Origin of the sequence: Herbaspirillum sp. SJZ099 (assembly GCF_007828355.1) — a bacterium.
Lineage (GTDB): Bacteria > Pseudomonadota > Gammaproteobacteria > Burkholderiales > Burkholderiaceae_D > Herbaspirillum.
Map to the genome: position 1 here is coordinate 1 of NZ_VIUO01000007.1, position 55,682 is coordinate 55,682.

Sequence of the window (55,682 nt, forward strand, 5' to 3'; positions counted from 1 at the left end):
ACCGCAGGCTACGCTGCCGGCAACAACCCCAGCACCACTGCGGCTTGCCGCTTAGACTAACTTTAAGTCTGGACCAGTTGTTTCAGGCCGGTCAGTGCCGGGAATGGTCATTGCTATCACAGGTGGTCTATGGTTCGGATTGACGTTATTCGAAGACTCGCAGATCAAAACGGCGATACTAGGTTTCGGTTTGGGAATTAATCTCATTACAATCTTAATCGTGAGGCGAGTCCGGGGCGTAATGGATAAATACATTGAGACTCAACGTCAGTGGCAAACCGCTTCTAGTCCCGTTTCTCCTGGAAAACATACGGTTGTATGGTGCTGGACCGCGATTTTGATTTGCGTGGCCATTCTTAATGGCTTGGGTATGACGAAAGTTGGTGATTTGAAAAAAGCATCTGAAGAACGCCCTGTGAGGGCTTGCATTGAGTCTGGAGCATCAGGTAAAACTGAAATCGGGAAGGTTTGTGCAAAAGGGGGAGGAGGATAAGGCGGAGAAATAGATGTCAGCAAATTCCTGGGATTACTATCAGACAAATCCAGAAGAGCACTTCAGGCGTTTTGAGAGCCTTCGATTTGAAGATGTGCATTTCGACTTGGTCAGATATTTACCCTCTGAAGGAGGGTTGTGTCTTGACGTAGGTGCAGGATCTGGGCGAGATGCCGCCGCTATTGCTAAACGAGGCATTCATGTCCTCGCGGTAGAGCCTAATGGCGCTTTGCTTAAACTGGCGTCAATGCTTCATAACGTCCGCAACATAGAGTGGGAGCGGGACTCGCTCCCTTTTCTGAAAAAGGTGAAACTGCGTGATGAGCTTTACGATTTCATTTTGCTGAGTGCCGTCTGGATGCATCTACGTCCCTCTGAGCGGGATTCTTCGCTCCAAACCTTGTGGAATTTGCTGCAGCCCGGTGGCTATCTTGCTATCTCTCTTCGTATAGCTAAGCCTGATGAAGCTCGTGCGATGTTCGATGTCAGCGTGGAAGACTTGACTGCGCGCGCAGTAGGAATAGGTTTTTCTATAGCGCATATTGGCCGCGTTAAGAAAGACTCTTTCAATCGAAGTGATGTTCGCTGGTCCAAAGTTATTCTAAGCAAAGGCAAGTGAGTTGCATTTTTCAACGGTTTAATCGGGCCTGTCATTAATTTCGTGTTTGGGCATAACATGACGTCAAGGAGTGTCTATGCCAAACAAACCAAGAACCCAGCCGGCAGAGCTGCCGGCGATTCCATCCGGGTTGCTGAAGTCGTTTGGTAACGGCCCGATGACGGTCGAAGCTATCAATGCTGCATCCCTGGCCTTCAAGAAGGCCCTGATCGAACGTGCCCTGGCGGGTGAGATGAACCATCATTTGGGTTACCCAACTGGCGCGGCCAAGCCTGAAGCAATGAGCAACCAGCGCAACGGCAAGGGATCGAAGACGGTGCTGACCGAGGACGGTCCGATCCGCATCGCCGTGCCGCGCGACCGTGAGGGCAGCTTTGACCCGCTACTGATCCCCAAGCACGAACGCCGTTTCACGGGCTTCGACGATAAGATCGTCGCCATGTATGCCCGAGGCATGACGGTGCGCGAGAACCAGAGCTTTCTTCTGGAGCAATACGCCACTGAGGTCTCGCCGGACTTCATCAGTTCGGTCACTGACGAGGTCATGGCCGAGGTCACTGTCTGGCAGGCCAGGCCGCTCGAACCCATGTATCCGGTAGTGTTCTTTGATGCCCTTCGGGTCAAGATCCGCGAGGATGCGGTCGTGCGCAACAAGGCCGTCTATCTGGCGCTGGGCTTGCTGTCCGACGGCACACGCGACATCCTCGGTTTATGGATCGAAGGCAGCGAAGGCGCCAAGTTCTGGATGAAGGTCTTCAACGACCTCAAGACACGCGGCGTAGGTGATATCCTGATCGCCGTGACCGATGGCCTAAAGGGCATGCCAGAGGCCTTGGCGGCCGTGTTTCCAGCCACCACGCTGCAAACCTGCATCGTCTACTTGATCCGCAACAGCCTGGACTATGCAAGCTGGAAGGACCGCAAGATGCTAGCCAAGGCCATCCGCCCGATCTATACCGCCCCGAGCGTAGAGGCCGACCAGGCCGAGCTTGAAACGTTTGCCCAAGGGCCATGGGGACAAAAATTCCCCACAGTCAGCGCGGCGTGGCGCAATGCCTGGGATCGCGTGATTCCGTTCTTTGCGTTTCCACCTGAGGTGCGCAAGGTCATTTACACGACCAACGCCATCGAGAACATCAACTCGCAACTACGAAAAATTATCAAGACCCGGGGACACTTCCCGACCGACGATGCCGCGACCAAGCTGCTCTGGCTGGCCTTGCGCAATATCACCGCTGACTGGGGCCGAGCCACCCGGTATTGGAAGCAGGCCATGAATCAATTCGCTATCCTCTACGAGGATCGTTTCTGTCGGCCTTCCGTGTAATTTTCAACCCGCCTTGAACACGGAAATTCTGATAGCTTCCTTGAGCTTACTGCTCGCTTAGCTTTAAAGCTTGCACAACACAGACACAGCCTCATTTGCTAACAAGGATCCAATCACCTCCACAACGGGCGACGCCCCCTCAACCGCATCAGCAGTACGCAACGGCAACACCGCCCCCCCCAACGCCTCCCCAATCTGTACAGTGGAAGCAGCAAAAACAACTCTCCCCACTCCCCCCCAAAACATCGCCCCCGCACACATCGCACAAGGCTCCCCGCTTGCATATACGGTAGCGCCACGCATCGCCGCCAGCCCCAGCTCCTTTTGCGCCCGCCGCACCAGCACCATCTCCGCATGCCCCGTGCAATCTTGCGCGGTGTTCTGATTGTTCATCTCCACCATCAGCACTTCACCGGCAGGCGAAACCAGCGTCGCGCCAAACGGCATGTCGCCGCGCTTCAATGCCTGTTCGGAGGCGTCGATCGCCAGCCGCATCGCGGCAATATCTTGTTCGGTAAATCCGGTCACGGGTTTGTCGTTCATATTGGCCTCACATTTCATCGATCTGGGTAGATGCGGTTTGCGCTTTGTCCAGCGTAAACCGTCCGCTGGAGTTGAGGTAGAAGCTGGCGCCGAAACGTCCGACCGGGTGGTAGTCCTGCAACCTTACCCGCCATTGTTCGGTGTCGACCAGGCCGTCGCGCGCGGCCAGCCATTGCACGCGGCCGATGAAGATGTAGCGGCTGGGCGTTTCCAGTTTTTCGTGCAGCACGCATTCGAAGGCGACCGGCGCTTCGGCGATGCGCGGCGGGGCGATGGTGCGTGATGGCACGGCGTGCAGTCCGGCATGCTCCAGCTCGCTCTGGTGCGGCGGCAGCGTGGCGCCGCAGGCGTCCATTTGCGTGCACATCGCTTCGTCGGTGAGGTGGACGACGAACTCTCCTGTGCGCAGGATGTTGGCGGCGGTGTCTTTCAGCGCGCCGTCGTGCAGGCGGTTGATGCTGACCATCACGATCGGCGGGTCTTCGCCCAGCATGTTGAACATGGAGAACGGCGCGGCGTTGACAGTGCCGTCAACGCCCAGCGTGGTGATGAGTGCGATCGGGCGCGGCACGATCAGGCTGGCCATCAGCTTGTAGCGCTGGTAGACGCCGATCTCGGAGAAGTCGATTTCAGTCATGGCGGTTCATATGGATGCGGCCTGTTGCGTGGCGGGCGGTCATGGTTGCTTGCCCTGGATGCCTTCCACGTACCATTTCATGGTCCACAGTTCGGATTCGGGGACGGCCTTGCCGGCGGCAACCTGCAGCTGGCCGGCCTGGTTGTTGATGGGGCCGGCGAAGGGCTGCAGCGTGCCGGCGACGATGGCCTTGCGGCGTTCTTCCGCCTGCGCCACTACGTCCTTGGGCAGCGCGGCGTTGTAGGGGGCGAGCTGGACGATGCCTTCCTTCATGCCCCATTTGGTGTCTTCCGCTTTCCATTTGCCTTCCAGCGCCTGGCGCACCTTGTGCACGTAGTACACGCCCCAGTTGAGGGTGTTGCCGGTCAGGTGTGCCTTGGGGCCGAAGCGGCTCATGTCGGAGTCCTGGCCGAAGGCGTAGAGACCTTTGCTTTCCGCCACCTGTATCGGGGCCGGCGAGTCGGTGTTCTGGTAGAACACGTCGGCGCCCTGCCCGGCCAGCGTCTGCGCGGCGTCGCGCTCCAGGCTGGGATCGTACCAGGCATTGATCCACACCACTTTGGCATTGACCTTGGGGTTGACGCTGCGCGCGCCCAGCACGAAGGCGTCCAGGTTGCGAATCACTTCGGGGATGGGGATCGGCGCGATGTAGCCCAGCGTGTTGGTCCTGGTCATGCGGCCGGCGATGGTGCCGAGCACGTAGGCGCCTTCGTAGAAGCGGGTCTGGTACAGGCCGACGTTGCGCGCCATGGTGTAGCCGGAACAGTGTTCGAAGATCACGTCCGGGTTTTCCTTGGCCACGCGCAGCACCGGGTTCATGAAGCCGAACGAGGTGGCGAAGATCATCTTGCAGCCGTCGTCGATCAGCTGGCGCATGACGCGTTCGGCTTCCGGCGTTTCCGGCACGCGTTCGACGAACACGGTTTCGATGCGCGCGCCGAATTCCTTCTCCAGCATGCGGCGCCCCAGATCGTGCTGGAACGACCAGCCGATGTCGGCCACCGGGCCGGGATAGATGAAGCCGATTTTGAGCTTGGGTGCCGCGGCCAGCGCGGCGAAGGGTTGCGACGAGGCGGCCAGGGCGGCGCCCGAGGCGAGCAAGAATTGACGGCGGTTCATGGCGGCAAGACTCCTTGATTGGATGGATCGATCGGTGGCGAAAGATCGCCATTGATCGTATACATGCAAATTGGATGCCAGCCATGAAATGCAATCAACTAGTTGATTTAAAAGGATTTAACGTATTTATGTGGATTGTATACATTTTGACGTTCGCACGCAAAATGGGCAAGGGAGATGAGGTTGGAGGGCGGATGCACCGCCAGCGGGCAGGAGCCGCATCGGCCGCATTGGCAGCACCAGCCGCATCGGCCGGAGACGGCGGGCGAGAAATCAGAACGCGCGGCGCAGCGCTTCGGTGTTGTCTTGCGGCAGGCGCAGCCGGGCTTCCAGCGCCAGCAGGTGTTTGTCCATTTCAGCGGCGGCGCCGCTGCCGTCGCGCAGGGCCAGCAGGTCGACCAGGCGCGCATGTTCGTCGTGCTCGCAACTGGCTTCGCCCGGTACTTCATAGAGCGCCACGATCAATGAGCAGCGCGTCATCAGCTCGGTCAGCATGCGTTGCAGGACCTGGTTGCCGGAGAGCTCGGCCAGCGTCAGGTGGAAGCCGCCGGCCAGCGCCACCCAGCGCGGGTGGTCGCCCTCGTGCAGGGCGGCGTGTTCGGCTTGCATGCGCTGCCTGAGTTTGGTGACGTCGCCGTGGTCGATGCTGCGCGCCACTTCGCGCACGATGGCGCTTTCGATGGCGCGGCGCGCGGCGAACACGTCGCGCGTTTCCTTCGGGCCCGGCGTGGCCACCGCGGCGCCCTTGTTGGGCACGATGTCGACGATGCGCAATTCCGCCAGCCGCCGCAGCGCTTGCCGCACCACCGTGCGGCTGACGCCGAATTGTTCGCACAGGCTGGCTTCCTGCAGCCGCGTGCCGGGCTTCAGGCGTCCGTGCATGACGGCGTTGAAGATCGCCTCGTATACGTTCTGGTCGAGGGTTTCCGGGTTGTCGGCGGGCGCGCGTTGGGGTTTCATGGATGGTGAAGGGTGGGGCGGCGGATCGATATCATAACGCGGGGCGGCTGATCTCCAGCACTTTGGTTCGCGCCTCTTGTCCTAGGTATCGCGGATCGCAAGCGGGTGCAAACGCAAGGCAAGAACTCACAGGCGCGGTGCAAATACAGGCAGCAATTCAACATGACGCGGATAGATCAATCATTGATTTTGACTGAATTTGGTCCTAAATTCGGATCTATTCGTCTGAAGGAGTTTTTCATGCAATCCATTGCCAACATCAAGTCGATTTTCTATCTGAAAAGCCATGCGGCGCAAATTTCGGAAGACCTGGAATTGAATGGAAACCCATTCATCATCACCCAAAACGGTGAGGCCAGCATGGTGATCGAGGGCATCAAGCAATTTCAGGAAAAAGAAGAACTGATTGCCGCGCTGAAAATCATCGCCTTGGGCGAAAAAGACCGTCTGCAGGGCAAGGGGCTCACCGTCGATGAATCTCGCGCACAACTTCGTGCTGCCCGTCAGCGTCGCAAATAATGGCTGTCGTCATTCTTCCCGATGCGCAAGAGGATTTGCTCTCGTCTCAAGAGTACATGCTGGATAAATGGGGGGCTCGAATGTATGAAGGAGAAGGACGAGATTTTTGAAAAACTGCAACAGGCCCCCGCGGGGGACTATCCGGGTAGCACCATAAAAGAGTTGGCGTCGGTTGGCATTTTTGAATACCAGAATGTGTTTACATCGCATCACAAGCTGGTCTACCGCCGAATCGGCAATGACATTTATGTATATGCCGTTGCCGGGCATCAGCAGGATTTCCCGACGCTTTTGATGAAGCGGCTACTGAAGAGGTAACCGGGAAGTCCGAACGGCCATCGAGATTGCATGCTTGTCGCTTAGGGCATGCCAACAATAAGGAGAAGGTCATTTCGAAGATGGATCGTTTCCTGATTTCCGTCGATCAATTGCATGTCTATAACTGGCTGAGCATTCCGATGTGGGTGTTCGACAGAAGCCGGTTGCGAATCACATGGGCCAATCCGTCAGCCCTTGAATTTTGGGCGGCCAACTCGATTGAGGAGCTGGCGCGCAGGGATTTTTCAGACATCACCCCAACCGCCATGGATCGTCTGAATGCCGTGCATCGCAATGCCCTGAAAGGGATCAACGTTGAGGAGCAATGGACGCTTTATCCCCGAGGCCAGCCCAGGCAGGTGGTCCTGAAAAGCGCGGTGGTGCGAGAAAAAGATAATTCAACGGAGGGAATACTCTTTTGCGCGGCAAACCTGCGCGCCGTGCCGGACGCGCAGTTGCGCGGCGTCCAGGTGCTGTCGTACACCTCAACCGTTGCGGCGCTTTACACGCTGGCAGGAGATGTCTTATTCCGAAACCCGGTCGCATCCGCCATTTGGGACGGCTTGAGCAACGATCGCGACACGGATGCGCTAAGCGCCACCTTTGCCAATCCGCAGGATGCCGGGCGGATTATCCGGGCGGTATCGGGCAAGGAAAGGATTTTCGGGGAGTTCAACGTGCTCACCGCGAAACAGGGCGAGCGAATTTTTGAATTGGATTGCCGGCCGGTGATCGATCCGATCGATGCGCAACTCGTGCTGGGCATGAGCGGGCGCGATATCACCGATTACAAGCGGGTCGAAGCCGAACGCAATACCTTGCGCGAGGCCCAGCTCAGGGCCGCACAAGCGGTGGCAAATTCGGAGAAGGAGCTCACGGTTGCCGCGCGCAAGATCTTCATGGCTACGGCTTCGCATGAACTGCGTTCGCCCTTGCAAAGCATCATGAGCAGCCTTGACCTTCTCGAGCGCTATCCCCATGAAATCGAAAACTGCGTCATGCCGATGCGCGAAGCGACGCAACAGCTCAATGACATTGCGCTGGGCCTGGTCGAGTTCGTGCGTGCCGACAGTGCTCCTGGCTTGCGCATCCGCGCCCTGCACGCGGCCACGTTTTTCCGGAAAACCCTGGCGCCCATCCGCAGGCAGGCGTTGGCCAAGGGCCTTGAGTTCTCGTTCTCGCCCGAAGGCCTGGATGTGACGATTGCAATCGATGAGATCCGTATGCGGCAGATTATCGTCAATCTTGCGGAGAACGCGGTCAAATACACAGAGGCAGGCGCGGTGCAAATACATGCGGCCATTGAACCTGAAAAAGACCTGGCGCTGCGGGTGAAGGATACCGGCATCGGCATGAGCAAGGCGGCAACCAGGCGGGTTTTGCAACCGTTTGCCCGCGGCAGCAAAAGTCATCTGCTTAATCCCCAGGGATTGGGGCTGGGGTTGGCCATCGTCCAATCCCACTTGCTTGAGATGGGCGGGGAGATGGATATTCGCTCCGAGTTGCAGGCGGGAACGGAAATCAGTATTCGGCTTCCGCTGCAAAATGCATCTGCGTTTGCCGATTCAGGACCGACTTGAGTTTTTCAACAATAATCGATGTCGGAAACGGCTTTAGCAGGACATCAATATTGTGTGTGCGCACAAGTTCGGCGATATCGTTTTCGTTTTCTATCCGGGCCTGGATGGTGCCGGTCAAAAGAATGATGGGGCAGGTTTTATCAACGCGGCGAATGGCTTCAATCAACCCGCGGGAGGTTTCTCCATCGGCCAGCGTCCAGTCCAGGATATATCCATCGGGAAGCGGACGCGTCTCAAGCAGGGCGAGCACAGGCTCGGGATGGCTGAAATATTTCGTGTTGAAGCCGCCATCGATTTGTATGAACCGGAAGAAAGGCAGGGTCGCCGTCTGCTCGTCGTCGACAATGACAACCACGGGGCCCGAGGTGCCGAATGCGTCCACATGCAAATGGAGAACGCCCCGTTGCGCCTTCCCTTTGGGGGCGTCGTCTGTCGGGCAAACGACCAGGCATTCTTCGGCCTCATCCTCGTAGGCGACAAAAAGATCCTGCGCTTCAGGGGCTGATTTCCGCGTGACCACTGTACATGCGCATTGCGACTTCCCTATCCGGAGCAATGCCTTGCGCGCGCCCGGGACGATTTTTTCTGCAGGCACATCGGATTGCAGCATCGCCGTGACCGTTGTCTTGAAATGGTCTGCGATTGCAAATAACTCGCCAAGCGAGAGCACGCTTTCATCGGCCAGCCGGCGAGAGGCTGTCTTCCGGGTGCCGCCAATGATTTCTGAAATAATGCGCGCCCAGCTTTTTTGCGGAATATTCTTTCGGCGCAACAGGCTCTTCAGGAGGGAGAGCTCCCTTTTCCGGGCGATCTCGTTGCCGACATGCGACTTAGTCAATTTTGGCGAACCTGGGCTGCATGACGTTATCGTGCATGACCTCTCCAAAGAACATGCCGTACGGTCGGACCCAGAATCCCGTGTCCTTGTCTAACTGGCGATAGACGACCAGCTCTTCAAGCGTCTCGCTATGCCGGGCGATGCAAAGCACTTCATATTCCCCGCCTCCGTAATGTCGGAAGCGGCCTGTGGTTTGCGGCAATGGCGCGATGGGCGGGTGATTTGGCATGGAGCGGAAACCTCGGTTAATAATCCATATCGATGACGATCTTGCCGATGTTCCGTCCGGCTTCCAATGCGTGGAAGGCAGACTGCGCATCGTTGAAGCCGAACGTGGCGGAGACGTGGGGCGAGATCGAGTTTTCCGCTGAAAACGCCAGCAGATCCGTCAGGCTGCGCTTGCTGCCGACATAGATGCCATGGGCGGTCGCCATTTTGGTGATTAATTCCAGATATTCCACGCGATTGTAAATCCAGCCTCCCAGGCCGCCCACGAGGGCGATATGGCCGCCAAAGGCCACTGCGCGAAGAGACTCTTTGATGGTGGCGTTGCCCCCGACTTCCAGGACGAGGTCGGCGCCGCGCCCATCGGTCAGTTTGAGAACCTCTTCCGACCAGTCGGGATGCTCGCGGTAACTTATCGCGCCGAGGCGGTTGGGATGGAGCCTGGCGGCCTTCTCGACATCGGACGTGACAAAGATGACATGCAATTGGTGAGCCTGGGCCAGTTGCGCCAGCCACATTGCGACGCCCCCGGTTCCCTGGATCAGCACGGTCTGGCCGGGCGCGAGCCTGGCCAACTCGACCAAGGCAACCCAGGCGGTGACGCCGGCGCAAGGTACGCATGCCGCGGCGGCGAAGGAGAGCGCCGGCGGCATATGGACCAGGGCGTAAGACGGCAGGATGATTTCTTCCGCCAGCCATCCGTTCAGGTCGCAACCGACGGTAGCGGCAATTTTTTCAGGGCTTGACGGGCCGTCGTGCCAATTGGGGAAAAAAGAGCCGACGACGGCGTCCCCTGCCTTAAAGAGATTTCCCACGTCGGCGCCGACTTCCAGAACCGTGCCGGAACCATCGGAACAGGGAATGATGGGCCGTTCGGAAGGCGCCGGGTAAGCGCCTCTGGAAATGAGCAGGTCCCGGTAATTGAGCGACGCGGCGCGCACGGCGACCCGTACTTCATGCGGCGCCAATGGGCGAGCCGATAATTGCGCGGTCTTTAATTCAAGCCCTTTTCCGGGCCACAACCAATGTGCTGATGGCATAAGTCAAATTATCTGGAGAGGAATTGATGCGTGAACGGGAAGACGTTCCCGTTCAGGTGATCGGCTAGTAAAGCCGATCCGAAAAGGCGCAGTCAAGCGACCTTGGCGGCATCATCGACATGTGCGCGGATCTTGGTTGTTAAATGATTTTTTTCTGGTTGTTTTTCTAGTTCGCCTGCGATGCAGGCAGGGAATGCAAAAAATTATCAATAGGGTAAAAAATCATAAGGTGGCAATATTTTTCCTTTTGGAAGTTTTTGGTGTTTTGTTAATTCTTGCCCGCGATCGGAAAAAATGTCTGTCAATGCACCGTCGTCCTTATTCTCTCCGCTCGCACCGAGCGATCTGGCCCGCGCGCGCCAATGGATACGCGCAGCCGACGGTCTCATCATCACCGCCGGCGCCGGCATGGGCGTGGATTCAGGGCTGCCGGACTTTCGCGGCAACGAAGGTTTCTGGGCGGCTTATCCGCCGCTGCAAAGGGCCGGCATCGCCTTCACCGACATCGCCAATGGCCAGGCCTTCGACAAAGATCCGGCACTGGCCTGGGGGTTCTACGGGCATCGGCTCGCGCTGTACCGCCAGACCCGGCCGCATGCCGGCTTTGCGCTATTGCGCGCCCTGGCCGCGGACAAGCCGCAGGGAATGTTCGTCTTCACCAGCAATGTCGACGGGCAGTTCCAACAGGCCGGCGTGGCGGAGGATCGTATCGTCGAATGCCATGGCAGCATCCATCACCTGCAATGCACGCAGGACTGTGTCGGTGCAATCTGGCCGGCCGATGGGGTGGTGCCGCAGGTGGAGATGGCGCACTGCCGGCTGCGCTCGCCATTGCCGGAGTGCCCGCATTGCGGCGCGGTGGCGCGGCCCAATATCCTGATGTTCGATGACTCCCGCTGGAATGAGCGACGTACGGATGGGCAGTATCGCCGCATGCGTTCCTGGCTGGACAAGGTTCGGCATCCGGTGGTGATCGAGCTTGGCGCCGGCACCGCCATTGCCTCGGTGCGGCGCATGGGGGAGCGGCTGGGGGCGCCGCTGGTGCGGATCAATCCGCGCGAGTGGATGGTGGAGGGGGCGGATCGGATCGGGCTGCGCTGCGGCGCATTGGAGGGGCTGCGGCAGATCGCGGCGGGCTGGGCCGCTTGATGCGCGACTGAAGTCGGGACTCAGATCGGGGCCCAGAAAATCGAAAAGCCGGTGCGCCTGGCACATAACGCCAGCGCCGCCGACCACACGCACAGCGATGGCGACGGCACAGCCAATTCCCGGTACTGGGAAGCGCGGTGAGGAAAACGCGGTGAGGAAGACGCAGGCTCAATCACCCAGGTCGATGGTACCGGCCAGCGTCACGCCTTCCGGCGCTTCATACAAGGCCACCACCCAGGCTTGGCGCGGGTTGTCCGATTGCGCGTCGAGGGTTTGCGTGACGAAGTTGATCGAGGCGCGGTCCAGCCCGGCAAAGGGATCGTCCAGCAGGTTCAGCGCGGCGCCGGCGGCAAAGGCGGCGGCCAGGTAGACTTTGCGCTTGCTGCCGGTGGAGAGCATGAACAGTTTCTTTTCCAGGTGCGGCGCCAGCGACAGGCCGTCGATCAGCGCCGGCAGGCGCGCATGATCGAAGCCGGGAAAGCGCTTCTCCATGGCGTCGAAAAATTCCGGCGGCGTCAATTGGTCGTAAGCCTCGGTACGCGGATCGACGTGGAATACGTGGCGCCGATAAGCTTCGCTGTCTTCATCCAGGCGGATGCCGTCCAGTTCCAGCACCCCGTCCTTGACCGGCATCAGCCCGCCCAGCAATTGCAGCAGGGTGGTCTTGCCGCGGCCGTCGCCGCCGCGCACCAGCGTGACTCCGGGCGGGATCGCGGCGGACAGGTCCTTGAAGAGTGCATGCCCGGGATAGGCGAAATTGAGTTTGCGGACCAGCAACAGCGCGGGGCGGTCTTGTGATGTCGTCATGGAAGTCTTGCGTGGAAGCGCCGGGCGGCAGAGCGGTCCGGCAATGCGGCTGGGGCGGGTCAGCGCCGGCGTTGCTGGGCGGCCTGTTTTTCCCGGCGGGCGTCGGCCAGCATGGCGATCGCCAGCGCGATTGGAGGATACAGCAGGATCAGGCCGCTCCAGTCATGGCCGGAGAGAAACATCAGGCCGGCGATGCACAGGTCGAGCGCCATCAGCAACATCAATGGCCAGCCCACGGGCGCGCCAAGGAAGGTCTTCGGTCTTTTGTTCTTGAAATACAGTGCCATGCCATTCACCGTCGTTGTTCGCGCCATGCCGTCTTGTCTGCCTGCCATCCATGTTGCCTGGTGGGCGCGATGGCGAAGCGGCAGGTATGCCGCGAGGGGTTGTCTCCTGTGGGCGATTATAAAAGATGTTGGCAGCGCGGGCGACGCTGGCGGGAGATATTCCTGCGCCGCATTCCCTGGCGGCAAGATGCGCGCAGCAAGGCGCGGCCGCGATGGCGCTCAGAAATCGACCTGTAGCGACAACAGCAACGTGCGCGGCGCCGCCACCGTGGCGTAGGGGCTGGCGAGCAGCCAATAGTCGCGGTTGAACAGGTTTTCCACGTTGGCGCGCAACACCACCGGCTTGCCGGCCAGGCGGGCCTGGTAGCGCGCGCCGATGTCGGCGCGGGTCCAGCCGGGCAGGCTCAGGGTGTTCTCGGCGTTGAAGTAGACCGACGAGGTATGGACCAAGCGCGCATTCAGGGCCAGTCCGGCCAGCCATGGGGTATCCCAGTCGGCCGCCAGGCTGAACGCGTATCTCGGCACGCCGGCGGCGTTCTTGCCGTCATTGGCGCCGTTGGCCGTGCGCGTCAGCTTGGCGTCGAAGAACGCGCCGCTGGCCATCAGGCGCAGGCCCGATGCCGCTTCGCCATAGGCCGAAAGCTCCAGCCCGCGGTTGCGCTGTTGGCCGTCGTAGCCGTAGAGGCTGGCGCCCGGCGGGTTGGGCAACATGGTGATGACCGCGCTCGGGTTGGTGATCTGGAATACCGACGCGCTGGTGGTCATGCGGCCCCAGTCGACCTTGACGCCGGCCTCGTATTGCCTGGAGCGGTAGGGCGGCAGGACCTGGCCGGCATTGAGCACGCCGGTCGGCACCACCGTGCCGCGGGTCAGGCCGGCCGTGTAGTTGGCATACAGCGAAACTGCTCCGGACGGCTTGAGCACCACGCCCAGCAGCGGCGAAACCGCGCCGGCGCTGTAGGAAGAGGCCTGCAGCCCGGTGACGGTATCGAAGCTGTCGTAGCGCACCTGCTGCTGGCGCGCCCCGGCGAAGATGTTCAGCCGGCCTTCCAGCATGGACAAGGTGTCGGCCAGCGTCACGCTGGTGAGCACCATGTCGTAGGACTTCCTGGGCGAGGTGCGCGCATCGGTGATGGCCGGCAGCGGCGTGGCGCCGTAGATGCTGTAGGTGGCGGTGCCGCCGGAGGGGATGTAGGCGTTGCCGGCTTCCTGCTGCAGCCGCGTCATGCCGATGGCCAGCGCATGGCCGATGCCGGCCGTGTCGAAGCGTATGCGCAGGCCGGCGTCGGCGGTGATGGTCTTGCTGTAGGTATCGTAATAGCTGTTGCGCAGCGTGCCGATGCCGGCGGCATCGACCGCGCCGGTCGCCAGGTTCTGCCAGGACGCGCCGTAGCGATAGCCGATGGCGCCGTAGGCGGTCATGTCGCCATCGATGTCGTATTCGAGGCGCGACACCGTGGCCGCATCTTCCAGCCGCAACTGGCTGCCGCGATAGAAGTTCGCATCCGCCGGCGGCGGCGAAGGCAGCGATGTCACCTCCGGCAGGAAGCCGACCTGCGGGCGGAAATTGTCGGTGTCCTCATGCTGCGCATAGGTGTCCAGCGACCAGCGCAACTGGCGACCGCGGTAGTCCAGCGCCAGCGCGCCGACCGCCAGTTGCTGGTTGCCGTCCCTGATGCTGGCCTCCCCATCCTTGTAGACGCCATTGACGCGGATGCCCCACGCGTTGTCGGCGCCGAAACGGCGGCTGGCATCGGCCTGCACGCCTGCCTGCCCCTTGCCCTGGAAGGACGTGGTCAGGCGCGCGAGCGGCTCGTCGCCGGCGCGTTTGGTGACGATGTTGATGCTGCCGCCGATGCTGCCGTCGGGGTTGATGCCGTTCATCAGGGTGCCGGGGCCCTTGAGCACCTCCACTCTTTCCATGATGGCGGCCGGCATGTGGCTGGCCGACGCCAGGCCGAACAGGCCGTTGAAACCGACATCGCCGCTGGAGAGGCTGTAGCCGCGGATCTGGAAGGTATCGCCGAAGCCGCCGGCGGAAGTGAGCATGCGTACCGAGGCGTCGTTCTCCACCACGTCGGCCAGCGTGCGCGCCTGCTGGTTGTCCAGCAGGGCGGCGGTGTAGTTCACGGTGCTGAATGGAACATCCATGGCATTGCCGGCGCCGAGGATGCCCAGGCTGCCGCCTTTGGCGATCTGGCCGCCGGCGTAGGGCGCGGTGGCATCCTGGTCTGCGGTGGACATGATGGTGACCGTGGGCAGCGGCCGGCTGGCCATGCCGAAGGCGGGCTTGTCCAGCAGATAGCCGCCATTGGCCTGGCGGCGCACCTGGATGCCGGTGTCGGCCAGCAGCGCGGCCAGGCCGCCGTCAACGCTATAACTGCCGCGCAGCCCGTCGCTGTGGAGGCCGGCGGCGATGTCCGGCCGGAACGACAAGAGGATGCCGGCATCGTGGCCGAAACGGCCCAGCACCTCGTCCAGCGGGCCGGCGGGAATGTCGTAGGCGCGCACGGCGGCTTGCGCGAAGGCGGGAGCGGGGATCAGCTGCGCCGACATGGCGGCGACGGCGGCAACGGCGCGGCAGATGAATGCCGCACGCCGCAGCCCCCGCTGCATTGCCTGCATGGCGTGTGCATAGCGCGCCCTCGCCTGCTCCATGTCGATGCGACCTTTCCGGATAAGAAATTGACGTCCCTGTTGCGATGACCCGCGAAAACCGGAAACGGATCAGCCGCGTTGCGGCCGCGGGCCCATGCGGATGCGGCGGCCGCCCCAGAAGCGGTGGCCGATGTCGGCCTGCACGTCCAGCGTGGTGGCCAGCGTTTCGATGACGCGATCAATATCGTCCAGCGGAAACGAACCGGATACCCGCCGGTCGGCGATGGCGGGGTCGCAAGCGAGGGTGTCGCGGCTGTAGCGGCCCAGCTCCGCGATGAAATCGTCCAGCCGCATGCTGCGGGCGATGATGAAGCCGTCGGTCCAGCCGATGGCGCTGGCGTCCACCCGGCCGGCGGCATGGACGCCGGCGGCGTTGAAGCGCGCCTGCTGGCCGGCCTGCAAGACCAGGCTCCCGGCGGCAGCGTGGCGTGGCGCGATGCGCACCGCGCCTTCGAATACCCGCACTTCGGTGGCGTCGTCCATGTGCCTGACCGTATAGCGGGTGCCCAGCGCATGGGCCGTGCCGTGCGCGGTCTCGACCATGAATGGGCGGTGTGCCGCATCCTTGGCCGTCGTTGCCAGGATCTCGCCGGCCACCAGCCGGATGCGCCGTTCGGCCGGGCTGAAGCCGACGTTGACGGCGCTGCCGGTGTTGAGCATGAGCCGCGTGCCGTCGGCCAGCGTGAGTGCGCGGCGTTCGCCGACGGCGGTGCGGTAATCGGCGTTCCACTCGCGCCAGGGCGTGTATTGCGCCGTGCCCCAGGCGGCGCCGCCGGCGCACAGTGCCACGGCCAGGCCCTTGACGATCCGGCGCCGATGCGGCGAACCGCGCGGCGCCAGCGCCGCCTGGGCGACGGCCGAATTGAGCGGCGAAGCCAGCGGCAGCAGGCGGCCCCGCACCGACTCGATGCGCTGCCATGCGCGCTCATGGTCGGCATGCTCGGCGCGCCAGCGGGTCCATGCCGCGATGGTCTGGGGCGGCACCGGCTGGGCTTGCAGTTCCACCAGCCATTCGAGTGCGCGCTCGGCCACATGCTGCGGCACCGCGGCGGCATCGGGCGTGTGCTTATACCAGTCGGAGGCAGGCAAGGTCGGCCTCATCCGGGAAAGGGAATGTCGGCAAAGTAGCAGCGCTGCAGGGCCTTGGCGAGATAGCGCTTGACGGTGGGAATCGAGATGCCGAGCGCCGCGGCGACCTGGGCATGGGTGTGCCCGTCGAGCTGCGACAGCAGGAAGGCGCGCTTGACGACGGCCGGCAGGCCGTCCAGCAAGCGGTCGAGTTCCAGCAGGGTTTCCAGCAGGATCGCCTGCTCTTCCGGCGATGGCGCCAGGCCGGCCGGGGCTTGCGCCAGCGCTTCGAGATAGGCCTTTTCCAGCTTCTCGCGCCGCCAATGGTTGGATACCAGGTTCTGGGCGACCGTGGTCAGATAGGCGCGCGGCTCATGGATGGTGGCCGGCACGCGTTCGCTGCTGAGCAGGCGGATGAAGGTGTCATGCGCCAGGTCGGCCGCCTGCTCGGTATTGCCGAGCCGACGCAGAAGCCATCCCTTGAGCCAGGAATGGTGGTCGCAATAGAGGGCTTCGATGGACATGGGGAAAAGGCATCCCAGACAAGATGGCAACCGATCCGGCAAGCCGCCTGCGCGCTTCGATCGGCGCCTTGTCGGCGCGGCCAGGCCGGGAGTGAGAAAGCGTGATTATAAATGATAGTGATTACCATTAACAAACGGTGCCCGGCAGCCGTTGTTTTCGTGCCGGCCGGGTAAAAAGAAATGCCGGCAACGCCGGTAGTACCGTCCAGCTCCCGTTCGCCCCGAGTCGCTGCGCAGCAGCGTATCGAAGGGCAGCAAGAGCGCTAACGGTGACACGCTGGCGTCGATACGGCCCGAACGGGTTCTGCTGATTAGTCGAGAGTTGGCGCCATGCCGTCGACGGCCGTGCGCATGTCACGGTGGATACGCACCACGCGGAAATCGGCCGGTTGCTCGACCATCACGCAGGTCTTGCCGGTGCGCTTGCAGTGGTCCTGCACGCGCCAGTAGGCGCCGTGGCTTAGGCAGCCGGTCTGGCAGATCACGAGATCGGCGGCGACGATGCTGGCCTCCAGCGCCGAGATGTCCGGCGTCGCCGCGCCGGCGGCGGCTTGCGGGCGTGTCGCTGGCGCCGGCGTCGATATGGTTGGGCGCAGCGTGTCGCGCATCAGCTCTTGCAGCCGCCGGCTCAGGTCCCTGACCTTGCGCGCCAGCGTGACGCGCGGCGCCAGGTCGGGGATGGCCGCCTCCAGCGCGGCGCGGTCTTCGCAAGCCCAGGCCAGCGCACTGTCGCGCGCGATGATGGCCGCGCGCATTTGCATCGCCTGCGCGCGCAGTTGCGCGATCTCTGCGGCTTGCCGCCACATGGTCTCGCTGCAGCGCAGCTGGGCGGCAGCAAGGTGGCGCAGCAGTACCGCATGCTCATCGGCCTGCGTGCCATCCGGCCGCTGGATGGAGGGCGCAGGAAGCGTCGTGTCGTTCATGTGAGTCTCCCGTTGTGCATTGAATCCGTCATCCGGCGAGGAGGGGCTCGATTATAAATGAGAACGATTGTTATTTGACGCGGCTGGCGGCAGGGTTATTACTGTCCGTGGCCGTTGGCCAGGAGTCGAGGTTCCGCTCCGGGCTTGTCCTCGGAAGCTGGAAACACCCGTTCGCACAGGAAGTCCACCAGCGCCCGTACCTTCGGCGAGGGATGCTTGCTCGCGGGCCAAAGTACATGGAAGACGCCGGCGCGCTCCACATGGTCCGCGAGGATGGGTTGAAGCCGACCATCGGCCAATGGCTCGCGGATAGCGAAGTCCGGCAGGTAGGCGATTCCCAGTCCTTGCAGTGCGAAACACACGCGCGTCTCGATGTTGTTGCAGATCATCGAGGTGGGCAATTGCAGTTCCGGCGCACCGGATGCTTGCCGCAGCGCCCAGGTCTCCAGCTTGCCGCTGTTGGGGAAGCGGTAATGCAAACAGATGTGTTCCAGCAGGTCCGCTGGCACTTTGGGCGTACCTCGCCGCGCAAGATAGTCGGGTGAGGCGACCAACATCGAACGGAAGGTTCCCAGCCGGCGCGCAGTGAGGCGAGAGTCGGTCGGTTCGCCCGTGCGTACCACCGCGTCGAAACCTTCCTCGATCACGTCGACCATCCGGTCGGTGAAATCCAGGTCCAACTCGATCTCGGGGTATTCGCGCATGAACTCGCCGAGCACCGGCAGTACCAGCGAGCTGACCAGCGGAAGACTCACGCGCAAGCGTCCTCGGGGCGCCGTGCTGGCTTGCGACAATTCCAGTTCCGCCGCTTCGATCTCGGCCAGGATGCGGCGGCTGCGCTCCAGGAACAGCGTGCCCTCGGCCGTGAGTGTGACGCTGCGCGTGCTGCGGTGAAACAGGCGCACCCCCAGCTTCTCCTCCAGTCGCGCCACGCTCTTGCCGACGGCCGAGGCCGACACGCCCAGCAGCCGGCCGGTGGCGACGAAGCTGCGCGTTTCGGCCACCTGCACGAACACTACGAAGCCGTTCAGGCTGTCCATTTTGCACCTCAATTGCGGACTTATATATCCGCACAAACAGGAACTGTAGCCTACTTTTTCTTTAATCGCAGGATTTCTATCATCAAGGTTTCACTCATTGAGTCGAGCAACTTGTCATGACGAATCCTCCACTTTTCCTGCGCCAAGGCGTTCCGCCGGCGCATCTCAGCACACGCATTCACAACACCGTTCAGCAAGCCCTGGACGACCAGTGGCTGGTCGGTGCCGTCATCCTCGTGGCGCGCGACGGCGAACTGATCCACCAGCAGGCCGCTGGCTTCGCCGACCGCGAAAGCGCGCGGCCGATGACCACCGAGACGGTGTTCCGGCTGGCTTCGGTGAGCAAGCCCATCGTCTCCACTGCGGCACTGGCGCTGGTGGCGCAAGGCCGGCTCGACCTGGACGCGGGCATCGAGCGTTGGCTGCCCGAATTCCAGCCCCGGCTTGTCGACGGCCGTTTGGCACGCATCACGGTGCGGCAACTGCTCAGCCATACGGCCGGTCTCGGCTATCGCTTCTTCGAGGCCGACGCAGCCGGCCCCTACGCACGGGCCGGCGTGTCGGACGGCATGGATGCGTCCGGTATCAGCCTGGAGGAGAACCTGCGCCGCCTCGCCAGCGTGCCGCTGCTATACGAACCGGGCGCGGCCTGGGGCTATTCATTGGCGACGGATGTGCTGGGTGCGCTGATCGCGTGCATCCACGGCACGCCGCTGGACGAGGCGGTGCACCGATTGGTGACCGGTCCGCTGGGCATGATCGACACCGGCTTTGCCGCTCGCGATCCCCAGCGGGTGGCGACCGTCTATGTGAACGACACGCCACAGCCGCATCGGCTGGCCGAGGGCGAGACGGTCGCGGCCTTCGACGGCACCGTAGGCATCACCTACAGTCCATCCCGCATCTTCGATCCGCAGGCATTTCCTTCGGGCGGCGCAGGCATGGCGGGGACGGCGCAAGACCTGCTGCGCCTCCTGGAAGCTTTACGCCAGGGCAACGGTGTGTTCCTGCCCAACGAATGGATCGCGGAGATGGCCCGGGATCAAACGGACGGTCGGGAACTGCCCGATGCGCCGGGCTTCGGCTTCGGCCTGGGATTCTCGATCTTGCGCGACCCGGTGCTCGCCGCTTCGCCCGAATCGGCGGGCACATGGCGCTGGGGCGGCGCCTACGGCCATTCCTGGTTCGTGGATCGGGCGCAGGGCCTGAGCGTCGTCGCCTTCACCAATACGCTGTACGAAGGCATGTCCGGCCGCTTCGTCACCGACCTGCGCGATGCCGTCTATGGCGCGCTGGAGGTGCGATGATGCAGACGATACCCGCACGCATGGCGGTCATCGCGTTTCGCCGCGGCTCCACGCTGGGCGACACGGCGCAACCCGCGCGGGAGACTGGACGATGAGCGCCGTTGCCCATGACCGCCTGCCGCTGGCATCGCTGCTGGCATTGGCGATGGCGGCTTTCATCACCATCCTGACCGAGGCGCTGCCGGCCGGACTGCTGCCGCAGATGGCGCAGGGCCTGGCAGTGTCCGAGGCCTGGGTCGGCCAGACCGTGACGATCTACGCTATCGGTTCGCTGGCGGCGGCGATTCCACTGACTGCCGCCACGCAGGGCGTGCGCCGCCGCCCGCTGCTGCTGGCGGCCATCGCAGGTTTCGTCGTCGCCAATACCGTCACGACGCTTTCCGGGAGCTATGTCCTGACGATGGCGGCGCGCTTCCTGGCGGGCGTGTCGGCCGGGCTGCTGTGGGCGCTGCTGGCGGGCTATGCCGCGCGCATGGTGCCCGAGCGCCAGAAAGGGCGCGCCATCGCCATTGCAATGGCCGGCACGCCGCTGGCGCTGTCGCTGGGTGTGCCGGCCGGCGCCTTTCTCGGCAATCTGGTCGGTTGGCGAATGTGTTTCGGCATCATGAGCGCTCTGGCGCTGGCGCTCATGGTGTGGGTGCGCGTCAAGGTGCCGGATTTCGCCGGGCAGCCGGCGGGCAAGCGGCTGTCTCTGGGTCGTGTTTTCAGGATCGCCGGCGTGCGCCCGGTGCTGTTCGTGGTTCTGGCCTTCGTGCTGGCGCACAACATCCTCTATACCTACATCGCGTCGTTCCTTGCGGCGGCGGGCATGGTCGAACGGACGGATTTGGTACTGCTGGTATTCGGCGTCACCTCGCTGCTGGGTATCTGGATCATCGGCGTGCTGATCGACCGCCATCTGCGTGCGCTGACGCTTGCCAGCACTGTCGTGTTCGGTCTGTCCGCGCTGGCGCTGGGCGTGGGGAGCGATGCGCCTGTCGTGGTCTATGCAGCGGTGGCCGCCTGGGGCCTGGCCTTCGGCGGTGCGGCGACGCTGTTCCAGACGGCGCTGGCCAAGACGGCAGGAGAGGCGGCGGATGTCGCCCAGTCCATGCTGGTCACCGCCTGGAACACGGCGATTGCCGGTGGCGGCATTGTCGGCGGCGTGCTGCTCGAACGGCTGGGCGTCGGCGCGTTCGCACCGGCCTTGCTGGTGTTGCTGGCGGCGACGCTGGCGGTAGTGTGGGCGGCCCGGCGGGATGGCTTTCCCGCACCGGTGGGTGCGGCCGGTTCATGCCCGGCAACGACGCCCGATAGACAGGCAGAGGCGCAACCATGAACGGCGCGCGCACTGCCCTGTACTGGCCCAAGGCAGGCTTGCGGCGCTTTCCCGCATTCGTGCGGTACCGGAGCCATCGTGAAATGAAAAAAGCGGCCCCGGCTGGCACCGGAACCGCTTCAGGAAAAGGCCGGGAGTAGCAGCCGGGCGTTCAGCGCGCCTGGGCGGCGCCCGGCCACAGGCGCACCGCCAGCGCCAGGATCGAGGTCAGCGTGGCCAGGCCGATCACGGCGATCCAGCCCCACTGCGCCAGCGCCAGGCTGCCCAAGGCCGCGCCGCTGGCCATGCCGATGAACATGCCCACGAACAGCACCGCGTTGAGACGGCTGCGGGCGCCGGGTTCGATGCCGTAGACGATGGTCTGGTGCGCCACCAGCGTGGCCTGGACGCCGAGGTCGAAGCCGATGGCGGCCAGCGCGATCAGGACCAACTGGCCCTCCTTGGAAAACCACGGCGACAGCGCCATCGCAGCGAAGGATACGGTCGCCAGGCCGACGCCCAGGCGGGTCACCAGTTCAGGGCCCTTCCTATCCGAGATGCGGCCAGCCAGCGGCGCGGCCAGGGCGCCGGCAGCGCCGGCCAGGCCGAAGGCGCCGGCGGCGGCGCTGCCCAGGTGGAACGGCGCGCCATGCAGCATCACCGCCAGGGTCGACCAGAAGGCCGAGAAACCGATCGACAGCAGGCCCTGGGCCAGGGCGGCGCGGCGCAGGGCGCCATGCTTTCTGACCAGGCTGGCCAACGAACCCAGCAGCGCGCCGTAGTGCATGCGGGTGGTCGGGTGGAAGCGCGGCAGGCCGCGCCACGCGGCCGCGCCGATCAAGGCGATGCTGGCGGCGGCGCCGACGAACATGGCGCGCCAGCCGAAGTTTTCGGCGACGAAACCGCTCACCACGCGCGACAGCAGGATGCCCAGCAACAGGCCCGTCATCACGGTGCCGACGATGCGGCCGCGGTGCTGTTCCGGCGCCAGGGTGGCGGCAGCCGGCACGATGTCTTGCGCCATGGTGGCCGACAAGCCGACCGCCAGGCTGGCGGCCAGCAGCATGCCCACGCCGGAAGCGGCGCCGGCCAGCAGCAGCGCGGCAGCCAGCACCGCGGCCTTGATCAGGATGATGCGGCGGCGGTCGTAGCGGTCGCCCAGCGGCGCCAGCAGCAGGATGCCCAGCGCGTAGCCGAGCTGGGTCGACATCGGCACCATGCCGACCACGCGCTCGGAAGCGCCGATATCGTCGGCCAGTATGCCCAGCATCGGCTGCGAGTAATACAGGGAAGCCACGGACAGGCCGGCGCCGGTGGCCAGCAGCAGGATGAGGGCCGGCGACAGGCCATGCGCCTGCGGATGCGCCTTGGCCGCCAAGTCGCCCGGGGCTATATGCGTGTTAGGAATGTTATTCATGATGAAACTCCCGAAATGTTTGCCATGGATTTGCGTCGAGCTGGTCTTGGAAAGCCTTGTATGCCAGCGTTGAGGCGGATTCTGCGCCACCCGGCTCGCATACGGTAGTAGCGCAATCAGCAGAATTGATATACGTTTGGCGTATGACCAAGCCACCCGCCCCCGCCCAGACAGCAGCGCTTGCCGCCGGCCTGACTGACCGCATCGAGCTGATGCAGACCTTCGTGCGCATCGTCGAAGCCGGCAGCCTGTCGGCCGCGGCATCCCAGCTGGGTATGACCCAGCCCACCATCAGCCGCCGCTTGCAGGCGCTGGAGCGTTCGCTGGGGGTGCGCCTGCTGCAACGTTCCACGCATGCGATGAAACTGACCGACGACGGCGAGCGCTGCTACGAGCGCGCCAAGGACTTGCTGGCGGGATGGGACGAGTTCGAAAGCGACCTGCGCGGGGCGCGCCTGCAGGCCGAGGGGGCGTTGCGGGTGGTGGTGCCGCACGCGTTCGGGCAAAAACAGCTGATCGGGCCGCTCACGGAATTCATGCGCCGCCATCCGCGGGTCATGGTGGAGTGGCTGCTGCATGACCGCGCCGCCGATTTCATTTCCCAAGGCATCGATTGCGCGATCCAGGTGGGCGAGGTGCATGACCCTTCCGTGGTGGCGATCCACCTGGCCGAAGTGCCGCGCATGACGGTGGCCGCGCCGTCGTTGCTGGCGGGCCGTCCGCTGCCGCAGCATCCGGCCGACCTGGCCGCCCTGCCCTGGATCGCCATCCCCGCCTTTTACCGGCGCGAGGTGACGCTCACCCATGCGCGCAGCGGCGAGCAAAAGCACATCTCGTTCCGTCCGCAGCTGGTCACCGACAGCCTGTACGCCTTGCGGAATACGGCCATCGAAGGCATGGGCGTGGCGGTGGGGTCGTCATGGATCCTGGCCGAGGATGTGGCGGCGGGCCGGCTGGTGCAGTTGCTGCCGGAATGGGAGCCGGCGCCGCTGCCGGTGTCGCTGCTGTATCCCTACGCGCGCTTTTACCCGGCGCGCCTGCGCCATTTCATCGACACCATGAAGGAAGCCATGCCCGGCGCCGTGCGCGGCGCGGTCGGCTGGGATGCGCTGGCGCGGCGCAAGACGCCGCCCGGCCAGGAAGATTGAGGTTCAGCGCAAACGCATGGTCTTGTGCTGCGCGTAATGCTGGTGCCAGGAGAAGGCTTCGCCCAGCAGGTGCGGCGTATGGCCGCCGGCCCGGCAGGCGCGCTCGAAGTAGTCGCGCAATTGCGCACGGTAATCCGGGTGGCAGCAATGCTCGATCACCTGCACCGCGCGCTCGCGCGGCGCCAGTCCGCGCAGGTCGGCGAGGCCCCATTCGGTGACCAGCACATCGACATCGTGCTCGCTGTGGTCCACATGCGTGACCATCGGCACCACGCTGGAAACCGCCCCGCCCTTGGCCACCGACTTGGAGACGAAGATCGAGATCTGTCCGTTGCGGGCGAAGTCGCCCGAGCCGCCGATGCCGTTCATCATGTGCGTGCCGCCGACGTGGGTGGAGTTGACGTTGCCGTAGATGTCGAACTCCAGCGCGGTGTTCAGGCCGATGATGCCCAGCCGCCGCACCAGCTCCGGATGGTTGCTGATTTCCTGCGGACGCAGGACCAGCTTGTCTCGGTAGCGGTCGAGGTGCTTGATGAAGTGCTCGTACTTGGCCGACGACAGCGTGATCGACGAGGCCGAGGCGAACGCCAGCTGGCCCGAGTCGAGCAGTTCGATGGCGCTGTCCTGCAGCACTTCCGAATACATGGTCAGGCCGCGGAACGGCGAATCCACCAGCCCGTGCAGCACCGCGTTGGCGATGGTGCCGATGCCGGCCTGCAGCGGCGCCAGCGTGTGCGGCAGGCGCCTGGCCTCCACTTCGCCTTCGAGAAAGCCGATCACATGGCGCGCGATGGCATTGGTTTCCTCGTCCGGCGGCAGCACCGAGGAGGGGCTGTCGGGCGTTTCGGTCAGCACGATGGCGACCACCTTGGCCGGATCGAACGCAATGGCAGTGCCGCCGATGCGCTGCTGCGAACTGGTCAGCGGGATCGGGCCGCGCGCCGGACGATCGCCAGGCAGGTAGATGTCATGCAAGCCTTCCAGCGCCAGCGGCACGCTGGTATTGAGTTCGATCACGATCTGTTTGGCCTGTTCGACGAAGCTGGCCGAATTGCCCACCGACATGGTTGGCACGATGCCGTGCTCGGTGATGGCCGCCGCTTCGATCACGGCGATGTCGATGCCTGACGGCGTGCCGCTGCGCAGCTGTTCGGCGGTCTCGGAAAGATGCTGGTCGATGAACATGACCTCGCCGGCATTGATCTTGCCGCGCAGCGTGGCATCCACCTGGAACGGCAGGCGCCGCGCCAGCAGGCCCGCTTCGGCCATCAGGCCGTCGCTGCCGTTGCCCAGCGAGGCGCCGGTGATGACGGTAAAGCGCAAGGGCTCACGCCTGGCGCGCTCGGCCAGTGCGCGCGGCATGGCCTTGGCGTCGCCGGCGCGGGTGAAGCCGCTCATGCCGATGGTCATTCCATTGTGGAAGAAAGCGGCGGCCTCGTCGGCCGACATCAGTTTGCCGGCCAATTCGGGCTGGCGGATGCGCTGGTTGTCCATGGTGTGCTCCTGCTCGGTTTCTTTTGGAAAAGAGAAGTGCATCCGCGCCAGTGAGCGTTGCATGGCCTGCGGAACGGACTTCTTTCATTCTTGTTTTACTTCAGTATAGAAGTCCGCCTGCATGCACTGTATGATTTAAATTCTGAGATTCCAGTCGAAATCTGCATACTTTGATCTCCCTCGAATTCACCCTCGAAAGCCGGCCGACATGGATATCCGCGCCCTGCGCTATTTCACCGAAACGGTGCGCCTGAACAGCTTCAGCCGCGCCGCCGACGCGCTGCATGTGACCCAGTCCACCGTCAGCAAGATGGTGCGCCAGCTGGAAGACGAGGTGGACGCCCCGCTGCTGATCCGCGACGGCCGCCGCCTGGCGCTGACCGACACCGGCCGCGTGGTCTACGAGCAGGGCCAGCAGATCCTGGCCTCGATGCAGCGCTTGCATGCCGAGGTGCGTGACACCAAGGCGCAGCGCCTGGGCCACCTGGACATCGGCATCCCGCCCATGATCAACATCCTGTGCACGCCGGTGCTCAAGGTCTTCCGCGAGCGCCATCCGGAAATCGCGCTCAACCTCAAGGAAGACACCGGCCCGCAGATCGAACAGCGGGTGGCCAATGGCGAGCTGGAGATCGGCATGACGGTGCTGCCCGTCGATCCCGAGCTGGAGCTGGAAGTCATGCCGGTGGCGCGCTATCCGATCTGGGCCGTGTCCCAGGCCGGCAGCTTCCAGAAGAACCGGGCCACCTTGCGCTGCGCCCAGCTGGACGGCATGCCGCTGGTGATGCTCAACAACGAATTCGGCCTCACGCGCAGCTTGCGCGGCACCTTCGGCGACATCGGCATCGCCCCGCAGATCGCCGCGCAAAGCGGCCAGTGGGACTGGCTGGTGGCCATGGCGCTGGCCGGCATGGGCGCCGCCCTGCTGCCCGAACCGTTCATCCACCGCATCGCCACCGACCAGTTGCAGGCGGTGCGCCTGGTCGAACCCGAGGTGCAATGGCAGGTCGCCTACGTGACGCGAGGCGGTTACCTGTCGCATGCGGCGCGGGCGTGGATGGGGATCAGCGGGGAATTGTTTGCCGGGGGTTTGAAATAAATGCCGTGTAGCCAGGGCGGCAACGACGACCCTCCCCCGTCGTCCTGACGAAAGTCAGGACCCAGCGTCGTTCAACGGCCATCGGGAGGCAACGAAAGACACTGGATCCCGGCATGCGCCGGGACGACGGGTTGTGGGCTGAAGCATGAAACAACATCAGGCGTCTGAATGTGCTTTTCAAACTATTCTGCTTTGGAATGAAATATAAGCACTTAAGTCATACAAAGAATATTTCGGCCTTCCTATACTGCCTCCTGCCGATGCCTGCAGCGCCTGCCGGCCGTGGCGGCGGAACCGGAATGACGCCGCTGCGGGAATAAAGCGCGCGGGCCTCGGCTTCCCCCTCCCCACTTCAGACCGACCCGCCGCACCCTTAGCATGCCGCCGCCGCTATCCATCCCCGGTTTTTCTTTCTTGCGTGGTCTCGTCCGAACCCCCTGGCGCCATGCCCGCGCGCGGCTGGAGCGCTGGCAGGCGGATTTCCCGTTGCGCAACGCCAGCCTGTCCGAGGGCCTGCGCGCGGCCTGCGGCGCCAGCGCCATGTTGCTGCTGGGCGAATGGCTGGGCAATCCGTTGTTCTCGTGGGCGGCGATCGGTGCTTTCCTCACCTGCCTGGCCGACAGCGCCGGTTCCAACCGTGCGCGGTTGGCGTCGATGGGCGGCTTCGCCCTGGCCTCCACCCTGGGCGGCATGTTCGCGGCCACGGTCGCCGGCTGGAGCGTCGAGGCGGGTTTGCTGGCCATCATGGCCTGCGCCGGCGTGGCCGGCTTCTCGCGCATCTACGGCGCTGCCGCCGGGCTGGTGCTGATGCTGGCGGCCGGGGTCTCGGCCATCATGGCCGACGCGCCGGTAGTGCTGTGGCCGCTGGCGCAAAGCCATGTGCTGATTTATTTCAGCGGTTGCCTGTGGGCCGTGCTGCTGGGGCTGACGGTCTGGCGCATCCACCCTTTCGCGCCGGCGCGCAAGGCGGTGGCGCGGGTCTATGGCGCGCTGGCGGAACTGGCGGCGATCGCCGCCGCAAGCCGCAATGACCAGGACCCTGTGCAATTGGCGCATGCCGCCGAACTGGCCGCGCATACGCGCCGCCATGCGCGCGTCGACATCGCCAATGCGCGCCGCGCGCTCGACGCGGTGGCCGGCGAGCGCACCGAATCGCGCCGCCTGTACGAAAACCTGCTGGTCCGGCTGGCGCGTGCCGGCGAGCTGCTCGACTGCATCACCGTGCTGGCCGACCTGCGCCTGACGCACTACCAGGAACCCGCCGCCGGCCGCCGCACCGCGCGCGTGCTGGAGGGCATGGCGCAACTGCTGCAAGGCATGCAGGCGGCGATGGCCAATGGCGACAGCATCGCGGCCGCCGATGACGCGCGCATCATGCTGCGGTTGCGGCAACTGGTGGCGCGCCTGCCCAGCGGCGCCGGGCGCGTGCTGCAATTGATGGAGGCCCCGCTGGCCGCGGGCGTCGGCGCTATCGACCCGGCCGGGCTGAAGCAGGCCGCACGCGTTGCCGGTTTAGACGCCGACGGCGTTTTGCGGGCGCTGTGGCATCGTGCGCGCGCCCTGTGGCGCAAGGCGGCGCTGCACACCAATGCCGGTTCGGCCGAGATGCATCACGCCTGGCGCTGCGCGGCGGCCGCCGGCGCCACCTACCTGATCGTGCATCTGCTGGAACTGCCGTTCGGCTATTGGGCCACCATGGCCACCATGCTGGTGATGCAGCCGAGCATTGCCGACAGCTGGGCGCGCAGCATGGAGCGCGCCATCGGCAGCATCGTCGGCGGCGTGCTGGCCCTCGCCTTGTGCCTGGTGGTGCATTCGCCGCTGGCGCTGGCGGTGCTGGTGTTTCCGTTGACGGTGCTGACCATGGCCCTGCGCCCGGTCAGCTATGGCTTGTATGCGACTTTCCTCACGCCGGTGTTCGTGCTGGTGGCCGATGTGGCGGTCGATCCCGCGCAGCAGTTGACCAACGCCGCGCTGCGCGCCGGCAACAACGTGATCGGCGCGGCGGTGGCGGTGCTGGCCAGTTACCTGTTCTGGCCGCGCCGCCAGCCGGTCGATCTGCGGGCGCAATTGCTGCGCATGGTACAGCTCAACCTCGCATACCTGGCCGACGCCATGTGCGCCGGGCACGACGGCGCCGAAGTCGCCCGCATGCATGCGCGGCGGCGCGATGCCTGCGTGGCCAACGTCGAGGCCGGCCTGCTGCTGCAGCGCCTGATGCGCGAGCGCAGCCTGGCCGAGGGCGAAAGCGGCGCCGGCCGCACCGCCGTGGCGTTGTCGCGCCGCTTGGCGGCGGACGCCAGCCATGTGTGGACGCATCCGCAGCCGGGCGCGGCCGGCCTGGTTCCCTGGCTGCAGGAGATGGGCGCGGCGTTGGCGGCGCGGGATGGCGCGGCCTTGCATGAATTGTCACGCCGGCGCCCCGCGCCGATCCAGTTGGCCCAGGCCGATGCGGTGGAAACCTTGTGCCTGCTGGCGGCGGCGCTCTGCCCTGACCCGGCGCGGCATTGAGCGCGGCCAGGCCAAGCAGCGGAAACAAAAAGCGGAAACAAAATCCCCCTTCCCGGTTCGAACGCGAACACAGCGTTTGCATCCACGGCATTGCCGTGGCCACCATATGGAAGGAGTGCGATGGACCTGGATTTCCTCTACAACATGAACGAAGGCCCGCTGCGTTCGGGCCTGATCGTGCTCGGCGCGGCGCTGGCCGCGGTGCTGGTGGCCGTCATCGCCCATCGCATCGGCATTGGCCTGATGCGCCGCCTGGCCCGCGGCCATCTGTTCACCATCACCGCCACCGAGGTGGCCTACAACGCCAGCCGCCTGTGCCTGATCCTGTTCCTGCTGCGCCTGGTGCTGACCGGCGCGCCGGACAATACGCCCGGGCTGACCTCGATCTCCTACCTGACCTCGGTGGCGCTGATCCTGGCGCTGACCTGGTTCCTGATCCGTTGCGTGAAATCGGTCAGCGTCGCCGTCATCAAGCTCAATCCCTACGACGTTGCCGACAACCTCAGGGCGCGCCGCATCCTGACCCAGACCCGGGTGCTCTCGCGCAGCGCGTATTTCATCATCGGGCTGCTGGGTTTGTCGTTCGTGCTCCTGACGCTGCCGGGCGCGCGCCAGTTCGGCGCCAGCCTGCTGGCTTCGGCAGGCCTGGCGGGCATCGTCGCCGGCATCGCCGCCAAGCCGGTGCTTGGCAATTTCTTCGCCGGGTTGCAGATCGCCTTTTCCCAGCCGATCCGTATCGACGACGTGCTCATCGTCAAGGGCGAATGGGGGCGCGTCGAGGAGATCACCGGCACCTTCGTGGTAGTGCGGATCTGGGACGAGCGGCGCCTGATCGTGCCGCTGCAATGGTTCATCGAAAACCCTTTCGAGAACTGGACCCATACCTCTTCCACCATCCTCGGCACGGTGTTCCTGTGGATGGACTTCAGCGTGCCCACGCAGCAAGTGCGGGCCGAGTTCGAGCGCGTGTGCCGGACCTTGCCGTTGTGGGACAAGCGCGTATGCGTGATGCACGTGACCGACGCCGGCGAGCGCAACATGCAGATCCGCCTGCTGGTCTCCGCCGCCGACTCCGGCAGCGCTTTCGAGCTGCGTTGCCAGATCCGCGAACACATGATCGACTTCATCGCGAAACACTATCCCCACGCGCTGCCGCGCCTGCGCGCCGAAGTGCAGGCGCACAACGATCCCGATGCCGACGCGCCGGGCGCCATCATCGATGGCTCGCCCAGGGAAGGCGGCGTTTGAACCACGCTGGAAGAAGAGAAAACGGGAAGGCAAAAAGGTAGGCGGGCCACACTACTTGCGACCGAGGGGAGAGACTGTCGCTTTCATGGGGCCCGCCTGGGGAGAGCTTGGCACGCCGGGATCGCCGGCGTCCTTGGCAACGGGCGCGGATGGCGCGCGCTGCCGGTTACTGCGTACTGCGCCGGGGGGATGCGCGGGCTTGCCGCGCATCAGGCCCGATTACAGCGGACGATACTGTTCGCTGCCGACGACATTGCCCTGGGTGCGGGCTTGTTGCAGTTCTTCCTGCACTTGCTGGCGGGTCAGGGTCGAACGAAAGGGCTTGTCCACGGGATATTGGTCGGTGACCACCATCTCGCCGTTGGCGCGGGCTTCCTTCAGTTCGGCGACCACGTCGGCGCGGGTCTTGGTCGACACGAAAGGCTTGTCGATCGGGTATTGGTCGGTGACCAGGATCTCGCCGTTGGCGCGGGCTTGTTGCAGCTCGGCGATCACTTCGGCGCGGGTCTTGGTCGACACGATCGGGGATTCCGGAGGATATGGGGCTTCAGCCATGGCGGCGCCGACGGCGCTGCTCAACAAAAGGCCTGCAATGAGGTTCCTGGCAATGTTCTTGGTGTTCATGATGGTTTCCTTGTGAGAGAGAAGATGCGCGATTCAGCCCGGCCCGACGTTTGTGGATCAGTCGCTTTTCGCTTTCATCGTGATACCAAGTGTAAGGATCGGAAGGCCCAAGAAAAAGGCGCAAAACCGGAATACATAATTCCCAAAAGTAGAACAATCAGTTTTTTCGTACAAGACCATTGAATCTATGGCAATTTTTCCCTATCGCGGCGACATGCGGGATTCCCGCAAAAACCGCCCGTGATCGCCTGGAAAGCCGCTGCAGCAAGGGATTGTGCCATCAATGGCAGCATGGCCGCACGGGCCGGTGCGACCAAGTCTCGGAGGCCGGACAAGAGGTTGCCTATTGCCGCGATACAAAATGCCAATGAACTTGTTCAATGGATTTGAGCAAGTTCTTCAAACATGTTCCTGTGTCATATCCCGGCAGGTGGGGGCGAATATCATCAACGCCAGCTCGCGCCGCCGTTGAAGGGGGGCGGCTCTCGGGCGGCCGCCAGGGGAAGGAAAGAGCGGAATGGGATGCGGCGCACGGCATGAACCCGCGCGCCGCCAAGGGACGGTCCGGAACCTGCCTGCGGCAGGCCCTCAGGCCGAAGGCGTCAGTTGCAGCGGCGACGGAGTGATGTCGCGTTCGCGCCGGGCGGCGCCTGCCGGCAATGGATGGCCCAGGCTGAACTTGCGTCCGGCCTCCGCCAGTTTTTGCGCTTGCGCGCGCAGCATGTCGGAAGTGGCGGTGGCCTGTTCCACCAGCGCCGCGTTTTGCTGCGTGGCGTCGTCGATCTCGGTGACGGCGCGGCTGATCTGCTCGATGCCCGAGCTCTGCTCGCGGCTGGCGACCGAGATCTCGCCCATGATGTCGGTCACGCGCCGGATGCTGTCGACTACATCGCCCATGGTGGCGCCAGCTTGGTTGACCAATCTGCTGCCGGTGTCGACCTTGCCCACCGAATCGTCGATCAACTGCTTGATCTCCTTGGCGGCCGCCGCCGAACGCTGCGCCAGCGAACGCACTTCCGAGGCCACCACCGCGAAGCCCCTGCCCTGTTCGCCGGCGCGCGCCGCTTCCACCGCTGCGTTCAAGGCCAGGATGTTGGTCTGGAAGGCGATGCCGTCGATCACGCTGATGATGTCGACGATCTTGTTGGACGAGCGGTTGATTTCGTTCATCGTTTCCACCACCTGCGACACCACGCCGCTGCCCTTGCGGGCGACGTCCGAGGCATCCATCGCGAGCTGGTTGGCCTGCTGCGCATTCTCGGCGTTCTGCTTGACGGTCGAGGTCAGCTGCTCGATCGAGGCCGCGGTCTCTTCCAGCGAGCCGGCCTGCTGTTCGGTGCGCGAAGACAGGTCGAAATTGCCGGAAGCGATCTCGCCCGCTGCGGTGGTGATGGATTCGGTGCCGACCTGCACTTCGCTGACGATGGTGCGCAGCGATTCGTTCATCTCGTTCAGCGCGCGCATCAGTTCGGCGATCTCATCCTTGCCGTGCTGCTCGATGGTGGCCGAGAGGTCGCCCGCGGCCACCATCCTGGCCACGTCCAGCGCCCGCTTCAAGGGCGTGGTGATGCTGCGTGAAATGATCACCACCGCCACCGCGCCGATAGCCACCAGCAGGATGCCCAGCACGATCATCAGTTGCATGCTGCGCTCGCTGCTCTGGTCGATGCTGGTGGCCAGCCGGTCGATGGCGTTGCGCTGCATCGCCAGCAGGTTGTTGACCTGCGCGCCATACGCCTTGGCCGCCGGGTCGAACACTTCCTTGTAGGCTTTTTCCGAAGCGGCGGCGTCGCCCGTCTTGCGCGTGTTCATCACCAGTTCCTTGGCGCCCTGGTATTTCTTGCGGGCCTCGATGATGACGGCCATCAGCGCCTTTTCCTCATCCGAAGACAGCAGCGGTTCGATTTTCTTGATGATGGCGCTGCCCTTCTTGACGCTTTCCTCGATGTCTTCCTTGAAGGTGTTGGAGAGCTCGGCATCGGTGCTGCGGGCGATCATCGAGGTGCGCACCACCGCGGAATAGGTGAGCACGAACCAGTCGGCCACCAGCCGTTCCTTGGCCAGCGGGACCTCCATCATCTGCCGCGTGGCGTCGGCGTTGCGCTTGGCGTTGTACAGCGCCATCGAGGTTGAAAGCACGGCCAGCACCAGCACGATGGCGAAGCCGAAGGTCAGGCGGTTGGAAATCCGCATGCGGGAGAGGATATTCATGGTGTCGGCAAAATGGATGGTGGCTTGCGCCACAGGTCTCTGGATTATTGTTGTTGGTTGTTATTGGGCGTGGCCGCTGCCGCGGCGGATCGAGGCGACCCGGTGCGACAGCAGTTGCCGATCCAGATTACTGGCTTTTGGAGGCGGCGTGAATAGCCGTCGCACGCGGATGCGGGAAAGCAACAGAGTTGCCTCGCGGTATGTGGAGGCATGTGGCGGTCTGTGGCGATGCTGCCATGCGTCACAACCCGCCGCCAGGCAATGGCGTGGCGCGTCAGTCTTTCTCAGCCTTTCGGCGCGAGTCCGGCGCGCGCCGCCATCACCTGCGCCAGCGCGCGCGTGCCGGCGGCGAAGTCGTCCAGCGCCATCGCCTCGTCCGGATTGTGGCTGCCGTTGCCGTTGCGGATGAACAGCATCGCGGTCGGGATGCCCTGGTTGGCGAACAGCGCGGCATCGTGCCCGGCGCCGCTGGGCAGGCGGCGATGCGCCAGTCGCAGGCGTTCGGCGGCGGCTTGCAGCTCGTCTTGCAGGGCCGCGTCCATGTGCGCCGGCTGGCTGCCGGTGCGCTCGCCCAGCGCGAAGCGCACGCCATGCTTCTGCTCGGCGGCGGCCACCGCATCCAGCAGGTGGCGTTCCATGCGCTGCAGGCTGTCCACGCTGCGCGAACGCACATCGACGCCGAAGCTGACCTGCCCGGAGACCTTGCTGATGTCGGCTTGCTGCGCATCGGTATAGACCTGGCCGAAGGTCAGCGTCAGCTCATGCCCTTGCGCTTCCATTTGCGCCCAATCCTGCTGCAGGCGGGCGATCACTTCCGCCAGCGCCGCCACGGCGTCGTGGCGATGGCTGCGCGGCGTGGCGCCGGAGTGCGCATAGTTGCCCAGCACCTGCGCGTGCCGGTAGCGCAGGCTGCGCCGCGTATCCAGGCGCAGGATTTCCAGTGCGTCGGCGCCAAGCAGGCCGAACGCCGACTTGCTGCCGATGTAGGAGAGCGGGAACCAGGCGCTCTCTTCCGCGCGCACGCCCATGACGGTGACGTCGCATTGCGGTTGCATGCCGGCCGCGATCCAGCCGGCCAGTATCGACAGTCCCGCTACCACGCCGGCGGCGCCATCGTAATTGCCGCCGCGCGGAACCGAGTCGAGGTGCGAGCCGGTCATCAGCGCGGGGGCGGCGCGGTCGCGGCCGGGCAGCGTCAGGTAAAGGTTGAGCGCGGCATCGGTGCTCACTTCCAGGCCAAGCCGGCGCGCGGTCGATGCCATCAGTTCGTGCGCGCGCTGTTCCCCGGCGCCGTAGGTGTCGCGCGTGATGCCGTGGGCGGCGCCATGCAGGGCCTCGTTGTCGCTGCGCAGCTGCTGCGCCAGCGGCACGTCGGGCTCGGCCGCCGCGGCCGGGATCTTGATATCCATGTCTGCTTCCAATGTGATGTGATGGCGTTAGAGCCGGCGGCCAGGGATGGCGCGCCATGGGGCATTCTGCTGTCCATTTATCCGTAGTGACAAGCAATTGTCATGCCGCGCCCGGCGGCGGCGGGCCCTGCTCCGGGCGCGCCAATGAAGAAACCGGAACGGGACCGGCCGGGTCGGTAATGCCGTTCAGTTAAGGCTAATTCTGAAGCACGCATCACCCGAGCCCGTTCGGGCTGAACAGGCCCGCCAGGGCCGTATCGAAGCCAGCGTGTCGGCCTTACCGGTCTTGCTTGCCCTTCGATACGCTGCTGCGCAGCTACTCAGGGCGAACGGAGCCTGGGCTCCACAAACCTCCACAAACACAAATGCCGTTCAGCGCTTAACTGCACGGCATTACGGCCGGGGCGGGTGTTTTCTTGAACGTATTCAGCCCCGGCCTGGATGCCACAAGCGCCGGGCCAGCTGCTGGCGGCCGAGTGCGAGGTGAAGAAGCCGATGGTGAGCAGCACGATGCCCAGGATCGCCAGCGCCGCGAACCGGCAGGAGTAAAGGGGCAGGGCGGCGTGTGGCCGCCTGTCGCGGCGCGCGCGTCACTGCCGCTTGAAGCGGGCGAGCACCGAATTGGCTTGTTCCAGGAAGGCGGCCGGATATTGCTCCACCAGCTTTTCCAGCGAAGGGATCATGCGTTCCAAGGCGATGGTCAGCGCGATGTCGCTGATTTCCTCGCCCCACAGTACCTTTTGCACGAAAGCGGCCGGCCCGATCTCGGCGATCAGGCGCATGCTCATCTGGCGTTCGATGGTGTCGGTGCGCGGCCCGAAGATTTCCTCGAAGATGCGCACGATGGCGTGTTCCAGCTTGCGGCGGAAGGTCTCGACCTCGTCGATCAAGCGGCGCGGATCGTCCGGCGGCGGCATCTCGCCCCGCTCATACAGCTGGCGGGCCTCTTCGGCCATGCGGCCCAGCTCCTGGACATGCAGCGTCAGCGCGCCGATCTCATCGATCAGCGTGCGCACCCGCATCTGTTGCGGCATGTCGGACTCGGCCGAATCCGGTGGCGTTGGATTCATGTTGTTCTTGTTTGCGCAGGGCGCCGGTCCGACAAAGGCCCGCGCGACCTGCTTGAATCGAAATCAATCGCGGCGGAGAAGCCGCTCCCATGCGGTTTCCCTGCCACCCCTGCGAGCGCTGCCGGCCTTGCGGCCACTCCGGTTTCCCAGCCGGAATCGGCGGCGTCTCGTCCCTTGCCCTTGGCAGAACGCATCGCGCGGACAGCGAAGCCCATGGATGGGATGCGTTCTAAAAATTTCCTTGTGGAAATTGATGGAAGTATAGTGCGCTGCAAAAAAAACGCATGAAAATTTTCTCCGGTCCGACGCGGAAGCGACAACGCCCCGCGTAATTATTGTCTGAATATTAAAAAAAAGGGCCGGAATTACGTTTCCTGGCATGCTGCTGGCCCGCCAGTTCCTCGATCTGGAACATGTCGGAAAACGCGCAGCACTCCTGCGCCAGCATCAGGATGGATGAAATGAAGCTGCTCTTGCGCTCGCTGCGGTAAAGCGCCACGTAGGGCACATCGGGCAGCTTGGGCGTGGTCTCGATGATTTCCAGCGTGCCGCTCTCGATCAGCGGGCGCAAGGGCTGGTAGGGCAGGTAGCTCACCCCCATGCCCGACACCGTCAGGCCGATCAGCGCCACCACGCTGCTGCAGCTCAAGGAATGGCCGGGGAAGATCGACTGCGACTTGATCCAGCGGTCGTAGATGATGCCGGTGCCCGATTTGTTGCCCTGGGTGAGGATCGTGTGCGAGGCCAGTTCATGCATGCGCAGCGGGCGTTTGCGCTCGCCGATCAGCCCCGGCCGCGCCAGCCATACGCTCTTGACGCTGGCCAGCGGCAGCGCCGACAGGCCGGGGTCGGTGAAGGCGTCGGGCACGATGATGGCGTCCATCTCATCGTTTTGCAGCTTGTCGCGCAGGTGCACGCTCAAGTCCACGTCGGGTTCGATCACCACGCGCGGATAGTGCTGGTGGATGCGCCTGACCAGGCGCGGCAGCCAGGTCATCGCGGTCAGTTCGGTCACGCCGATGCGCAGGCGGCGCTCGATCACCTCGGGCTTGCTGAACTGCTCGATGGCGATATCGCGCTGCTCCAGCAGGCGGCGCGCGATCAGCAGCATCTCTTCGCCTTTTTCGGTCAGGCGCGCCTGGCGGTGTTCGCGGTCGAACAGCGGGGTGTCGAAACTGGCTTCCAGTTCCTTGATGCGTTTGGAGACCGCCGATTGCGTGGTGTTGAGCTTGCGCGCGGCCGGCGCGAAACCGCCCAGGGTGGCGATCCAGTAGAGGGCTTCGAGTTGCTTGAACGAGAACATGGGGGCATTTCCTGGCAGGCCGCCGTGGCGCCACGGCGGATGGCGCATTGTAGTGCAAGCGGGGCATCGCTTTTGTTTTCTCCCGCCGGCCATCGCCGGCCCGTTGCCGCCGTGTTCCCTTTGTTTTCCTTGTTGTGCGAGAAGCCTTTCCCGTTGTCCGGGAGCGCGCCTGCGCCACCAAAGCCGTTTCATGCCGGATGTGCAATACATTCTTAAAAGCGATGATTTCTGATAATTAAATATCGCTTTTTTTGAGTTTTTATCGCTCCTATGATGCGGCCATCAACCAAAACAACATGCATCCGAGGAGATCGACATGGCGACCACTGTCCCTGTTTCCGCTTTGCCTTTCCAGATCAATCCCGTTGCCGCGCCGGCCCCGGCCGACATCGTCGCCGCCTTGCAGGACATCGTCGTCTCGCACCTCTCCGACAACTTGCAGCGCCTGAGCGGCATGGGCGGCCTGCGCCGTATCCATGGCGACAAGAAGCTGGTCGGCACGGCCGTCACGGTCAAGACCCGTCCCGGCGACAACCTGCTGATCTACAAGGCGCTGATGATGATGCAGCCGGGCCACGTGCTGGTGGTCGACGGCGGCGGCGAGACCAGCAATGCGCTGGTGGGCGAACTGATCATGCTGTACGCGCAGCAGCGCGGCTGCGCCGGCTTCGTGCTGGACTCGGCGGTGCGCGACACCGCGGCTTTTCTGGAGGCCGACTTCCCCTGCTATGCGCGCGCCGTCTCGCACCGCGGCCCCTACAAGAACGGCCCCGGCCACATCAACGTGCCGGTCACCATCGGCGGCCAGGTGGTCAATCCCGGCGACATCGTGGTCGGCGACGAAGACGGCCTGGTGTGCTTCCCGCAGGCGCAGGCCGAGTCGCTGATCGACGCCGCCCGCAAGACCCAGGCGTACGAAGAGGCCATCAAGGCTGAAATCGCCAACGGCCGCGTCGAGCAGGAATGGCTGGCCCGCGTACTGACGCCGTTCGGCCTGTGAACCGCGCCGGCATCGCCCCCTGTTTTCACCACATTGGAGTTTGCATTGGATTTCCTGCCTGCCCATCGGCTTGACAGCGTCAAGCCATCCCCCAGCATGGCTGCAAAAGCTCGCGTCGACGCCTTGCGCGCCGAAGGGCGCAGCATCATCGATTTCACCATCGGCGAGCCCGACTTCCCGACGCCTCAACACATCGTCGAGGCCGGCATCGCCGCGCTCGGCGCCGGCCACACCCGTTACACCGCAGCCACCGGCACCCCGGCGCTGCGCCGCGCGATCGCCGACAAGCTGCAGCGCGAGAACTCGCTTTCCTACGGCGTCGACCAGATCGTGGTCGGCATCGGCGCCAAGCACATCATTTACAATGCCTTCGCTGCAACCTTGAACGAAGGCGACGAAGTCATCATTCCGACGCCATTCTGGGTGTCTTATCCGGACATGGTGGCGCTCAACGGCGGCACGCCGGTCATCGTCGGCTGCGACGAAAGCTCCGGCTTCAAACTGACCGCCGTCGCACTCGAAAAAAGCATCACGCCGCGCACCCGCTGGCTGGTGCTCAATACGCCCAACAATCCCAGCGGCGCGGTCTACACCGCAAGCGAACTGAAAGCGCTGTGCGAGGTGCTCATGCGCCATCCGCAGGTGTGGGTGATGACCGACGAGATCTACGAGCATTTCGTCTACGCCGGCGCGCAGCACGTATCGCCGCTGCAGGTGCAGCCGGAACTGGCCGGACGCACGCTGGTGATCAACGGCGTTTCCAAGGCTTATGCGATGACCGGCTGGCGCATCGGTTACGGCGCCGGACCGCGTCCGCTGATGCAGGCGCTGGGCTTGCTGATGACGCAGAGCACCACCTGCGCTGCCGGCGTCAGCCAGGCCGCTGCCGTGGCGGCGTTGTCCGGTTCGCAGCAATGCGTGGCCGAAGGCGCGGCGCTGTTTGCGCAGCGCCGCGAGCGCATCGTCGCGCTGGTCAATGCCATCGACGGCATGCGCTGCCTGGCGCCGGATGGCGCCTTCTACATCTTCCCGAGCGTGCAGGGCCTGCTGGGCAAGAGCACGCCGCAAGGCAAGACGCTGGCCAGCGATGTGGACGTGATGATGTACTTCCTCGAACAAGCCGGGGTGGCCACCATCGACGGCACTTCTTACGGCCAGCCGGGTTACCTGCGTTTTTCGTTCGCGACTTCGCTGGAACAGATCGAGCAGGGATGCGCCCAGCTTGCCGCCGCGGTCGCGGCGCTGAAGTAAGCGCGGGTTCAGTAAAACTTGCCGGCCGGTCTTTACCGGCCGGCTTCACACAGCGGTCATTCGAAAGGCCGCGAACAAACCGGGAGCGTGCATCACGCGCTCCATCTAACCGGAGGGATCATGATGAACTTCAAGAAAACCGTTATGGCCGTCGCCCTGCTGGCGGCGAGCTTCTCCGCCGCAGCCGACCAGCTGGCCGACATCAAGCAAAAGGGCACCCTGGTGTGCGGCACCCTGGGCACTGCCGAGCCGTTCAGCTTCCCGAATCAGCAAACGCGCGAGATCCAGGGCTATGACGTCGACTTCTGCAAGGCCATCGCCAAGAACCTCGGCGTGAAGCTGGAGCTGAAGATGATTTCGGTCGCGGCCCGCATTCCCGAGCTGCAGCAAAACCGGGTCGACATCGTGATCGCCAACCTCGGCTGGACCGCCGAGCGCGCCGAACAGATCGCGTATTCCGACGCCTATTACGCCAGCCCGCAAAAGGTTGCCGTCAAGCGCAGCTCCGGCTACAAGTCGCCGGCCGACCTGGGCGGCAAGCGCGTTTCCGCGACCAAGGGTTCCACTTCGGAACTGGCCGTGCGCAAAGCCATCCCGACCGCTTCCGTGACCACCTTCCAGGATCCGCCGGCCGCTTTCCTGGCGATGCAGCAGGGCAAGGTCGAAGGTTTCGCCGTGTCCGAACTGATGCTCTCGAAGTTCCAGGCGCAAGTCGAAAGCAGCTCGCCGATCGACATCCTGAACCCGCCGCTGATCAATGAGCTGTGGGGCGTAGGCATGCGCAAGGAAGAGGGCGGCCTGATCAAGCAAGTCAACGCCACGTTGGAAGGCATGGAAAAGTCGGGCGAAGCGCAACAGATCTTCGACAAGTGGTTCGGCCCCTCGACCCAGTACAAGCTCAAGCGCGACTTCAAGATCGAGCCCATCAAGGGCTGATGCCAGGAACCTGTTCGCGATCCTGAAAGGGCGGTCGGCCAACTCCCGGCAAGATCGTGAACAGGCTCTGAGAATGCACGGCGCCGGCATCGTCCGGGCGCCGGCATCACCGGACCGCGCAAGGCGGTCCCGACCGCGCCGGACCCAACAAGGTCCGGCGCAGCGCATTGCAGGAGTACTCCATGAAACTGGATTTTTCGGTGCTGCTGCGGGACGACTACCCGCGCATGATCATCGAGGGCGTGATCACCATGCTCAAGCTGACCGCCTATTCGTGGCTGCTGGCCATGGCGGTCGGCATCGTGCTGGCCGTGATCCGCATGACCAACAACCGCGTCGCCACCGGCTTCGTCGCCGGTTATGTCGAATACCACCAGAACGTGCCGATGCTGGTGCAGATCTTCCTCTGGTATTTCGGCGTGCCCACGCTATTGCCCGATTCCGTACAGCTGTGGTTCAACATGCACCGCAGCGATTTCCTGTTCGCCACCATCGCGGTCGGCCTGGCCATGGGCGCGTATATGTCCGAAGGCCTGCGCGCAGGCATCCGTTCGATCCCGCGCGCGCAGATGGAAGCGGCGCGCGCGCTGGGGCTGTCGTATCTCAAGGCTTCGCGCCTGGTGATCCTGCCGCAGGCGCTGCGGCTGGCGTTGCCTACGCTGGTCAGCTACAGCGTGCTGCTGTTCAAGAACACCAGCCTGGCGATGGTGATCGGCGTGGCCGAACTGACCTACGCCACCCGCGAGATCGAGAGCCAGTCTTTCCGCACGGTGGAAATCTACCTGTTGTCCACCACGATCTATCTCGGCATTTCGCTGCTGATCATGGCCATCGGCGCGGCGCTGGAAAACCGCTACCGCATCAAGACGCGCTGAAGGGAACGCCATGAACGATATCTACGACATCATCCGCGACAACTGGATGTTGCTGCTGGTGGGCCAATATCCGCACGGCCCGCTGGGCGGCCTGGCGATCACGCTGCTGCTCTCGGTGCTGGGCCTGGCGCTGGCCTTCCCGGTCAGCCTGCTGCTGGCGCTGGGGCGCGTCTCGCCGCTGCGGGTGTTTCGCGTGCCGGCCACCGTCATCGTCTACCTTGCCCGCGGCGTGCCGCTGGTGATGTTCATCTTCTGGGTGTACTTCTTCGTTCCCCTGCTGATCGGGCGCACGGTTTCCGGCTTCACCACCATGCTCATCACGCTGGTGATCTACGAGGCGGCCTACCTGGCCGAAGTGATCCGCGCCGGCATCGAGGGGCTGCCGCGCGGCCAGGTCGAGGCTTCGCGCGCGCTGGGCATGAGCTACCTGCAGACCATGTTCAAGGTGGTGCTGCCGCAGGCCCTGTACAACATGCTGCCGGCGATGATCAGCCAGTTCGTCTCCAACATCAAGGAAACCTCGCTGGGTTATGTGATCAGCGTCAACGAACTGACCTTCGCCGCCAACCAGATCAACAGCATGCTGCTGACCAAGCCGTTCCCGGTCTTCATCCTGCTGGCGCTGATGTACTTCGTGCTGTGCTTCATGCTCACGCGCATGGCGCGCGTGCTGGAAAAGCGCATCGCCGCCAAGCGTGCGGCCAACCCCGTGAACCCGACGGCGCAGGCAGCGCCGCCGGTCGCAGCCTGAACCCAACGAGGAGCAACGCATATGGCGAGCAACAACCCGTCCGCAACCAACACGGCCATGATTTCCTTCGAAGGCGTCAACAAGTGGTACGACAGCTACCACGCGCTGGCCGACATCAATGCCGAAGTCGCCAAGGGCGAAGTGGTGGTGATCTGCGGCCCGTCCGGCTCGGGCAAGTCGACCCTGATCCGTACCGTCAACCGCCTGGAAGAGATCCAGAAGGGGCGCATCGTATTCGACGGGCAAGACGTCCACGCCCCCAAGCTGGACGTGAACCACTTCCGCAGCCGCGTCGGTTTCGTGTTCCAGAGCTTCAACCTGTTCCCGCACCTGTCGGTGGCGGAGAACATCATGATGGCGCCCATCAACGTGCTCAGGAAAAAGCGCGTCGACGCCCGCGTGCGGGCGCTGGAACTGCTTGAGCGCGTCGGCCTGGCGGCCAAGGCGGAAGCTTTTCCGGGGCAGCTTTCCGGCGGCCAGCAGCAGCGCGTGGCGATCGCCCGCGCGCTGGCGATGGACCCGCCCGCGATGCTGTTCGATGAGCCGACCTCGGCGCTCGACCCCGAGATGGTGGGCGAGGTGCTGCAAGTGATGAAGGGCCTGGCGCGCGAAGGCATGACCATGATGTGCGTCACCCACGAGATGAACTTCGCCCGTGAAGTGGCCGACCGCGTCTGGTTCATGGACCACGGCAAGCTGGTCGAGACCGGTACGCCGGAAGCGTTCTTCACCCGTGCGCAGAGCGAACGCGCGCGCAAGTTCCTGGCCGAACTGCGCGACCACTGAAGCCGGCGCCGGACACAAGGAAAAACAAGGGGAAGCCAATGAAATGGAATGACGTGCGCGTCTCGACGCGCCTGTCGGCCTGCATTACCGGCCTGATGGTGGCGATGCTGTCGGTGGCGGCCGCCACCCAGTACACCACGGTGTTGACCATGGAGCAGGCGCAGGCGTCGGTGCGCGACTATGACCAGCGCATCATCACCGCGGTGCGCTGGCTGGGTACTGCCGAATTGACCAGCGAACGCATGGTGGGCGCGCTCAACACTTCCGACGGCGACCTGGCGATGCGCTACGAACAGGAAGTGCAGGCCGGTCGCGAGCAGATGGCCAGGCTGGAAAAAGAGCTCGCTTCGCATGCGCTGAGCGACGGCGATCGCGCTTCGCTGGCCGCCATCGAGGCCGCTAGCGCCAGGCTGGCCGGCATCTCCAAGGCGGCCTCCGAACTCTCCTACAAGGGCGATATCGGCGGCGTGCAGACCATGATCGACAACGAGCTCAAGCCGGCCATCGCCGCTTATCTCGGCGCGCTCAAGAAGTTCGTCGCCCTAGAAGAGCAGCAGCGCGACCAGGTGGTGACCGATGTCGGCGCGCAAAGCCGCCGGCTGATGAGCGCGGGCCTCATCGGCGCCGCCTTGCTGCTGGCCATCGGCTTTGCCACCGCGCGCCTGATCGCGCGTTCCATCACGCGTCCGCTGGCGCGTGCCGTCGAACAGGCCGAGCGTATCGCACACGGCAACCTGTTGCGCGGCCGGGATGATGGCGGCCAAGACCGGCGCGACGAGTTCGGACAGCTGCAGCAGGCGCTGGAACGGATGGCCGATGGCCTGCGCACGCTGGTGGCGCAAGTGCGCAGCGGCGTCGGTTCGGTCTCGACCGCGACCTCGGAAATCGCCAGCGGCAACCAGGAGCTGGCGTACCGCACCGAGCAGACCGTGGGCAATCTGCAGGTCACCGCCGCTTCCATGGAAGAATTCGCCGGCACCATCGGACAGTCGGCCGATACCGCGCGCCAGGCCAGCCAGCTGGCCACCCAGGCGGCGCAATCGGCCACCCGCGGGGGCAGCGTGATGGACGACGTGGTCGAGCGCATGGCGCAGATTTCCGGCTCCTCGCGCAAGATCGCCGAGATCACCGGCGTGATCGACGGCATCGCTTTCCAGACCAATATCCTGGCATTGAATGCGGCGGTGGAAGCCGCCCGCGCCGGCGAGCAGGGCCGCGGTTTCGCGGTGGTGGCCTCCGAAGTGCGTTCGCTGGCGCAACGTTCGGCCCAGGCCGCGCGTGAAATCAAGGAGCTGATCGGCAGTTCGCTGGCCACGGTGGCCGCCGGCTCGGAACAGGTCGGCCAGGCCGGCGCCGCCATGCAGGAGATCGTCGGCGACGTCCATCGCGTCAGCGGCCTGATCGGTGAAATTACGGCGGCTGCAGTCGAACAGAACAGCGGCATCAGCCAGGTCAACGCCGCCTTGTCGGATCTCGACGCCATGACCCAGCAGAACGCGGCCCTGGTCGAACAGGCCGCGGCCGCCGCCGAGTCGCTGCGCGAGCAGGCGGCCGGTTTGGCGCAGTTGGTCAGCGTGTTCGAGGTTGACGGGGATGACCAGTCGCCCGCCCTGCGTCAGGCGCGGGTCCAGCCAGAACCTCTGGAGGCGCCGGCGATGCGAGCCATCGGCGTATAGCTTGTTCCGGGCTGGGTATCCCCCGGCCCGTTTTTATTGGGCGCTAGTTTTCCGCCGTGGCCATCAATCGGAGATATGCCGCGAGCTTGTCCGCGGAGTCATTGAGCCCGTTGAGGATGCTGTCCGCGACATATTCCGGAAAGTCTGCAGGCAGTTCCTTGCGCACGCCTGAAATAACGTCAGGTGTTTTATCTGCGAGTTCTTTGAGTATCGCATTGGGACCGTCACCATCTTCGGTAACGATGCCGTAGTGCATGCCGACCCCATGCCAATGCCTGGGCTGGATTTCCCGCATTTTCCGGTGGGGATTCTTCGACCGTACCGCCATTGCCATGGCGGCCTTATGCTCCGACAGCTTGCCCGGGCCTTCCCCGATAATCGGAAAGACCGACAGCACATCGTATAAAGGCGTGAGTTCGTATTTGCCGTCGGGCTTGAGGAAGATGGAAAAATTCTTGGCGTGGCCGTCCGTGGCCCACAGCATCCAGAACAGCACCTGGGCCTTGAAGAAAGTCCTCCGCGCTGTCACGGGGTCGATAGCGCCGGACAGCAATTCCATGATTTCCTTCATGCCCGGGCCATGGTCCGATTCGTACTTCTGCCATGGCGGGGTGCCGGTTGCCTGGCACATGTCTTCCTGGGGGAGTCTCAGCAGATTCCACTGCCCGGTCGCTGGATCCATCCACCATTGCCTGTCGAAGCGCTCTACCGCCAATACTTTTTGGTCTTCGAACGTCAATATGTCGCAAGGCGCTACCGGCATGCCATAGGCGGCCAGGATCTTGGCGCATAGCCATTCGTTCTCGACCGAGTCGCGCATGTCGAGCTTGAGGCCGCCTATCGCCCCCAGGGGGAGTTTGAAGATGTGGGTTGTGGGTGTCGGGCCATGTGGCATGCACCACCGGTCGAGATACTTCAGCAGTGCGGTTTTCTCCTGTGCGCCGGCAATCGAGATCCGAAAATCCTCGGCTTCCGGAAGCCCCAGAGGCGCAGGCATCAAGGTCTCGCGCAATAGCTCTGCGATTTCCTGCTCTGTCAGGTGGATGGCCTCGACAGGCAGCTGCGGGGCATTCGCCGTATCGGCGGGGAGAATCTGGAGCGCCCCGACACAGTCGCGGCCGACTTCTGCCAACAGGCCGAAGGCGTCCGTGTCCGCGGCTTGATAGCGGCGCGCAATCCGTTCCCTGATTTCCCTGCTGTCGGGAAGCAGGTTGTCGAAGTAGTGACGCACCACGTCGCCGGTGTGCGGCGGATTACCGGGCCTGAAAGGAAGCGACAACGACAATGGCCGGCCCAATCCGGATCTGGTCCATTGCTCGTCATATTGCAGAACATCGCCGCCGTGGCCGAGTTGCCAGGTGCCGACAAAGGCGCCGTTCATCCATAAGGTGAGCGCCCTGGTTCTGTTGCGGCGTGCCGTTACCATCGTGGCGTATCCGGCATGGATGCAGAACTGGGAACGTCGGCGTCGGCTTTGCGCAGTACCAGTTCAACGCCCAGTATGTTGAGCAGTTCGAGCAGGCGGTCGGCGCTTGCCTTGGCGGCGTTCCTCTCCATGGCGGAAAGTGTTTGCTGCGTAACGCCGAGCCGATGGGCAACCTCGGTCTGGGTCATCCCGGTTTGCTTGCGGTAAGCCTGCAGGATGGCGGGCAGCTGGGCAGCGGTTCTGATGGGATATTCAGCCATACAAACCTTGGTATGTATTCACGTGAAACAAATCATACTATGTTTTAATGCTTTACGTATCAAGATTTGTTTATTTGATATACAAATTTTGATTTGTTTTTCAAATTAACACATTGTGATTTGTATCGAAGGCGGATTCATCTATTCAGGCATGCGTCTGCCTGGCGCCTTTTTCACTTCCACCTGATGCGCCGCGAGCGGTTTACCGTCGTGTCCGGTCGGCTGCATGCGCGGCACGGGCTTACCGCTTTTCTTTTCCACCAGTTGCGAATGCCTTTCGCCCGGCGCGAACAGGTGCTGCTCGCCCCATTGGCGCAGGCCGATCACCACCGGCAGCAGCGCCTCGCCTTTTTTCGTCAGCACGTATTCCTGGTAGGCGCTGCCATCCGAGGCCGGCACGCTGTCGAGGATGCCGGCCTCGGTCAGCTTCTTCAGGCGGTCGGTGAGGATGTTGCGCGCCACGCCCAGGTTGTCGCGGAATTCGCCGAAGCGGCGCAGGCCGTCGAAAGCGTCGCGCACGATCAGGAGCGCCCAGCGGTCGCCGACGATGTCGAGCGAACGACCTACGGGGCAGTGTTGGGCATAAGCCGCATGGGGCTGGAGGGCGGGTTTCTTGTCGGCGGGCATGGGAATGGCGGTGTCGGTCGCAGCTGCGTTGTCGAAGCGGCAGCTGAAAACCCTGCTGCCAGTCTGGTTGCATTTTAAAACCATAATCGCTTACACTCCAAATGGTTTTGAAATGCAACTACATTGAAAGGCTTCCCATGCCATCCGCCGCACCGGATTCGACAGCGACATCGATATTAACCGCGACTCCTTGCCTGCCATCCCGGCCATGCCGGCAGCCGGCCCTCAGCCGGACATTGACGCTGCTGTTCGCCATCGCCGCCGGCATCAGCGTGGCCAACGTCTACTATGCCCAGCCCTTGCTGGATGCCTTGGCTGCCGATTTCGGCATCGCTACCGCCGCGGTGGGCATGGTGATCAGCGCCACCCAGGTCGGTTCCACACTGGCCTTGTTGCTGCTGGTGCCGCTGGGCGACTTGCTGTCGCGGCGCCGGTTGATGCTATGGCAGGCGGCGGCGCTGGCCGTGTTTCTGCTTGCGGTGACCGCCAGCGGGTCGGTGTGGATGCTGCTGGCCGGCATGCTGGCGGTGGGCATGCTGGGTACGGCGATGACGCAGGGACTGATTTCCTATGCGGCCGCGCTGGCGCCGCCGCAGGAGCGCGGCGCGTTGCTGGGGACGGTGCAGGCCGGCGTGGTCATCGGCTTGCTGCTGGCCCGTCTGGTCGCGGGGTTGTTGGCTGATGTAGGGGGCTGGAGGCTGGTCTACCTGTGTTCGGCGGCAATGATCGCGGCCACCGCCATTGGCCTGGCGCGCATGTTGCCGCCGGCGCCCGCAGCGGCGCCATCGATGCGCTATGGGCAATTGTTGCGTTCGATGGCCGGCTTGCTGTTGCGCGAGCGGGTGTTGCAGGTGCGCGGCGTGCTGGCGCTGCTGATGTTCGCCGCCTTCAATATTTTCTGGAGCGCGCTGGTGCTGCCGCTGTCGGCGCCGCCGCATGCGATGTCGCATGGCGCCATCGGCGCCTTCGGCCTGGTCGGGGTGATTGGCGTGCTGGGAGCGGCCCGCGCCGGCCGCTGGGCCGACCGCGGCCTGGCCCGGTACGCCACCGGCGGCGCCTTGCTCCTGTTGTTGCTGTCGTGGCTGCCGCTGGTTTTTGCCGATACCAGCCTGTGGGCGCTGGTGGCCGGCATCCTGCTGCTGGACCTGGGCGGGCAGATGATCCATGTCACCAACCAAAGCCTGATCCTGCGCGCGCAACCGCAAGCGCACAGCCGCATGGTCGGCTGCTACATGATGTTCTACGCGGTGGGCAGCGGCGGCGGCGCGCTGGCGGCCACGCACATGTACGCCTATGCCGGCTGGGGTGGGGTTTGCGTTCTCGGCGCAGCGGTCAGCCTGGCGGCCTTGTTGTGGTGGGTATTGACGCTGCGCCTGATGCCGCGCGACTGAATGCCGGCATCAGGCTGGCCTGCCGTCTCAGTGCAGCTCTTCCGCCTCGAACCCGGCCCCGCGCAGCGCCTGCAGCACTTGCGCCAGATGCGGGCGGCCGCGCGTTTGCAGCACCAGTTCGATGTCGACGTTTTGCGCCGCCAGCAGGGTGAAGGCGCGCTGGTGGTGGACCTCGTCGATATTAGCGCCGGCTTCGGCGACGATGCCGGTGATTTTCGCCAGCGTGCCGGGGACGTCACGCGAGCTGACCTTCACGCGCGCCAGGCGGCCGGCGCGCACCATGCCGCGTTCGATGATGGCGGTGAGCAACAGCGGGTCGATGTTGCCGCCCGATAGCACCAGTCCCACGCGCTTGCCGCGGAAGCGGTCGGGGTGGCGCAGCAGCGCCGCCAGGCCGGCCGCGCCGGCGCCTTCGACCAGGGTCTTCTCGATTTCCAGCAGCATCAGTACGGCTTGTTCGATATCGCCTTCGTCCACCAGCAGCAGCTCGTTGGCTTCGCGGGCGATGATGGCGCGCGTGAGCGTGCCGGGCGTGCCGACCGCGATGCCTTCGGCGATGGTGCTGGCGCCCATCGGGTGTTCGGTGCCCTTGACGGCGTTGACCATGCTCGGGAAGCGCCGCGTCTGCACGCCGACGATGTCGATCTCCGGCTTGATGGCGCGCGCCGCCACCGCCATCCCGGCCAGCAGGCCGCCGCCGCCGATGGCTACCACCAGCGTGTCGAGGTCGGGCACCGCGCTGAGCATCTCCAGCGCTACCGTGCCTTGGCCGGCGATGATGGCCTCGTCGTCGTAGGGATGGACGAAGGTCAGGTTTTCCTGTTCCGCCAGCGCATAGGCATGGGCGCGCGCCGCCTCCAGCGTATCGCCGTGCAGCACGACATTGGCGCCGAAGCCGCGCGTGCGCTCGATCTTCACGCCGGGGGTGAAGCGCGGCATGACGATGGTGGCCGGCAAGCCCAGGCGTTGCGCATGGTAGGCCACGCCCTGGGCATGGTTGCCTGCCGACATGGCGATCACCCCGCGCGTGCCGTCGCCGCTCTGGGCGACGTCGACCAGCTTGTTGCAGGCGCCGCGCTCCTTGAAGGAGGCGGTGAACTGCAGGTTCTCGAACTTGAGGAACACCTGGGCGCCGACGATCTGCGACAGCGTGCGTGATTCGACACAGGGGGTTTCCAGGATCTGGCCTTGCAGCCGGCGGGCGGCGGCTTCGATATCGTTGAGTGTAGTCATGGTGGGATTATTGCACCGCTTTGTAGCATTTGCCCTTGGTGCCCGTGTGAGATGGCGAAAAATAGACAAGCGGGACGGAACGATGTGCATTTTTCAAAAAACCGACGCGGGAAATTTGCAGGCTATCGCCAGCGATGCCCGGATAGCCATTGGCGGGCATTCATTGGCATCGATTTCCTCGTTGGCGCATGGATATAGGCCTCTGTTCCGCGATTGAAAAATTCTTTTGCCGGCGCCATTGAAGTCAGGCGATGCGCCGACTAGAGTAAAGACTCCGTCGCATCGCGGCCTGGTTCATGCCAGTTCGGGAAGCGGCTCCCCAGGATTGCCGGTCTGACCAGATCGGCAGGCCTTCCCGGCAGTTCCTCAACACAAGCTTCTGCGTTCCACCCAAGGAGACCTCAATGAGCATCGCAACCCGGTATCCGGATGCCAGGCCGTCCCCGCCGCCGCTGTTCCCGTCCGAGAGCGGGGCGCGCGCCGCCTCGCGCTTCGAACAGCGCAGCGCCCCGTTGTTGCTGTCGCTGGTCGAGCTCGATCCGCGCGACGTCGTGGAGGGCGTGATGACCGAACAAGGCTTCCAGGCCGCCGACGTCGTTCCGGTCGGCCCCATGCGCGAAGCATGCCCGCATTGCCCGGGCGTGGCCCTGCAGCTGGTGTTGCGGCATCGCCATGTCAAGCGCTCGCATCTGTTCTGCCGCGTTTGCACCCGTTGCTATGACGCCATGAACGAAAGCGGGCATTCCGTGCTGACCATCTGAGCTGAACGATACCAAGGCTTCATTGCCGTATCACGCGCAGGGCGCCGCCCGGATAGGAGCCGCGCCCTGCGGCGTTTACCGCGGCGCGCCGGCAACGCGTGCCGGCTTTCCTCCGCAATAATCGCCAGGAGCCGCCATGCCCCGTGCCCCCAGGTTGCCCGCCAAGCAGGATTTCCCGGTACATCAGATACGCCGCTACCTTGAGCCCGGCCCGATCGTGCTGGTGTCGTCGGCGCACAGGAAACAGCGCAACATCATGACCATGGGGTGGCATACCGTTATGGAGTTCGCGCCCTCGTTGCTGGGTTGCGTCATCGCCGGCGGCAACCATAGCTTCGAGCTCATCCGCAACAGCCGGGAATGCGTGATCAACCTGCCCACGGTCGCACTGATCGACCAGGTGGTCGGCATCGGCAATTGTTCGGGCGCACAGGTCGACAAGTTCGAGCGCTTCGGCCTGACGCCGCTGCCCGCGGCCGAGGTCGGCGCGCCGCTGATCGGCGAATGCCACGCCAACTTCGAATGCCGCCTGCACGACGGCAAGCTGATCGGGAAATACAACTATTTCATTTTCGACGTGGTGAAGGCGCATGTGGCGCGCACGCCGAAAAACCCGAAGACGGTGCACTACAAAGGCAATGGAGAATTCATGGTGGCCGGAGAGGTGATCAGCCGGCGCTCAGGTTTTCGCAGCGAATATCTCTGAGCGTTTCGGGGTAGGATCAATAGGCTAGAATCGGCTTCCGACTCAGGAGGCCGCATATGGACTACGCATACAAGCACATCGATTCGCCGGTCGGCCGGCTCACGCTGGTGGCCAGGGGCGACAAACTGACGGCCATCCTGTGGGAGAACGACCGCGCCGGCCGTGTGCGCCTGGGCGAGATGGCGCAGGACGACGCGTGCCCGGTGCTGCTCGAGACGGCGCGCCAGCTGGCCGATTATTTCGCCGGCCGGCGCACCAGCTTCGATGTTCCATTGGCATTCGACGGCACCGATTTCCAGAAGCGGGTATGGGCCGCGCTGCTCACCATTCCCTACGGCCAGACCCGCACCTATCTGGAGATTGCGCGCGAGCTCGGCAACGAGAAGGCGGTGCGCGCGGTGGGCGCGGCCAACGGACGCAATCCGATTTCCATCATCGCGCCCTGCCATCGCGTGATCGGCTCGGGCGGCGAGCTGACCGGTTTCGCCGGCGGCCTGCATGCCAAGAAACTGCTGCTGGCGATCGAAGGCATCTCCACCGAAGGGCACGATGCGGGCGCGGCGATCGACCCGGGAAGAAAAGCGCAGCACCGGCGCGCGGCGGATCCCAACCAGCTTTCGTTGCTGTGACTGCTGTCGGAATCTGGCGGCGTTTATAACGCTGCCAGGGAGTGTCGCGGTTATGTTGCGTTTATGTCCTGCTTACCGCTGCATCCCCCAGCGCTTCACCGTCACCCGCTCCAGCGTATTGAACACCAGGTTTTCCACCAGCAGGCCGATCAGGATCACCATTGCCAGCCCGGCGAAGACCTTGTCGGTATAGAGCTCGTTGCGGTTCTGGAAGATGTACCAGCCCAGGCCGCCCTTGCCGCTGGTGGCGCCGAACACCAGCTCGGCGGCGATCAGCGTGCGCCAGGCGAAGGCCCAGCCGATGCGCAGGCCGGCCAGGATCGATGGCAGCGCGGCCGGCACCAGCACCTGCAGCACGAACGGCAGGCCATGCAAGCCGTAGTTGCGGCCGGCCATGCGCAAGGTGTCGGACACGCCCAGGAAACCGGCATAGGTGTTGACCGCCAGCGCCCACAGCACCGAATGCACCAGCACGAAGATCAGGCTGCCCTGGCCCAGGCCGAACCACAGCAAGGCGATGGGCAGCAGGGCGATGGCCGGCAAGGGGTTGAACATCGAGGTCAGCGTGCTCAAGAGGTCGCGCCCGAACTGGGTGGACACCGCCAGCGTGGTCAGAACGAAGGCGGCGGCGATGCCCAGCACATAGGCCTTGAGCAGCACCTGCAGCGACAGCCAGGTCTTGTTGAACAGCTCGCCGCTGGCGATGCCCTCGGCAAAGGCTTGCGCGGTCTGGCCGAAGGTGGGCAGCAGCAGGTCGTTGTTCTGCCAGCGGCCGATGGCTTCCCACACGATGGCCAGCAGCAAAAGGATCGCGCCCTTGCGGATCCAGGTTTGCTGCCAGATGCGCTGGGGTAGCGAGAGGCGGCGTTCCAGCACCACGCCGGACAAGGGCGTCAGCGGCAGTTCATATTCTTCCCGCACGGGGGGCGTCAGGTTCATGGGCTTACCTCGGTGGGCGCGGCGCGTCAGTAGGAGAAGCGCACGTCGCCGAAATTGATCGGTTTCTCCGGTGCGGCAGGGGCCGCGCCTTCGTCGAACAGCAGCCGGTGGATACGCTGCGCGGTCTGCTGGAAACCGGCGCCGCCCAGGCTGGCGAGGTCGTACTGGTGGCTGTTGATCTCGGCGCGCACGCGGCCCGGATGGGGCGAGAGCAGCAGGATGCGGTTGCCTACCACCAGCGCCTCTTCGATCGAGTGGGTGACGAACAGCAGCGTGAAGCGCACCTCCTCCCACAGCGCCAGCAGCTCTTCCTGCATCTTGCGGCGGGTCAGCGCATCGAGCGCGGCGAAGGGCTCGTCCATCAGCAGCATCTTGGGTTGCATGGCCAGCGCGCGGGCGATCGCCACGCGCGCCTTCATGCCGCCCGAGAGCGTGTGCGGATAGGCGTCGGCAAAGCGCGCCAGGCCGACTTTCTCGAGGTAGTGGCGGGCACGCTCGGCGGCCGCGCGCTTGCCCAGCGTCTTCGAGGCCAGCAGCGGGAACATCACGTTTTGCAGCACCGTCTTCCACGGCGGCAGCTGGTCGAATTCCTGGAACACCACGATGCGGTCCGGGCCCGGATGGCGCACGGCCTGGCCATCCAGCCGGATCTCGCCGGAGGCCGGGGGCAGGAAGCCCGCCACCGATTTCAGCAGGCTCGACTTGCCGCAGCCGGACGGGCCGAGCAGCACGAAGCGGTCGGCCGGATAGACGCCGAAGCTGACATCATGCGTGGCCTGCACCACGGCCGAGGCGGTGCGGTACTGCAGGCTGACCCGGTCGACCTGCAGCAGCGGCGTGGACGCCTGGACGGCGGCCGATACGCTGGCCGCTTCAACTGCCGGGTTGTGCATACGCTTCCTCGAAGAAGTAGTCTTTCCATGACGCCGCGCGGTTCTTCAGCACGCCGATCTCATGCAGTTTTTCGGCATACACGAAGCTGCGCTCGGGCGAGACGGTGAAATTGATTTCCGGGTCTTCCACGATCTTGCGCACGAACTCCGGCGCCAGCTTGGACTTCTGCACGCGGATGAAGGTATCGGCCGCCTTGGCCTTGTTGTTGCGGATGAATTCGGCCGCTTCCACCAGCGCGTTGTAGAAGGCGCGGTAGGTCTTGGGGTTCTCGTCGTGGAACTTCTGCGTGGTGTACAGGAAGTTGAAGGAGGCCGGGCCGCCCAGGATGTCGTAGGAGCTGATCACCTTGTGCACGTTCTTGTTCTCCAGCGCCTGGTACTGGAACGGCGGGCTGGAGAAATGGGCATTGATTTCCGAACCGCCGGCCAGCAGCGCGGCGGTGGCGTCCGGGTGCGACAGGCTCACCGTGATGTCGTCGAAGCGCTTGTAGTTGTCCTTGCCATACAGCCGGGCGGTCTCGATCTGCAGCGTGCGCGACTGGAAGCCCACGCCCGCGGCCGGCACCGCGATGCGGTCCTTGCTGCTGAAATCCTTGACGGTCTTCACGTTCGGATTGTTCGACAGCAGGTAGTTGGGCATCGAACCCAGCGAAGCGATCGCCTTGACGTTCTGGCGGCCGCGCGTGCGGTCCCACAGCACCAGCGCCGGCGGGGCGCCGGCCGAGACCACATCCAGCGCGCCGGCCAGCAGCGCCTCGTTCATGCCGGTGGCGCCGGACAGGCTGTTCCATTCGACCTTGATGTCGAGGCCTTCCTTCTTGCCCTGCTTTTCGATCAGCTTCTGGTCCTGCACCACGTCCAGGATCAGGTAGCCGATGCCGAACTGCTGGGCGATGCGGATCTGGCCTTCGGCATGCGCGCTGGCGGCCGGGCCGAGGGCGATCAGGCCGGCCGCCAGGGCCGGGAAGAATGTGCGTGCGAACGGCATGTCAGCTGCCTCCCTGGATATGGGCATCGTCGAAGAAGTAATCCTTCACCGAAGCCGGCTTGTTCTTGATGGCGCCCACGCGATGCATGAACTCGGCCAGCGGGTAAGTGTTCTGCGGGCCGATCCTGAACTGCACTTCCGGGTTCTTGATGATCTGCAGCAGCAGCTTGCGGTCGGTATTGCCCTTGTTGACCTTGAGGTAGATGTCGGCCGCCTTCTCGGGATTGGCGGCGATGAACTTCGCGGCTTCATCCAGCGCGCCGACGAAGGCGCTGTAGGTCTTGGGATTGTCGCGGCGGAATTTCTCGGTGGCGTACAACACCGTGGCCGAGGAGGGACCGCCCAGCACCTGGTAGGAGTTGAGCACGATATGTGCCTTGGGATTGCCGGCCAGCTCCTGTTCCTGGAACGGCGGGTTGCCGAAGTGGCCGGTGATCTCGGTGCCGCCGCTGATGATGGCGGCGGCGGCATCCGGGTGCGGCACGGCGATGCTGATCTTGTCCAGCTTGTTGTACTGGGCGTCGCCCCACAGCTTGGCCGAGGCGAACTGCAGCACGCGCGATTGCACCGATACGCCCACCGCCGGCAGCGCGATGCGGTCCTTCTCGGTGAAGTCGGCGATGGTCTTCACGTTCGGGTTGTTGCTCACCAGGTAGTAGGGGAAGTTACCCAGCGACGCCACGCCGCGCACGTTTTGCTTGCCGTAGGTGCGGTCCCAGATGGTCAGGAGCGGGCCCACGCCGGCGCCGGCGATGTCCACCGAACCGGACAGCAGCGCGTCGTTGACGGCCGAGCCGCCGGAGAGCTTGAGCCAGTCGACCTTGATGTCCACGCCGGCGGCGCGGCCGTGCTTTTCGATCAGTTGCTGGTCCTGCGCGACGTTGAGCAGCAGGTAGACGACGCCGAACTGTTCGGCGATGCGCAACTGCCCTTCGGCATGCGCCGCCATCGGCGCGCCCAGCAGCGACAGCGCCAGCGCGCCGGTGGCCGAAGCGGCCAGGGTGTTGGAAATGAAGCGCCGGAGACGTCCCGGCGTGGGGCGGGTTGGTTGCATGATGTCCTGTCGTTGTCGGTGGGAGGGGCGATCGGCTGAGAACCTGTTTGCGATCCCGGCAGGGACCGCGCACAGCTTCTTAGAACCATCTTGTCGGGAAAGCGTGGTTCTTTATTCGATTGGAGTATATAAAGGGCGCGCAAGAAAGAAAAACTCGATTACCGCATATCCATATGAGGCCACGGCATAGGCTGCCAGGCCTTGCCGCTGGCGGCCTTTGGCGCCCGGGCAGCCCATGTGCGGCAGGGGCAAGGACGGCGCGCCATGCGGGGGAGCCGGCCGGCGAAACCCGAACCGCCGTATTGCCGCGCTGTCAAGTTCCGGATGCCCGGGCAGAGGCAGCGGCGCAACGTCCTGCATGCGGCCCGGGCAATTTGCGCGCACCGCAGGTAGAGTGCGATAAAGTACGCGTCCTGCCCGGCCGGATGCCCCGATCCCTGCCTTTTGTGCAAGGCCCGCGCCGCCGGCGGCGACAATTTGAAGAAGCAAAGGGAGTCCGATGAGTTCATCTCACACCAATCCAAATCTGTCCTTCCGTTCGCAGAAGCTGCACCTGATCACACTGGCCGCGCTCGGCGTGGTGTTCGGCGACATCGGCACCAGCCCGTTGTACGCGCTCAAGGAGTGTTTCAGCCCCGACCACGGCATCGCCTTTTCTCCCGACGCGGTGCTGGGCATCATCTCCATG

At 64.1% G+C, this 55,682-nt stretch carries 54 protein-coding genes (1 of these 54 running past the window's edge); 25 read left to right on the forward strand and 29 right to left on the reverse strand.

Annotation, left to right across the window (positions count from 1 at the left end; genetic code table 11):
* Nucleotides 1-241: 241 nt before the first annotated feature.
* From FB597_RS15035 to FB597_RS15045, 3 genes are all read left to right on the forward strand, one after another.
* Nucleotides 242-493, forward strand: a complete 252-nt coding sequence (locus tag FB597_RS15035; RefSeq protein WP_144769958.1) for a hypothetical protein — start codon at nt 242-244, stop codon at nt 491-493.
* Between the two features lie 13 nt (nt 494-506).
* Nucleotides 507-1,112: a bifunctional 2-polyprenyl-6-hydroxyphenol methylase/3-demethylubiquinol 3-O-methyltransferase UbiG gene (locus tag FB597_RS15040; protein WP_144769959.1), complete on the forward strand. Its 606-nt coding sequence runs from the start codon at nt 507-509 to the stop codon at nt 1,110-1,112.
* Between the two features lie 76 nt (nt 1,113-1,188).
* Nucleotides 1,189-2,439, forward strand: a complete 1,251-nt coding sequence (locus tag FB597_RS15045; RefSeq protein WP_144769960.1) for an IS256 family transposase — start codon at nt 1,189-1,191, stop codon at nt 2,437-2,439.
* 63 nt (nt 2,440-2,502) lie between these two features.
* On the opposite strand, the gene FB597_RS15050 is transcribed toward FB597_RS15045, so the two are convergent.
* The 4 genes from FB597_RS15050 to FB597_RS15065 form a co-directional block, all read right to left on the reverse strand.
* On the reverse strand, nt 2,503-2,982 hold the full coding sequence (locus FB597_RS15050; RefSeq protein ID WP_144769961.1) for a nucleoside deaminase: 480 nt from the start codon (nt 2,980-2,982) through the stop codon (nt 2,503-2,505).
* A gap of 7 nt (nt 2,983-2,989) precedes the next feature.
* Complete coding sequence (locus FB597_RS15055; RefSeq protein WP_144769962.1) at nt 2,990-3,619, reverse strand: flavin reductase family protein; 630 nt, start codon at nt 3,617-3,619, stop codon at nt 2,990-2,992.
* A gap of 39 nt (nt 3,620-3,658) precedes the next feature.
* Nucleotides 3,659-4,738 (reverse strand): BMP family ABC transporter substrate-binding protein, encoded by a 1,080-nt coding sequence (locus tag FB597_RS15060; RefSeq protein WP_144769963.1) that lies wholly within the window; start codon nt 4,736-4,738, stop codon nt 3,659-3,661.
* 273 nt (nt 4,739-5,011) lie between these two features.
* Complete coding sequence (locus tag FB597_RS15065; RefSeq protein ID WP_144769964.1) at nt 5,012-5,698, reverse strand: GntR family transcriptional regulator; 687 nt, start codon at nt 5,696-5,698, stop codon at nt 5,012-5,014.
* Nucleotides 5,699-5,938: 240 nt separating this feature from the next.
* Between FB597_RS15065 and FB597_RS15070 the strand changes: the two genes are divergently transcribed.
* The 3 genes from FB597_RS15070 to FB597_RS15080 all read left to right on the forward strand — a co-directional run bounded on the left by FB597_RS15070 (nt 5,939) and on the right by FB597_RS15080 (nt 8,115).
* On the forward strand, nt 5,939-6,217 hold the full coding sequence (locus FB597_RS15070) for a type II toxin-antitoxin system Phd/YefM family antitoxin (protein WP_144769965.1): 279 nt from the start codon (nt 5,939-5,941) through the stop codon (nt 6,215-6,217).
* Nucleotides 6,218-6,301: 84 nt separating this feature from the next.
* Nucleotides 6,302-6,535: a type II toxin-antitoxin system RelE/ParE family toxin gene (locus tag FB597_RS15075; RefSeq protein ID WP_144769966.1), complete on the forward strand. Its 234-nt coding sequence runs from the start codon at nt 6,302-6,304 to the stop codon at nt 6,533-6,535.
* A gap of 80 nt (nt 6,536-6,615) precedes the next feature.
* On the forward strand, nt 6,616-8,115 hold the full coding sequence (locus FB597_RS15080; RefSeq protein ID WP_144769967.1) for a PAS domain-containing sensor histidine kinase: 1,500 nt from the start codon (nt 6,616-6,618) through the stop codon (nt 8,113-8,115).
* On the opposite strand, the gene FB597_RS15085 is transcribed toward FB597_RS15080, so the two are convergent.
* The 3 genes from FB597_RS15085 to FB597_RS15095 are packed head-to-tail and all read right to left on the reverse strand — an operon-like array spanning nt 8,057 to nt 10,146.
* Nucleotides 8,057-8,953, reverse strand: a complete 897-nt coding sequence (locus FB597_RS15085) for a response regulator (RefSeq protein WP_186442792.1) — start codon at nt 8,951-8,953, stop codon at nt 8,057-8,059. The two genes, FB597_RS15080 and FB597_RS15085, sit on opposite strands and share 59 nt — an antisense overlap.
* Nucleotides 8,946-9,272: a DUF1653 domain-containing protein gene (locus tag FB597_RS15090; protein ID WP_370454705.1), complete on the reverse strand. Its 327-nt coding sequence runs from the start codon at nt 9,270-9,272 to the stop codon at nt 8,946-8,948. Before FB597_RS15090 ends, FB597_RS15085 begins: the two co-directional genes overlap by 8 nt.
* A complete protein-coding gene (locus FB597_RS15095) occupies nt 9,199-10,146 on the reverse strand; it encodes an NAD(P)-dependent alcohol dehydrogenase (protein WP_186442793.1) in 948 nt (315 codons plus the stop codon). The genes FB597_RS15090 and FB597_RS15095 overlap by 74 nt, the downstream gene beginning before the upstream one ends.
* A gap of 366 nt (nt 10,147-10,512) precedes the next feature.
* On the opposite strand from FB597_RS15095, the gene FB597_RS15100 reads away from it, so the two are divergent.
* Nucleotides 10,513-11,367 carry a Sir2 family NAD-dependent protein deacetylase gene (locus FB597_RS15100; protein ID WP_144769971.1) on the forward strand — a complete coding sequence of 285 codons (855 nt, stop codon included), beginning with the start codon at nt 10,513-10,515 and terminating at the stop codon, nt 11,365-11,367.
* A 168-nt stretch (nt 11,368-11,535) separates the two neighbouring features.
* On the opposite strand, the gene FB597_RS15105 is transcribed toward FB597_RS15100, so the two are convergent.
* From FB597_RS15105 to FB597_RS15135, 7 genes are all read right to left on the reverse strand, one after another.
* On the reverse strand, nt 11,536-12,174 hold the full coding sequence (locus FB597_RS15105) for an ATP-binding cassette domain-containing protein (protein WP_141918053.1): 639 nt from the start codon (nt 12,172-12,174) through the stop codon (nt 11,536-11,538).
* Between the two features lie 59 nt (nt 12,175-12,233).
* A complete protein-coding gene (locus FB597_RS15110) occupies nt 12,234-12,461 on the reverse strand; it encodes a hypothetical protein (protein ID WP_141918058.1) in 228 nt (75 codons plus the stop codon).
* Between the two features lie 219 nt (nt 12,462-12,680).
* A complete protein-coding gene (locus FB597_RS15115; protein ID WP_255517187.1) occupies nt 12,681-15,119 on the reverse strand; it encodes a TonB-dependent receptor in 2,439 nt (812 codons plus the stop codon).
* Nucleotides 15,120-15,188: 69 nt separating this feature from the next.
* Nucleotides 15,189-16,208, reverse strand: coding sequence for a FecR domain-containing protein (locus FB597_RS15120; RefSeq protein WP_255517188.1), 1,020 nt, complete (start codon nt 16,206-16,208; stop codon nt 15,189-15,191).
* 8 nt (nt 16,209-16,216) lie between these two features.
* Nucleotides 16,217-16,711 (reverse strand): sigma-70 family RNA polymerase sigma factor, encoded by a 495-nt coding sequence (locus tag FB597_RS15125; RefSeq protein ID WP_144769973.1) that lies wholly within the window; start codon nt 16,709-16,711, stop codon nt 16,217-16,219.
* A gap of 311 nt (nt 16,712-17,022) precedes the next feature.
* A complete protein-coding gene (locus FB597_RS15130; protein WP_144769974.1) occupies nt 17,023-17,634 on the reverse strand; it encodes a DUF2325 domain-containing protein in 612 nt (203 codons plus the stop codon).
* 98 nt (nt 17,635-17,732) lie between these two features.
* Nucleotides 17,733-18,674, reverse strand: a complete 942-nt coding sequence (locus FB597_RS15135) for a LysR family transcriptional regulator (protein ID WP_144770050.1) — start codon at nt 18,672-18,674, stop codon at nt 17,733-17,735.
* Nucleotides 18,675-18,790: 116 nt separating this feature from the next.
* On the opposite strand from FB597_RS15135, the gene FB597_RS15140 reads away from it, so the two are divergent.
* Together FB597_RS15140 and FB597_RS15145 are read left to right on the forward strand one after the other, a co-directional pair.
* On the forward strand, nt 18,791-19,981 hold the full coding sequence (locus FB597_RS15140) for a serine hydrolase (protein WP_144769975.1): 1,191 nt from the start codon (nt 18,791-18,793) through the stop codon (nt 19,979-19,981).
* Nucleotides 19,982-20,072: 91 nt separating this feature from the next.
* Nucleotides 20,073-21,299, forward strand: coding sequence for an MFS transporter (locus tag FB597_RS15145; protein ID WP_141918075.1), 1,227 nt, complete (start codon nt 20,073-20,075; stop codon nt 21,297-21,299).
* Between the two features lie 151 nt (nt 21,300-21,450).
* Here the strand turns inward: FB597_RS15145 and FB597_RS15150 are convergent, their stop codons facing one another.
* On the reverse strand, nt 21,451-22,695 hold the full coding sequence (locus tag FB597_RS15150; RefSeq protein WP_144769976.1) for an MFS transporter: 1,245 nt from the start codon (nt 22,693-22,695) through the stop codon (nt 21,451-21,453).
* Nucleotides 22,696-22,838: 143 nt separating this feature from the next.
* Between FB597_RS15150 and FB597_RS15155 the strand changes: the two genes are divergently transcribed.
* A complete protein-coding gene (locus FB597_RS15155; RefSeq protein ID WP_144769977.1) occupies nt 22,839-23,843 on the forward strand; it encodes a LysR family transcriptional regulator in 1,005 nt (334 codons plus the stop codon).
* Between the two features lie 3 nt (nt 23,844-23,846).
* Here the strand turns inward: FB597_RS15155 and FB597_RS15160 are convergent, their stop codons facing one another.
* Nucleotides 23,847-25,337, reverse strand: a complete 1,491-nt coding sequence (locus FB597_RS15160) for an acetyl-CoA hydrolase/transferase family protein (RefSeq protein WP_144769978.1) — start codon at nt 25,335-25,337, stop codon at nt 23,847-23,849.
* Between the two features lie 208 nt (nt 25,338-25,545).
* Here FB597_RS15160 and FB597_RS15165 point away from each other — a divergent pair, with 208 nt between their 5' ends.
* From FB597_RS15165 to FB597_RS15175, 3 genes are all read left to right on the forward strand, one after another.
* Nucleotides 25,546-26,436 (forward strand): LysR substrate-binding domain-containing protein, encoded by an 891-nt coding sequence (locus FB597_RS15165; protein ID WP_144769979.1) that lies wholly within the window; start codon nt 25,546-25,548, stop codon nt 26,434-26,436.
* A 414-nt stretch (nt 26,437-26,850) separates the two neighbouring features.
* Complete coding sequence (locus tag FB597_RS15170) at nt 26,851-28,947, forward strand: FUSC family protein (RefSeq protein ID WP_255517189.1); 2,097 nt, start codon at nt 26,851-26,853, stop codon at nt 28,945-28,947.
* Between the two features lie 120 nt (nt 28,948-29,067).
* A complete protein-coding gene (locus FB597_RS15175; protein WP_144769981.1) occupies nt 29,068-30,195 on the forward strand; it encodes a mechanosensitive ion channel family protein in 1,128 nt (375 codons plus the stop codon).
* A 219-nt stretch (nt 30,196-30,414) separates the two neighbouring features.
* Here FB597_RS15175 and FB597_RS15180 read toward each other — a convergent pair whose 3' ends face one another.
* The 5 genes from FB597_RS15180 to FB597_RS15200 form a co-directional block, all read right to left on the reverse strand.
* Nucleotides 30,415-30,819: a DUF4148 domain-containing protein gene (locus tag FB597_RS15180; protein ID WP_144769982.1), complete on the reverse strand. Its 405-nt coding sequence runs from the start codon at nt 30,817-30,819 to the stop codon at nt 30,415-30,417.
* Between the two features lie 588 nt (nt 30,820-31,407).
* On the reverse strand, nt 31,408-33,030 hold the full coding sequence (locus tag FB597_RS15185; protein ID WP_144769983.1) for a methyl-accepting chemotaxis protein: 1,623 nt from the start codon (nt 33,028-33,030) through the stop codon (nt 31,408-31,410).
* Between the two features lie 284 nt (nt 33,031-33,314).
* On the reverse strand, nt 33,315-34,439 hold the full coding sequence (locus FB597_RS15190) for a M20/M25/M40 family metallo-hydrolase (RefSeq protein ID WP_144769984.1): 1,125 nt from the start codon (nt 34,437-34,439) through the stop codon (nt 33,315-33,317).
* 590 nt (nt 34,440-35,029) lie between these two features.
* Nucleotides 35,030-35,509 (reverse strand): hypothetical protein, encoded by a 480-nt coding sequence (locus tag FB597_RS15195; RefSeq protein ID WP_255464111.1) that lies wholly within the window; start codon nt 35,507-35,509, stop codon nt 35,030-35,032.
* Between the two features lie 346 nt (nt 35,510-35,855).
* Complete coding sequence (locus FB597_RS15200; protein WP_141918119.1) at nt 35,856-36,812, reverse strand: LysR family transcriptional regulator; 957 nt, start codon at nt 36,810-36,812, stop codon at nt 35,856-35,858.
* 316 nt (nt 36,813-37,128) lie between these two features.
* On the opposite strand from FB597_RS15200, the gene FB597_RS15205 reads away from it, so the two are divergent.
* From FB597_RS15205 to FB597_RS15235, 7 genes are all read left to right on the forward strand, one after another.
* Nucleotides 37,129-37,812 carry an RraA family protein gene (locus tag FB597_RS15205; protein ID WP_141918123.1) on the forward strand — a complete coding sequence of 228 codons (684 nt, stop codon included), beginning with the start codon at nt 37,129-37,131 and terminating at the stop codon, nt 37,810-37,812.
* 96 nt (nt 37,813-37,908) lie between these two features.
* The gene (locus tag FB597_RS15210) at nt 37,909-39,063 is read left to right on the forward strand and encodes a pyridoxal phosphate-dependent aminotransferase (protein ID WP_144769985.1); all 1,155 of its coding nucleotides are present in this window, start codon (nt 37,909-37,911) and stop codon (nt 39,061-39,063) included.
* Between the two features lie 123 nt (nt 39,064-39,186).
* Nucleotides 39,187-39,999 (forward strand): ABC transporter substrate-binding protein, encoded by an 813-nt coding sequence (locus FB597_RS15215; RefSeq protein WP_141918209.1) that lies wholly within the window; start codon nt 39,187-39,189, stop codon nt 39,997-39,999.
* Nucleotides 40,000-40,181: 182 nt separating this feature from the next.
* Nucleotides 40,182-40,874 carry an amino acid ABC transporter permease gene (locus tag FB597_RS15220; protein WP_141918131.1) on the forward strand — a complete coding sequence of 231 codons (693 nt, stop codon included), beginning with the start codon at nt 40,182-40,184 and terminating at the stop codon, nt 40,872-40,874.
* A gap of 10 nt (nt 40,875-40,884) precedes the next feature.
* Nucleotides 40,885-41,625 (forward strand): amino acid ABC transporter permease, encoded by a 741-nt coding sequence (locus FB597_RS15225; RefSeq protein ID WP_144769986.1) that lies wholly within the window; start codon nt 40,885-40,887, stop codon nt 41,623-41,625.
* A 57-nt stretch (nt 41,626-41,682) separates the two neighbouring features.
* Entirely contained in the window at nt 41,683-42,411 is a 729-nt protein-coding gene (locus FB597_RS15230; RefSeq protein WP_144770051.1) for an amino acid ABC transporter ATP-binding protein, read from the forward strand.
* Between the two features lie 38 nt (nt 42,412-42,449).
* Nucleotides 42,450-44,087, forward strand: a complete 1,638-nt coding sequence (locus tag FB597_RS15235; RefSeq protein WP_144769987.1) for a methyl-accepting chemotaxis protein — start codon at nt 42,450-42,452, stop codon at nt 44,085-44,087.
* 43 nt (nt 44,088-44,130) lie between these two features.
* Here the strand turns inward: FB597_RS15235 and FB597_RS15240 are convergent, their stop codons facing one another.
* The 3 genes from FB597_RS15240 to FB597_RS15250 form a co-directional block, all read right to left on the reverse strand.
* Nucleotides 44,131-45,513: a type II toxin-antitoxin system HipA family toxin gene (locus FB597_RS15240; protein ID WP_255517190.1), complete on the reverse strand. Its 1,383-nt coding sequence runs from the start codon at nt 45,511-45,513 to the stop codon at nt 44,131-44,133.
* On the reverse strand, nt 45,507-45,773 hold the full coding sequence (locus tag FB597_RS15245; RefSeq protein WP_144769988.1) for a helix-turn-helix transcriptional regulator: 267 nt from the start codon (nt 45,771-45,773) through the stop codon (nt 45,507-45,509). Before FB597_RS15245 ends, FB597_RS15240 begins: the two co-directional genes overlap by 7 nt.
* A 141-nt stretch (nt 45,774-45,914) precedes the next feature.
* On the reverse strand, nt 45,915-46,400 hold the full coding sequence (locus FB597_RS15250) for a helix-turn-helix domain-containing protein (protein WP_144769989.1): 486 nt from the start codon (nt 46,398-46,400) through the stop codon (nt 45,915-45,917).
* Nucleotides 46,401-46,537: 137 nt separating this feature from the next.
* On the opposite strand from FB597_RS15250, the gene FB597_RS15255 reads away from it, so the two are divergent.
* A complete protein-coding gene (locus FB597_RS15255; RefSeq protein ID WP_144769990.1) occupies nt 46,538-47,791 on the forward strand; it encodes an MFS transporter in 1,254 nt (417 codons plus the stop codon).
* A gap of 27 nt (nt 47,792-47,818) precedes the next feature.
* Here the strand turns inward: FB597_RS15255 and FB597_RS15260 are convergent, their stop codons facing one another.
* Nucleotides 47,819-49,024 (reverse strand): threonine ammonia-lyase, encoded by a 1,206-nt coding sequence (locus FB597_RS15260; RefSeq protein ID WP_141917631.1) that lies wholly within the window; start codon nt 49,022-49,024, stop codon nt 47,819-47,821.
* Between the two features lie 404 nt (nt 49,025-49,428).
* Between FB597_RS15260 and FB597_RS15265 the strand changes: the two genes are divergently transcribed.
* The 3 genes from FB597_RS15265 (at nt 49,429) to FB597_RS15275 (ending at nt 51,120) form a co-directional block, all read left to right on the forward strand.
* The gene (locus FB597_RS15265) at nt 49,429-49,785 is read left to right on the forward strand and encodes a hypothetical protein (protein WP_141917633.1); all 357 of its coding nucleotides are present in this window, start codon (nt 49,429-49,431) and stop codon (nt 49,783-49,785) included.
* A gap of 136 nt (nt 49,786-49,921) precedes the next feature.
* Nucleotides 49,922-50,491, forward strand: a complete 570-nt coding sequence (locus FB597_RS15270) for a flavin reductase family protein (RefSeq protein WP_144769991.1) — start codon at nt 49,922-49,924, stop codon at nt 50,489-50,491.
* 56 nt (nt 50,492-50,547) lie between these two features.
* The gene (locus tag FB597_RS15275) at nt 50,548-51,120 is read left to right on the forward strand and encodes a methylated-DNA--[protein]-cysteine S-methyltransferase (protein ID WP_144769992.1); all 573 of its coding nucleotides are present in this window, start codon (nt 50,548-50,550) and stop codon (nt 51,118-51,120) included.
* Between the two features lie 72 nt (nt 51,121-51,192).
* On the opposite strand, the gene FB597_RS15280 is transcribed toward FB597_RS15275, so the two are convergent.
* Genes FB597_RS15280 through FB597_RS15295 form a run of 4 tightly spaced genes read right to left on the reverse strand, consistent with a single transcriptional unit; the run spans nt 51,193 to nt 54,994 of the window.
* A complete protein-coding gene (locus FB597_RS15280; protein ID WP_141917642.1) occupies nt 51,193-52,059 on the reverse strand; it encodes an ABC transporter permease in 867 nt (288 codons plus the stop codon).
* 26 nt (nt 52,060-52,085) lie between these two features.
* A complete protein-coding gene (locus FB597_RS15285) occupies nt 52,086-52,952 on the reverse strand; it encodes an ABC transporter ATP-binding protein (RefSeq protein ID WP_144769993.1) in 867 nt (288 codons plus the stop codon).
* A complete protein-coding gene (locus FB597_RS15290; RefSeq protein WP_144769994.1) occupies nt 52,933-53,940 on the reverse strand; it encodes an ABC transporter substrate-binding protein in 1,008 nt (335 codons plus the stop codon). The genes FB597_RS15285 and FB597_RS15290 overlap by 20 nt, the downstream gene beginning before the upstream one ends.
* A gap of 1 nt (nt 53,941) precedes the next feature.
* Nucleotides 53,942-54,994 (reverse strand): ABC transporter substrate-binding protein, encoded by a 1,053-nt coding sequence (locus FB597_RS15295; protein ID WP_141917651.1) that lies wholly within the window; start codon nt 54,992-54,994, stop codon nt 53,942-53,944.
* A 499-nt stretch (nt 54,995-55,493) separates the two neighbouring features.
* Between FB597_RS15295 and FB597_RS15300 the strand changes: the two genes are divergently transcribed.
* Nucleotides 55,494-55,682, forward strand: the 5' portion of a protein-coding gene (locus FB597_RS15300; protein ID WP_144769995.1) for a potassium transporter Kup. It continues 1,713 nt past the right edge of the window; only the first 189 of its 1,902 coding nucleotides appear in the window; it begins with the start codon at nt 55,494-55,496; the stop codon falls past the right edge of the window.

Excerpts from the sequence above, each read along its gene's own strand:
- FB597_RS15290 (WP_144769994.1), bottom strand. The coding sequence starts at position 53,940 with ATGCCGTTCGCACGCACATTCTTCCCGGCCCTGGCGGCCGGCCTGATC.
- FB597_RS15205 (WP_141918123.1), top strand. The coding sequence starts at position 37,129 with ATGGCGACCACTGTCCCTGTTTCCGCTTTGCCTTTCCAGATCAATCCC.
- FB597_RS15250 (WP_144769989.1), bottom strand. The coding sequence starts at position 46,400 with ATGCCCGCCGACAAGAAACCCGCCCTCCAGCCCCATGCGGCTTATGCC.
- FB597_RS15195 (WP_255464111.1), bottom strand. The coding sequence starts at position 35,509 with ATGAATCCAACGCCACCGGATTCGGCCGAGTCCGACATGCCGCAACAG.
- FB597_RS15065 (WP_144769964.1), bottom strand. The coding sequence starts at position 5,698 with ATGAAACCCCAACGCGCGCCCGCCGACAACCCGGAAACCCTCGACCAG.
- FB597_RS15040 (WP_144769959.1), top strand. The coding sequence starts at position 507 with ATGTCAGCAAATTCCTGGGATTACTATCAGACAAATCCAGAAGAGCAC.
- FB597_RS15100 (WP_144769971.1), top strand. The coding sequence starts at position 10,513 with ATGTCTGTCAATGCACCGTCGTCCTTATTCTCTCCGCTCGCACCGAGC.
- FB597_RS15190 (WP_144769984.1), bottom strand. The coding sequence starts at position 34,439 with ATGGATATCAAGATCCCGGCCGCGGCGGCCGAGCCCGACGTGCCGCTG.
- FB597_RS15175 (WP_144769981.1), top strand. The coding sequence starts at position 29,068 with ATGGACCTGGATTTCCTCTACAACATGAACGAAGGCCCGCTGCGTTCG.
- FB597_RS15070 (WP_144769965.1), top strand. The coding sequence starts at position 5,939 with ATGCAATCCATTGCCAACATCAAGTCGATTTTCTATCTGAAAAGCCAT.
- FB597_RS15075 (WP_144769966.1), top strand. The coding sequence starts at position 6,302 with ATGAAGGAGAAGGACGAGATTTTTGAAAAACTGCAACAGGCCCCCGCG.
- FB597_RS15275 (WP_144769992.1), top strand. The coding sequence starts at position 50,548 with ATGGACTACGCATACAAGCACATCGATTCGCCGGTCGGCCGGCTCACG.
- FB597_RS15055 (WP_144769962.1), bottom strand. The coding sequence starts at position 3,619 with ATGACTGAAATCGACTTCTCCGAGATCGGCGTCTACCAGCGCTACAAG.
- FB597_RS15140 (WP_144769975.1), top strand. The coding sequence starts at position 18,791 with ATGACGAATCCTCCACTTTTCCTGCGCCAAGGCGTTCCGCCGGCGCAT.
- FB597_RS15265 (WP_141917633.1), top strand. The coding sequence starts at position 49,429 with ATGAGCATCGCAACCCGGTATCCGGATGCCAGGCCGTCCCCGCCGCCG.
- FB597_RS15110 (WP_141918058.1), bottom strand. The coding sequence starts at position 12,461 with ATGGCACTGTATTTCAAGAACAAAAGACCGAAGACCTTCCTTGGCGCG.
- FB597_RS15255 (WP_144769990.1), top strand. The coding sequence starts at position 46,538 with ATGCCATCCGCCGCACCGGATTCGACAGCGACATCGATATTAACCGCG.
- FB597_RS15035 (WP_144769958.1), top strand. The coding sequence starts at position 242 with ATGGATAAATACATTGAGACTCAACGTCAGTGGCAAACCGCTTCTAGT.
- FB597_RS15165 (WP_144769979.1), top strand. The coding sequence starts at position 25,546 with ATGGATATCCGCGCCCTGCGCTATTTCACCGAAACGGTGCGCCTGAAC.
- FB597_RS15245 (WP_144769988.1), bottom strand. The coding sequence starts at position 45,773 with ATGGCTGAATATCCCATCAGAACCGCTGCCCAGCTGCCCGCCATCCTG.
- FB597_RS15260 (WP_141917631.1), bottom strand. The coding sequence starts at position 49,024 with ATGACTACACTCAACGATATCGAAGCCGCCGCCCGCCGGCTGCAAGGC.
- FB597_RS15180 (WP_144769982.1), bottom strand. The coding sequence starts at position 30,819 with ATGAACACCAAGAACATTGCCAGGAACCTCATTGCAGGCCTTTTGTTG.
- FB597_RS15200 (WP_141918119.1), bottom strand. The coding sequence starts at position 36,812 with ATGTTCTCGTTCAAGCAACTCGAAGCCCTCTACTGGATCGCCACCCTG.
- FB597_RS15210 (WP_144769985.1), top strand. The coding sequence starts at position 37,909 with ATGGCTGCAAAAGCTCGCGTCGACGCCTTGCGCGCCGAAGGGCGCAGC.
- FB597_RS15135 (WP_144770050.1), bottom strand. The coding sequence starts at position 18,674 with ATGGACAGCCTGAACGGCTTCGTAGTGTTCGTGCAGGTGGCCGAAACG.
- FB597_RS15220 (WP_141918131.1), top strand. The coding sequence starts at position 40,182 with ATGAAACTGGATTTTTCGGTGCTGCTGCGGGACGACTACCCGCGCATG.
- FB597_RS15125 (WP_144769973.1), bottom strand. The coding sequence starts at position 16,711 with ATGTCCATCGAAGCCCTCTATTGCGACCACCATTCCTGGCTCAAGGGA.
- FB597_RS15155 (WP_144769977.1), top strand. The coding sequence starts at position 22,839 with ATGACCAAGCCACCCGCCCCCGCCCAGACAGCAGCGCTTGCCGCCGGC.
- FB597_RS15145 (WP_141918075.1), top strand. The coding sequence starts at position 20,073 with ATGAGCGCCGTTGCCCATGACCGCCTGCCGCTGGCATCGCTGCTGGCA.
- FB597_RS15215 (WP_141918209.1), top strand. The coding sequence starts at position 39,187 with ATGAACTTCAAGAAAACCGTTATGGCCGTCGCCCTGCTGGCGGCGAGC.
- FB597_RS15295 (WP_141917651.1), bottom strand. The coding sequence starts at position 54,994 with ATGCAACCAACCCGCCCCACGCCGGGACGTCTCCGGCGCTTCATTTCC.
- FB597_RS15080 (WP_144769967.1), top strand. The coding sequence starts at position 6,616 with ATGGATCGTTTCCTGATTTCCGTCGATCAATTGCATGTCTATAACTGG.
- FB597_RS15285 (WP_144769993.1), bottom strand. The coding sequence starts at position 52,952 with ATGCACAACCCGGCAGTTGAAGCGGCCAGCGTATCGGCCGCCGTCCAG.
- FB597_RS15130 (WP_144769974.1), bottom strand. The coding sequence starts at position 17,634 with ATGAACGACACGACGCTTCCTGCGCCCTCCATCCAGCGGCCGGATGGC.
- FB597_RS15185 (WP_144769983.1), bottom strand. The coding sequence starts at position 33,030 with ATGAATATCCTCTCCCGCATGCGGATTTCCAACCGCCTGACCTTCGGC.
- FB597_RS15090 (WP_370454705.1), bottom strand. The coding sequence starts at position 9,272 with ATGCGCAGTCTGCCTTCCACGCATTGGAAGCCGGACGGAACATCGGCA.
- FB597_RS15105 (WP_141918053.1), bottom strand. The coding sequence starts at position 12,174 with ATGACGACATCACAAGACCGCCCCGCGCTGTTGCTGGTCCGCAAACTC.
- FB597_RS15115 (WP_255517187.1), bottom strand. The coding sequence starts at position 15,119 with ATGGAGCAGGCGAGGGCGCGCTATGCACACGCCATGCAGGCAATGCAG.
- FB597_RS15045 (WP_144769960.1), top strand. The coding sequence starts at position 1,189 with ATGCCAAACAAACCAAGAACCCAGCCGGCAGAGCTGCCGGCGATTCCA.
- FB597_RS15150 (WP_144769976.1), bottom strand. The coding sequence starts at position 22,695 with ATGAATAACATTCCTAACACGCATATAGCCCCGGGCGACTTGGCGGCC.
- FB597_RS15235 (WP_144769987.1), top strand. The coding sequence starts at position 42,450 with ATGAAATGGAATGACGTGCGCGTCTCGACGCGCCTGTCGGCCTGCATT.
- FB597_RS15050 (WP_144769961.1), bottom strand. The coding sequence starts at position 2,982 with ATGAACGACAAACCCGTGACCGGATTTACCGAACAAGATATTGCCGCG.
- FB597_RS15225 (WP_144769986.1), top strand. The coding sequence starts at position 40,885 with ATGAACGATATCTACGACATCATCCGCGACAACTGGATGTTGCTGCTG.
- FB597_RS15280 (WP_141917642.1), bottom strand. The coding sequence starts at position 52,059 with ATGAACCTGACGCCCCCCGTGCGGGAAGAATATGAACTGCCGCTGACG.
- FB597_RS15240 (WP_255517190.1), bottom strand. The coding sequence starts at position 45,513 with ATGGTAACGGCACGCCGCAACAGAACCAGGGCGCTCACCTTATGGATG.
- FB597_RS15060 (WP_144769963.1), bottom strand. The coding sequence starts at position 4,738 with ATGAACCGCCGTCAATTCTTGCTCGCCTCGGGCGCCGCCCTGGCCGCC.
- FB597_RS15160 (WP_144769978.1), bottom strand. The coding sequence starts at position 25,337 with ATGGACAACCAGCGCATCCGCCAGCCCGAATTGGCCGGCAAACTGATG.
- FB597_RS15270 (WP_144769991.1), top strand. The coding sequence starts at position 49,922 with ATGCCCCGTGCCCCCAGGTTGCCCGCCAAGCAGGATTTCCCGGTACAT.
- FB597_RS15230 (WP_144770051.1), top strand. The coding sequence starts at position 41,683 with ATGATTTCCTTCGAAGGCGTCAACAAGTGGTACGACAGCTACCACGCG.